Annotated in this window: 43 protein-coding genes and 1 pseudogene (1 of these 44 running past the window's edge); 33 read left to right on the top strand and 11 right to left on the bottom strand. The window is 71.9% G+C overall.

Annotation, left to right across the window (positions count from 1 at the left end; translation table 11 throughout):
• The 3 genes from JK359_RS23725 to JK359_RS23715 all read left to right on the top strand — a co-directional run.
• On the top strand, positions 1–513 hold the 3' portion of the coding sequence (locus tag JK359_RS23725; RefSeq protein ID WP_201839153.1) for a GNAT family N-acetyltransferase. Its footprint begins 18 nt before the window's first position; the window shows 513 of its 531 coding nt (coding positions 19–531); its start codon lies beyond the left edge, outside the window; it ends in the stop codon at positions 511–513.
• Between the two features lie 109 nt (positions 514–622).
• Entirely contained in the window at positions 623–2,329 is a 1,707-nt protein-coding gene (locus tag JK359_RS23720; RefSeq protein ID WP_201839151.1) for a proline--tRNA ligase, read from the top strand.
• Positions 2,330–2,501: 172 nt separating this feature from the next.
• A complete protein-coding gene (locus JK359_RS23715) occupies positions 2,502–3,050 on the top strand; it encodes a GNAT family N-acetyltransferase (protein WP_201839149.1) in 549 nt (182 codons plus the stop codon).
• Positions 3,051–3,226: 176 nt separating this feature from the next.
• Here the strand turns inward: JK359_RS23715 and JK359_RS23710 are convergent, their stop codons facing one another.
• From JK359_RS23710 to JK359_RS23700, 3 genes are all read right to left on the bottom strand, one after another.
• A complete protein-coding gene (locus JK359_RS23710) occupies positions 3,227–4,192 on the bottom strand; it encodes an aminoglycoside phosphotransferase family protein (protein WP_201839148.1) in 966 nt (321 codons plus the stop codon).
• Positions 4,193–4,294: 102 nt separating this feature from the next.
• Positions 4,295–4,807, bottom strand: a complete 513-nt coding sequence (locus JK359_RS23705) for a ferritin-like domain-containing protein (protein ID WP_201839147.1) — start codon at positions 4,805–4,807, stop codon at positions 4,295–4,297.
• Positions 4,804–5,307, bottom strand: coding sequence for a hypothetical protein (locus JK359_RS23700; protein WP_201839146.1), 504 nt, complete (start codon positions 5,305–5,307; stop codon positions 4,804–4,806). The genes JK359_RS23705 and JK359_RS23700 overlap by 4 nt, the downstream gene beginning before the upstream one ends.
• A gap of 302 nt (positions 5,308–5,609) precedes the next feature.
• Here JK359_RS23700 and rimP point away from each other — a divergent pair, with 302 nt between their 5' ends.
• The 9 genes from rimP (at position 5,610) to JK359_RS23655 (ending at position 18,120) form a co-directional block, all read left to right on the top strand.
• Complete coding sequence (gene rimP, locus JK359_RS23695; RefSeq protein WP_201839145.1) at positions 5,610–6,122, top strand: ribosome maturation factor RimP; 513 nt, start codon at positions 5,610–5,612, stop codon at positions 6,120–6,122.
• A 2-nt stretch (positions 6,123–6,124) separates the two neighbouring features.
• Positions 6,125–7,111, top strand: coding sequence for a transcription termination factor NusA (nusA, locus tag JK359_RS23690; RefSeq protein WP_201839144.1), 987 nt, complete (start codon positions 6,125–6,127; stop codon positions 7,109–7,111).
• Positions 7,112–7,201: 90 nt separating this feature from the next.
• The gene (locus tag JK359_RS23685) at positions 7,202–7,498 is read left to right on the top strand and encodes a YlxR family protein (protein ID WP_201839142.1); all 297 of its coding nucleotides are present in this window, start codon (positions 7,202–7,204) and stop codon (positions 7,496–7,498) included.
• Between the two features lie 145 nt (positions 7,499–7,643).
• Complete coding sequence (infB, locus tag JK359_RS40215) at positions 7,644–10,730, top strand: translation initiation factor IF-2 (RefSeq protein ID WP_201839140.1); 3,087 nt, start codon at positions 7,644–7,646, stop codon at positions 10,728–10,730.
• Between the two features lie 216 nt (positions 10,731–10,946).
• Complete coding sequence (locus JK359_RS23675) at positions 10,947–11,240, top strand: DUF503 domain-containing protein (RefSeq protein WP_201839138.1); 294 nt, start codon at positions 10,947–10,949, stop codon at positions 11,238–11,240.
• Positions 11,241–11,281: 41 nt separating this feature from the next.
• Positions 11,282–11,737 carry a 30S ribosome-binding factor RbfA gene (gene rbfA / locus JK359_RS23670; protein WP_201839136.1) on the top strand — a complete coding sequence of 152 codons (456 nt, stop codon included), beginning with the start codon at positions 11,282–11,284 and terminating at the stop codon, positions 11,735–11,737.
• Positions 11,734–12,639: a tRNA pseudouridine(55) synthase TruB gene (gene truB / locus JK359_RS23665; protein WP_201839134.1), complete on the top strand. Its 906-nt coding sequence runs from the start codon at positions 11,734–11,736 to the stop codon at positions 12,637–12,639. The genes rbfA and truB overlap by 4 nt, the downstream gene beginning before the upstream one ends.
• 247 nt (positions 12,640–12,886) lie before the next feature.
• Entirely contained in the window at positions 12,887–16,933 is a 4,047-nt protein-coding gene (locus tag JK359_RS23660; protein ID WP_201839132.1) for a trypsin-like peptidase domain-containing protein, read from the top strand.
• 239 nt (positions 16,934–17,172) lie between these two features.
• Positions 17,173–18,120 (top strand): bifunctional riboflavin kinase/FAD synthetase, encoded by a 948-nt coding sequence (locus tag JK359_RS23655; RefSeq protein ID WP_201839131.1) that lies wholly within the window; start codon positions 17,173–17,175, stop codon positions 18,118–18,120.
• A gap of 122 nt (positions 18,121–18,242) precedes the next feature.
• On the opposite strand, the gene JK359_RS23650 is transcribed toward JK359_RS23655, so the two are convergent.
• The 4 genes and pseudogenes from JK359_RS23650 to eccE all read right to left on the bottom strand — a co-directional run bounded on the left by JK359_RS23650 (position 18,243) and on the right by eccE (position 24,871).
• Entirely contained in the window at positions 18,243–21,809 is a 3,567-nt protein-coding gene (locus JK359_RS23650; RefSeq protein WP_307788258.1) for a MinD/ParA family ATP-binding protein, read from the bottom strand.
• Positions 21,810–22,370: 561 nt separating this feature from the next.
• A pseudogene (locus JK359_RS40210) lies at positions 22,371–22,427 on the bottom strand (hypothetical protein); the annotation flags it as partial.
• Between the two features lie 321 nt (positions 22,428–22,748).
• Positions 22,749–23,513, bottom strand: a complete 765-nt coding sequence (locus JK359_RS23645) for a hypothetical protein (RefSeq protein ID WP_372445464.1) — start codon at positions 23,511–23,513, stop codon at positions 22,749–22,751.
• On the bottom strand, positions 23,513–24,871 hold the full coding sequence (gene eccE, locus JK359_RS23640; RefSeq protein ID WP_201839130.1) for a type VII secretion protein EccE: 1,359 nt from the start codon (positions 24,869–24,871) through the stop codon (positions 23,513–23,515). Before eccE ends, JK359_RS23645 begins: the two co-directional genes overlap by 1 nt.
• Positions 24,872–25,078: 207 nt before the next feature.
• Here eccE and eccB point away from each other — a divergent pair, with 207 nt between their 5' ends.
• From eccB to JK359_RS23580, 12 genes are all read left to right on the top strand, one after another.
• Positions 25,079–26,602 carry a type VII secretion protein EccB gene (eccB, locus tag JK359_RS23635; protein WP_201839129.1) on the top strand — a complete coding sequence of 508 codons (1,524 nt, stop codon included), beginning with the start codon at positions 25,079–25,081 and terminating at the stop codon, positions 26,600–26,602.
• 24 nt (positions 26,603–26,626) lie between these two features.
• A complete protein-coding gene (gene mycP / locus JK359_RS23630; RefSeq protein WP_201839127.1) occupies positions 26,627–27,919 on the top strand; it encodes a type VII secretion-associated serine protease mycosin in 1,293 nt (430 codons plus the stop codon).
• Between the two features lie 70 nt (positions 27,920–27,989).
• Positions 27,990–29,264 carry a hypothetical protein gene (locus tag JK359_RS23625; RefSeq protein WP_201839118.1) on the top strand — a complete coding sequence of 425 codons (1,275 nt, stop codon included), beginning with the start codon at positions 27,990–27,992 and terminating at the stop codon, positions 29,262–29,264.
• A complete protein-coding gene (locus JK359_RS23620; RefSeq protein WP_201839116.1) occupies positions 29,261–30,352 on the top strand; it encodes a hypothetical protein in 1,092 nt (363 codons plus the stop codon). The genes JK359_RS23625 and JK359_RS23620 overlap by 4 nt, the downstream gene beginning before the upstream one ends.
• A gap of 430 nt (positions 30,353–30,782) precedes the next feature.
• Positions 30,783–31,193: a DUF2563 family protein gene (locus JK359_RS23615; protein ID WP_307788251.1), complete on the top strand. Its 411-nt coding sequence runs from the start codon at positions 30,783–30,785 to the stop codon at positions 31,191–31,193.
• A 2-nt stretch (positions 31,194–31,195) separates the two neighbouring features.
• Complete coding sequence (locus JK359_RS23610) at positions 31,196–32,974, top strand: WXG100 family type VII secretion target (RefSeq protein WP_201839114.1); 1,779 nt, start codon at positions 31,196–31,198, stop codon at positions 32,972–32,974.
• Between the two features lie 90 nt (positions 32,975–33,064).
• Positions 33,065–34,309, top strand: coding sequence for a S8 family serine peptidase (locus JK359_RS23605; protein ID WP_372445463.1), 1,245 nt, complete (start codon positions 33,065–33,067; stop codon positions 34,307–34,309).
• A 133-nt stretch (positions 34,310–34,442) separates the two neighbouring features.
• The gene (locus JK359_RS23600; RefSeq protein WP_201839111.1) at positions 34,443–34,787 is read left to right on the top strand and encodes a WXG100 family type VII secretion target; all 345 of its coding nucleotides are present in this window, start codon (positions 34,443–34,445) and stop codon (positions 34,785–34,787) included.
• Positions 34,788–34,864: 77 nt separating this feature from the next.
• A complete protein-coding gene (locus tag JK359_RS23595; RefSeq protein ID WP_201839109.1) occupies positions 34,865–35,164 on the top strand; it encodes a WXG100 family type VII secretion target in 300 nt (99 codons plus the stop codon).
• 103 nt (positions 35,165–35,267) lie between these two features.
• Complete coding sequence (locus JK359_RS23590; RefSeq protein WP_201839101.1) at positions 35,268–36,230, top strand: protein kinase family protein; 963 nt, start codon at positions 35,268–35,270, stop codon at positions 36,228–36,230.
• 116 nt (positions 36,231–36,346) lie between these two features.
• The gene (locus JK359_RS23585) at positions 36,347–38,527 is read left to right on the top strand and encodes a serine/threonine-protein kinase (protein WP_201839100.1); all 2,181 of its coding nucleotides are present in this window, start codon (positions 36,347–36,349) and stop codon (positions 38,525–38,527) included.
• 27 nt (positions 38,528–38,554) lie between these two features.
• A complete protein-coding gene (locus JK359_RS23580; protein ID WP_201839096.1) occupies positions 38,555–40,696 on the top strand; it encodes a serine/threonine-protein kinase in 2,142 nt (713 codons plus the stop codon).
• Between the two features lie 63 nt (positions 40,697–40,759).
• Here JK359_RS23580 and eccCa read toward each other — a convergent pair whose 3' ends face one another.
• Positions 40,760–44,734 (bottom strand): type VII secretion protein EccCa, encoded by a 3,975-nt coding sequence (gene eccCa, locus JK359_RS23575; RefSeq protein ID WP_201839087.1) that lies wholly within the window; start codon positions 44,732–44,734, stop codon positions 40,760–40,762.
• Between the two features lie 337 nt (positions 44,735–45,071).
• Here eccCa and eccD point away from each other — a divergent pair, with 337 nt between their 5' ends.
• Positions 45,072–46,580, top strand: coding sequence for a type VII secretion integral membrane protein EccD (gene eccD / locus JK359_RS23570; RefSeq protein ID WP_201839566.1), 1,509 nt, complete (start codon positions 45,072–45,074; stop codon positions 46,578–46,580).
• 58 nt (positions 46,581–46,638) lie between these two features.
• Here the strand turns inward: eccD and JK359_RS23565 are convergent, their stop codons facing one another.
• Entirely contained in the window at positions 46,639–46,932 is a 294-nt protein-coding gene (locus JK359_RS23565; RefSeq protein WP_201839078.1) for a DUF397 domain-containing protein, read from the bottom strand.
• 265 nt (positions 46,933–47,197) lie between these two features.
• Here JK359_RS23565 and rpsO point away from each other — a divergent pair, with 265 nt between their 5' ends.
• The 5 genes from rpsO to JK359_RS23540 all read left to right on the top strand — a co-directional run bounded on the left by rpsO (position 47,198) and on the right by JK359_RS23540 (position 52,704).
• Positions 47,198–47,485: a 30S ribosomal protein S15 gene (gene rpsO / locus JK359_RS23560; RefSeq protein ID WP_030619140.1), complete on the top strand. Its 288-nt coding sequence runs from the start codon at positions 47,198–47,200 to the stop codon at positions 47,483–47,485.
• Positions 47,486–47,838: 353 nt separating this feature from the next.
• Entirely contained in the window at positions 47,839–50,085 is a 2,247-nt protein-coding gene (locus JK359_RS23555) for a polyribonucleotide nucleotidyltransferase (protein WP_201839076.1), read from the top strand.
• Entirely contained in the window at positions 50,082–51,461 is a 1,380-nt protein-coding gene (locus tag JK359_RS23550; RefSeq protein ID WP_201839074.1) for a M16 family metallopeptidase, read from the top strand. Before JK359_RS23555 ends, JK359_RS23550 begins: the two co-directional genes overlap by 4 nt.
• A 26-nt stretch (positions 51,462–51,487) precedes the next feature.
• Positions 51,488–52,240: a 4-hydroxy-tetrahydrodipicolinate reductase gene (gene dapB, locus JK359_RS23545; protein WP_201839073.1), complete on the top strand. Its 753-nt coding sequence runs from the start codon at positions 51,488–51,490 to the stop codon at positions 52,238–52,240.
• A gap of 11 nt (positions 52,241–52,251) precedes the next feature.
• On the top strand, positions 52,252–52,704 hold the full coding sequence (locus tag JK359_RS23540; RefSeq protein ID WP_201839071.1) for a tetratricopeptide repeat protein: 453 nt from the start codon (positions 52,252–52,254) through the stop codon (positions 52,702–52,704).
• 13 nt (positions 52,705–52,717) lie between these two features.
• Here the strand turns inward: JK359_RS23540 and JK359_RS23535 are convergent, their stop codons facing one another.
• Positions 52,718–53,269 carry an SCO5741 family PH domain-containing membrane protein gene (locus JK359_RS23535; protein ID WP_201839069.1) on the bottom strand — a complete coding sequence of 184 codons (552 nt, stop codon included), beginning with the start codon at positions 53,267–53,269 and terminating at the stop codon, positions 52,718–52,720.
• Between the two features lie 139 nt (positions 53,270–53,408).
• Positions 53,409–53,645 carry a hypothetical protein gene (locus JK359_RS23530; protein ID WP_201839068.1) on the bottom strand — a complete coding sequence of 79 codons (237 nt, stop codon included), beginning with the start codon at positions 53,643–53,645 and terminating at the stop codon, positions 53,409–53,411.
• Positions 53,646–53,821: 176 nt separating this feature from the next.
• On the opposite strand from JK359_RS23530, the gene thyX reads away from it, so the two are divergent.
• The 3 genes from thyX (at position 53,822) to JK359_RS23515 (ending at position 57,524) form a co-directional block, all read left to right on the top strand.
• Entirely contained in the window at positions 53,822–54,571 is a 750-nt protein-coding gene (gene thyX / locus JK359_RS23525; RefSeq protein ID WP_201839067.1) for an FAD-dependent thymidylate synthase, read from the top strand.
• A gap of 211 nt (positions 54,572–54,782) precedes the next feature.
• Positions 54,783–55,682 carry a 4-hydroxy-tetrahydrodipicolinate synthase gene (gene dapA / locus JK359_RS23520; RefSeq protein ID WP_201839066.1) on the top strand — a complete coding sequence of 300 codons (900 nt, stop codon included), beginning with the start codon at positions 54,783–54,785 and terminating at the stop codon, positions 55,680–55,682.
• Positions 55,683–55,838: 156 nt separating this feature from the next.
• Positions 55,839–57,524 carry a ribonuclease J gene (locus JK359_RS23515; RefSeq protein WP_201839065.1) on the top strand — a complete coding sequence of 562 codons (1,686 nt, stop codon included), beginning with the start codon at positions 55,839–55,841 and terminating at the stop codon, positions 57,522–57,524.
• Positions 57,525–57,671: the final 147 nt, after the last annotated feature.

Genomic DNA, 57,671 nt, shown 5'->3' with positions numbered 1-57,671 from the left:
ACCCTGGACCTCACCGCCCACGTCGACGAGGCCCTGGCGGTCCAGGCCCTCGCCTTCGGGCTCGGCCCGGACGAGGTGGCCGTACGCCGCCAGATCGTGCTGCGCCACATGCAGTACCAGGGCGCGCGGGCCTACGGCGCCACCGCCGGCGGACGACTCGTGGGGTTCGTGTACGGCATGCCCAACAGCCGCACCCACTGGTGGTCCACCGTCGTGGAGCCCTACCTCCGCGCCAACGGCAACGAGAGCTGGCTGGACGACGCCTTCGTCATCACCGAGCTGCACGTCCACCCCGGCCACCAGAACCGCGGCATCGGCCGGCACCTCATCACCACCATCACCGACACCGCCGCCGAACCCCGCTCGATCCTCTCCGCGATCGACACCGACAGCCCCGCCCGCGGCCTCTACCACTCCCTCGGTTACATCGACCTCGCCCGCCAGGTGCACTTCCCGAGCGCCCCCCGGCCGTACGCCGTGATGGGCGCTCCGCTGCCGCTGCGCAGGCGATAACCGATTTCCACCGGCACAGGCGGCCGGGCTAACCTCCTGTGCCATCACCCTCCTCCACTCTCGGCCGCGCTCGAGCGTGGGGATCCCATCCAGCAGGAGTACGAGAACCATGGCCAACGCACCGGTCCAGCGCATGTCCCAGTTGATGGCGAAGACGCTGCGCGACGACCCGGCGGACGCCGAGGTCCTCAGCCACAAGCTCCTCGTACGCGCCGGCTACGTCCGCCGCACGGCCGCCGGCATCTGGAGCTGGCTGCCCCTCGGCAAGAAGGTCCTCGCCAACATCGAGCGGGTCGTCCGCGAGGAGATGGACGCCATCGGCGCCCAGGAGGTCTCGCTGCCCGCCCTGCTGCCGCGCGAGCCCTACGACGCCACCGGCCGCTGGGACGAGTACGGCCAGGAGCTGTTCCGGCTCAAGGACCGCAAGGGCGGCGACTACCTCCTCGGCCCCACCCACGAGGAGATCTTCACCCTCCTGGTCAAGGACCAGTGCACCTCCTACAAGGACCTGCCGGTGGTCCTGTACCAGATCCAGACCAAGTTCCGCGACGAGGCCCGTCCCCGCGCCGGCATCCTGCGCGGCCGTGAGTTCCTGATGAAGGACTCGTACTCCTTCGACCTGGACGACGAGGGCCTGGCCCGGTCCTACGCCCTGCACCGCCAGGCGTACCAGAACATCTTCGAGCGGCTCGGCCTCGACTACCGCATCTGCGCCGCCACCGCGGGCGCGATGGGCGGCTCCAAGTCCGAGGAGTTCCTCGCCCCGTCCGAGGCGGGCGAGGACCTCTTCGCGGACTGCCCGAACTGTGACTTCGCCGCCAACACCGAGGCGATCTCCTACGAGCTGAAGCCGGTCGACGGCTCCGCCGTGCCCGCGCTCGAGGAGATCCCCACCCCGGACACCCCGACCATCGAGACCCTGGCCGCCTCGCTCGGCGTACCGGCCTCCGCCACGCTGAAGAACCTGCTGGTCAAGGTGGACGGCGAGATCGTCGCCGTCGGCGTGCCCGGTGACCGCGAGGTCGACATGGACAAGGTCGAGGCGCACTTCGCCCCGGCCGTCGTGGAGATGGTCACCGAGGCCGACTTCGCCGGCCGGCCCGACCTGGTCCGCGGCTACGTCGGCCCCCAGGGCCTGGGCGAGAAGGTCAAGTACATCGCCGACCCGCGCGTGGCCCCCGGCACCGGCTGGATCACCGGCGCCAACAAGGAGCACACGCACGCCAGGAACGTCGTCGCCGGCCGTGACTTCGAGGCCGACGAGTACGTGGACGTCGTGGTCGTGCAGGACGGCGACCCCTGCCCGAAGTGCGGCACCGGCCTGAAGCTGGACCGCGCCATCGAGATCGGCCACATCTTCCAGCTGGGCCGCAAGTACGCCGACGCCCTCAAGCTCGACGTGCTGGGCCAGAACGGCAAGCCGGTCCGCGTCACCATGGGCTCCTACGGCGTCGGCGTCTCCCGTGCCGTCGCCGCGCTCGCCGAGCAGACCGCCGACGAGCACGGCCTGGTCTGGCCCAAGGAGGTCGCCCCGGCCGACGTGCACGTCGTCGCCGCCGGCAAGGCGCTGCAGACCGAGGTGGCCCTCGACGTCTCCGAGAAGCTCGCCGCCGCCGGTGTGCGCGTCCTCGTGGACGACCGGGCCGGGGTCTCCCCGGGCGTGAAGTTCACCGACGCCGAGCTGATCGGTGTCCCGCAGATCCTCGTCGCCGGGCGGCGGGCGGGCGAGGGCGTGCTGGAGCTGAAGGACCGCAAGACCGGTGAGCGCGAGGAACTGACGGTCGAGGACGCGATCGCCCGCCTGACCGCGCAGTAGACGAGAACTCACAGGACACCGTCCGGAGGCGGCCACCGCCTCCGGACGTCCGCCATGCGCCCGGACGTCCGCCGCGCGCCCGGACATCCCCCGTGCGCCCGGCCGCCGTGCGCACGCGGTCCCCTGAAAAATCGTTCCCGGCCGGCAGTGACCGGTCCGTACGCTGGCGCTCATGGCGACACTGGAACGACTACGGGCCGGGCACGAGGCCGCCCTGCTGGCCTTCGAACGTGAGAACCGGGAGTACTTCGCCCGGACGGTGCCCGACCGCGGCGAGGCCTACTTCGCCGAGTTCACCGAGCGCCTCCACGCCCTCCTCGCCGAACAGGCCGCCGGGGTCTGCCACTTCCACGTGGTCCTGGACGGCCGGGGCCGGCTCGTCGGCCGCGTCAACCTGCTCGACGTCGAGGACGGCAGCGCCGAACTCGGCTACCGGATCGGCGAACGTGCCGCGGGCCGTGGACTGGCCACGGCAATGGTCGCCGAGGTGTGCGACATCGCCCGCACGGCCTACGGGCTGACCGCCCTCACCGCGCTCACCGTCCTCGACCACACGGCGTCCCGGACCGTGCTGGAGAAGAACGGGTTCGCCGTGGTGGCCGACGCCCCCGTCGGCGGCCGGCCGGGCGTCCGCTACCGGCGCCTGCTGGCCACGGACGACGGGGCGGGCCGACGGCAGGGCCAGGGCCAGGCCCCGGGCCGGAGCGGGGGCCGGGGATAGAGCCGGGGCCAGGACCACGGCCAGAGCCACGGCCACGGCCACGGTCAGGGCTGGAGCCCCCGCCCCACGGCCCAGGGCAGGGCCGGAGTCAGGGCCACAGCCGCAGGCAGGGCCGGAGTCAGGGCCACAGCCGCCGTCAGGGCTGGAGCCAGGGCTGCGGACACGCCACCTCCGGGCTAGAGCCAGGACGCGAACTCCAGCAGCAGTTCCGCGTCCTTCTCGCGGCCGACCCGTCGGGCACGTATCCCGGACTCCACCGCCCGGAACAGCGTCCAGCCGCGCAGCCGCTCCTGGTCCACCTCCAGCGACTCCGCGAGCCGCTTGATGCGGCGCCGCGTGGTGGACGGCCCGGACGACGCCGCGATCAGGTCCTCCACCCGGTCCCGCACGAGCCGCGCCAGGTCGAAGGCGGTCTCGCCGACCACCGGGTCCGGACCCACCGCGAGCCATGGCATCCGCTCCCCGGCGAGCACCTTGCTCTGCCGGAACGTGCCGTGCAGCAGCAGCTGCTCGGGCGGCGCGGCCAGCAGCTCGTCGCGGGCCGAGAGCGCCGCGTCGACCAGCGGTGCCGCGTCCGGGTGGGCCCCGGCGCCCGTCCGCATCGCCGTCGCCTGCCGGCCGGTGCGCTCCGCGACGGTCTCGAAGACATGGCCGGCCGGCGGCTCGACCCACAGCCGGCGCAGCGTCCCCGCCGCCTCCAGCAGGGCCTTCGCCTCCGGCAGCGACCGCACCGACACGTCCGGATGCAGCCGCTCCAGCAGCAGCACGCCCTCTTCCGGCCCGGCCTCCAGCAGCTGCACGCCCTCTTCCGGCCCGGCCTCCAGCAGCTGCACGCCCTCTTCCGGCCCGGCCTCCAGCAGCTGTACGGCGCCGAGGCCACCCCAGTGCGCCAGCGCGGCCCGCTCGCTCTCCGGGCGGGCCCGCGGCGGGGCCAGCTTCAGCACGGCGGGGGTGCCGTCCGCCCGCCGCACCAGCACCACCAGGCTGCTGCGACCGCCCGGTACCTGGACCCGCTCGACGGTCAACTCGCGCCGGGCGACGGCCCGTTCGGCCGTCTCGGACAGCCGCGCCAGCCAGTCGTCGCCGGCGGGTGCCGTCTCACCGAGCGCCCGTACCAGGCGCTGCGGCGGTTCGAAAGCCATGCGCGAGTCGTTCCCTTCCTGTCCGCTCCCTGCCCGGGTGCTGTCCGTCATGCTGTCCTGCGGTGGCGCCCAGCGGTGCTGTCCCGCGGCCCGGCCCGGCGGCTACCGGGACGCCCGTGCCGAGGGCGACGGTGGGGCCGACGGGGTAGTGCCGGCCGCGCCGGCCCGCTCGCCGGACCGTTCGGCGAGTCCAGGGAAGGCTACGCTCTCCCCGCTCCAGCGCACCGCCCGCACCGCGGCCTCCCGCAGCGCCCCGGCGGCGTCGGCCCGGCGTGCGCCGCTCGCCGCCCGCACCAGGTCCGAGTACACCCCGGCCACGCGTTCCTCCAGGCGCGCCGCCAGCCGCACGGCCGACGTCCCGTCCTGGACCGGGAACGGCAGAGCGTACGCGGCGCTCGCGGCGACCGGCGTGCCGCCCAGGTCGCGCACCGCCCGCACCAGCGTGTCCCGCCGGGCCCGGTGGGCGTCGTACGCCGCCCGGGCCTCGGCCCGGCGCCGCTCGCCGATCCGCCCACCGACGACGCCGTACCCGTACACCGCCGCGTGCTCGGCCGCCAGCGCCGCCTGCAGCGCGCCCAGCTCGGCCTTCGCGGCCTGATCGGTCCCCTCGCTCACCTGGTCCCCTCCGTCAGCAGGTACGCGTGCGCCGCCCCGGCCGCCGCGACCGACGCCAGCAGCCGGGCCAGCTCGCCCGGCGTCTCCAGCAGCTCCTTGCCGCGCCGGTCGGCGAGGGCACGCTCGGCCGCTGCCAGCGCGGCCACGGCGTCCTTCTCGGCGGCCGGGACCGGCGTCGGCGAGCCCGAGGAGCGCGCGGGCGCGGGCGTGGACTTCGTGCCGTCCCCGAACGCGCCCACGTGCTGCGCCACCTGTTCCCGGAGCGGGCGCAGCCGCTCCGCCAGCCCGGAATGGGCGGCGAGCACGGCGTCGTAGCGCGCCAGCAGCTCCCTGCTGTCCCGGGCCGCACGCGCGCGTGCCCGGTCGGCGGCCGACGGGTCGTCGGCGCCGGAGTCCTGCTCGGCCGAGCAGCCCACCAGCAGCGCGGCGCCGGCGGCCGAGGCGATCAGTGATCTTCTGCGCGGCCCCGAGGGGGTGCGCGAGGGCGGGGGGTACGGCACGGCTGACGTCCTCGGGGCTCGTACGAACACACGGGCGGGAACGCCGACCCGCCGCTGATCACCGTACCCGCGAACCCGCCGGACTCATGTCACCGGCTCGTGCACCTGCCCGAAGGGCGCGAGGAACTGCGCGACCAGCCACGACCGGCCCGCCCACGCCGGACGGACGACAGCCGTCCGGGGCATCCGCGCGACCCGGCCCGCCGCCGGAGGCAGGACGCAACACTCCCTGCGACCGGATACCCTTTGACCAGACACGCGACCCATCCCACAACAGCACACGCGGCCGAGGAGTCACCCGGATGAGCACCACCCAGAGCGAGAGGCTGCGAGAGCTGCTGGAACCGCTCGTCACCTCCCAGGGGCTGGATCTCGAAGAGATCGCCGTGGACTCCGTCGGACGCAAGCGTGTGCTGCGTGTCGTCGTGGACTCCGACACCGGAGCGGACCTGGACGCGATCGCCGATGTGAGCCGTGCGCTCTCGGCGAAGCTGGACGAGACCAACGCGATGGGTGACGCGGCGTACGACCTGGAGGTCGGCACCCCCGGCGCGGAGCGCCTCCTCACCGAGCACCGGCACTTCGTGCGCGCCGTCGACCGGCTCGTGAAGTTCCAGCTGGCCGAGGGCGGCGAGCTGGTCGCGCGGATCCTGACGGTCGACGACGAGGGCATCGACGTCGAGGTGCCCGGCGTGAAGGGCCGCAAGGCCACCGCCCGCAGACTCGCCTTCCCGGAGATCGGCAGGGCGCGGGTGCAGGTCGAGTTCAACCGCAAGGACAGCAAGAAGGACATGAAGGAAGAGGAGGAGGCGTAGCCGTGGACATCGACATGAGCGCCCTGCGGGGCTTGGTTCGGGAGAAGGAGATCTCCTTCGACCTGCTGGTCGAGGCGATCGAGTCCGCCCTCCTCATCGCCTACCACCGCACCGAGGGAAGCCGCCGACACGCGCGCGTGGAGCTCAACCGGGAGACCGGGCATGTGACCGTGTGGGCGAAGGAGGACCCCGAGGACCTGGCGGAGGGGCAGGAGGCGCGGGAGTTCGACGACACCCCGTCCGGCTTCGGCCGGATCGCCGCCACCACCGCCAAGCAGGTGATCCTGCAGCGGCTGCGTGACGCGGAGGACGACGCCACGCTCGGCGAGTACGCCGGCCGCGAGGGCGACATCGTCACCGGCGTCGTCCAGCAGGGCCGCGACCCCAAGAACGTGCTCGTCGACATCGGCAAGCTGGAGGCCATCCTGCCGGTGCAGGAGCAGGTGCCCGGCGAGACCTACCCGCACGGCATGCGGCTGCGCAGCTACGTCGTCCGGGTCGCCAAGGGCGTCCGCGGCCCCTCCGTCACCCTCTCCCGTACGCACCCCAACCTGGTGAAGAAGCTCTTCGCCCTGGAGGTGCCGGAGATCGCCGACGGCTCGGTGGAGATCGCCGCGATCGCCCGTGAGGCCGGTCACCGCACCAAGATCGCCGTACGGTCCACCCGTTCGGGTCTGAACGCCAAGGGCGCCTGCATCGGCCCGATGGGCGGCCGGGTGCGCAACGTGATGGGCGAACTGAACGGCGAGAAGATCGACATCGTCGACTGGTCGGACGACCCGGCGGAGATGGTCGCGAACGCCCTGTCACCCGCTCGGGTGAGCAAGGTGGAGGTCGTGGACATGGCCGCCCGCTCCGCCCGGGTGACGGTGCCGGACTACCAGTTGTCGCTGGCGATCGGCAAGGAGGGCCAGAACGCCCGCCTGGCGGCCCGGCTCACCGGCTGGAGGATCGACATCCGGCCCGACACCGAGCACGCCGGGGAATAGTTCCAGGCCGAAGGCCGCTGGAATCACGACAACAGCCGTTCGATCTTTGCCCCGAAGGGGTGAGGTCGGTACGGGGAGGTAGACTGAGACGTGTCTGGCCGGACGCACGCCGGAGCATGCCCTGAACGCACCTGTGTGGGGTGCCGGGAGCGGGCGGCCAAGGACGATCTGCTGCGGATCGTGAAGATCGAGGACACATGCGCCCCCGATCCTCGCGGTACGCTGCCCGGCCGGGGTGCTTATGTGCACCCCGCCCTGGTCTGTCTCGACCAGGCGGTACGCCGCCGGGCGTTCTCGCGGGCACTGCGCGCCCCGGGAGCGCTCGACACAAAGGCGTTGCGCCGATACGTCGAGCAGACAACAGTTGCCGAGCAGGCAACGCCGTAAGACGAGCCGTACGGAACCCCGTGCGGCCTGGTACCTCGCGAGTCGAAAGCAGGTCGAGATTGCGATGAGCACTCGATGAGTACGCGATGAGTACGCCCATGAACTAGCGACGGTCCGGCTTCAACCCGGACCTCAAAGGAGCGAAGTGGCTAAGGTCCGGGTCTACGAACTCGCCAAGGAGTTCGGTGTCGAGAGCAAGGTCGTCATGGCCAAGCTCCAGGAACTCGGTGAATTCGTCCGTTCGGCGTCTTCGACCATCGAAGCGCCCGTTGTACGTAAGCTGACCGACGCCTTCCAGGGCGGTGGCAGCGGTAAGTCCGCCGCGAAGCCCGCCCCGCGCAAGGCCGCCCCCAGGCCCGCCGCGCCCTCTCCGGCGCAGGCGGCCCGTCCTGCTGCCCCGAGGCCGGCAGCGCCCAAGCCCCCGACGGCACCCGCTGCCCAGCAGCCGGCCGCGCCGTCGGCCCCCTCGGCACCCGCGCCGGCCCCCGGCCCGCGTCCGGTGCCGGGTCCCAAGCCCGCGCCGCGCCCGGCCCCGGCAGCCCCGGAGTTCACCGCTCCGCCGGCCGCTCCGGCCGCGCAGACCCCGCAGGCTCCGGCCGCCCAGGGTCCGCGTCCCGGCGCCCGTCCGGGTGCCCCGAAGCCCGGCGCCCGTCCCGGCGGTCCCGGTCAGGGCCAGCAGCGCGACCAGCGTCCCGCTGCCGCCCAGGGCGGTGCCCCGCGTCCCGGCGGTGCCGGTGCGCGTCCGGGTGGCCGTCCGGCCGGCCCGCGTCCGGGCAACAACCCCTTCACCTCCGGTGGCTCCACCGGCATGGCCCGCCCGCAGGCCCCGCGCCCGCAGGGCGGCCCGCGCCCGGGTGGTCCCGGCGCCCCCGGCGGCGGTCCTCGTCCCCAGGCGCCCGGCGCCCAGGGCGGCGGTCCGCGTCCGCAGGCTCCGGGCGGTCCCCGGCCCACCCCGGGCTCGATGCCGCGTCCGCAGGGCGGTCCCCGTCCCGGCGGCGGCCCCGGCGGCCCGCGTCCGAACCCCGGCATGATGCCGCAGCGTCCCGCTGCGGGTCCGCGTCCCGGCGGCGGCCCCGGCGGCCGTGGCCCGGGTGGCGGCGGTCGTCCCGGTGGCGGCGGCGGTCGTCCGGGTGGCGGCGGCGGCTTCGCCGGTCGTCCGGGTGGCGGCGGCGGCTTCGCCGGCCGTCCTGCCGGTCCCGGTGGCGGTGGCGGCGGCTTCGCCGGCCGTCCCGGTGGTCCCGGCGGTGGCGGCGGTGGCCGTCCCGGCTTCGGCGGTCGTCCGGGTGGTCCCGGTGGCCGTGGTGGCACGCAGGGTGCCTTCGGCCGTCCCGGTGGTCCCGCGCGTCGTGGCCGCAAGTCGAAGCGGCAGAGGCGCCAGGAGTACGAGGCCATGCAGGCCCCGTCGGTCGGCGGCGTGATGCTGCCTCGCGGCAACGGCGAGACCATTCGCCTGTCGCGCGGTGCCTCCCTCACCGACTTCGCGGAGAAGATCAACGCCAACCCGGCGTCGCTCGTCGCGGTCATGATGAACCTCGGCGAGATGGTCACGGCCACCCAGTCCGTCTCCGACGAGACGCTGGAACTCCTCGCCGGCGAGATGAACTACACGGTTCAGATCGTCAGCCCCGAGGAGGAGGACCGCGAGCTGCTCGAGTCCTTCGACATCGAGTTCGGCGAGGACGAGGGCGACGAGGAGGACCTGGTGGTCCGTCCGCCGGTCGTCACCGTCATGGGTCACGTCGACCACGGTAAGACCCGACTGCTCGACGCCATCCGCAAGACGAACGTCATCGCGGGCGAGGCCGGCGGCATCACCCAGCACATCGGTGCCTACCAGGTCTCCACCGAGGTCAACGAGGAAGAGCGCCGGATCACCTTCATCGACACCCCGGGTCACGAGGCGTTCACCGCCATGCGTGCCCGTGGTGCGAAGTCGACCGACATCGCGATCCTGGTCGTCGCGGCCAACGACGGCGTCATGCCGCAGACGGTCGAGGCGCTCAACCACGCCAAGGCGGCCGACGTGCCGATCGTGGTCGCGGTCAACAAGATCGACGTCGAGGGTGCCGACCCGACCAAGGTGCGCGGTCAGCTGACCGAGTACGGCCTGGTGGCCGAGGAGTACGGCGGCGACACGATGTTCGTCGACATCTCCGCCAAGCAGGGTCTGCACATCGACTCGCTGCTGGAGGCCGTGGTCCTCACGGCCGACGCCTCGCTCGACCTGCGGGCCAACCCGAACCAGGACGCGCAGGGCATCTCGATCGAGTCCCGCCTCGACCGCGGCCGTGGTGCCGTGGCGACGGTCCTCGTCCAGCGAGGCACGCTGCGGGTCGGCGACACGATGGTGGTCGGCGACGCGTACGGCCGCGTCCGGGCGATGCTCGACGACAACGGCAACAACGTGGCCGAGGCCGGCCCGTCGACGCCGGTCCAGGTCCTGGGCCTGACCAACGTCCCGGGTGCGGGCGACAACTTCCTCGTGGTCGAGGAGGACCGTACGGCCCGCCAGATCGCGGAGAAGCGCGCCGCCCGTGAGCGCAACGCCGCGTTCGCCAAGCGCACGCGCCGCGTGTCCCTCGAGGACCTGGACAAGGTGCTCAAGGCCGGCGAGGTCCAGCAGCTGAACCTGATCATCAAGGGTGACGCTTCCGGTTCCGTCGAGGCCCTCGAGTCCTCGCTGCTCCAGCTGGACGTCGGCGAAGAGGTCGACATCCGCGTCCTGCACCGCGGCGTCGGTGCGGTCACGGAGTCCGACATCGACCTGGCGATGGGCTCCGACGCCATCGTGATCGGCTTCAACGTCCGCGCGGCCGGCCGCGCGGCGCAGATGGCCGAGCGCGAGGGCGTGGACGTCCGGTACTACTCGGTCATCTACCAGGCGATCGAGGAGATCGAGGCGGCCCTCAAGGGCATGCTCAAGCCGGAGTACGAAGAGGTCGAGCTGGGTACGGCGGAGATCCGCGAGGTCTTCAAGTCGTCCAAGCTGGGCAACATCGCCGGTGTCCTCATCCGCTCCGGCGAGGTGCGCCGCAACACCAAGGCCCGCCTCATCCGAGACGGCAAGGTGGTCGCGGAGAACCTCAACATCGAGGGTCTGCGTCGCTTCAAGGACGACGTCACCGAGATCCGCGAAGGCTTCGAGGGTGGTATCAACCTCGGAAACTTCAACGACATCAAGGTCGACGACGTCATCGCGACGTACGAGATGCGGGAGAAGCCGCGGGTGTAACGCCCCACGGCTCGTGCTGGCCGGCGGAACTTCGGTTCCGCCGGCCAGCGCGCCTTTTGTTCTCGGCCGACCGAGACGGGTGGGCGCCCGGCGCCCACCCCACGGCACCGAAACCCTGTCGAGCCACCGGCAGGTACGCGGTACCGTTCTTGATGTCCCCGGCCACACGGACCCGGGGCCATCGATCCCGTACCGGCGGGTGAACCGGTTACACACATGTACGTGGGGACTCTGTCCTTCGACCTCCTCCTCGGCGACGTCCATTCGCTGAAGGAGAAGCGCTCCGTGGTCCGCCCGATCGTCGCCGAACTCCAGCGGAAGTACGCGGTGAGCGCGGCCGAGGTGGACCACATGGACCTCCACCGGCGGGCGATCATCGGCCTCGCGGCGGTCTCCGGAGACGCGGCGCACCTCACCGACATACTGGACCGGTGTGAACGGCTGGTCGCCGCCCGCCCGGAGGTGGAACTGCTGTCCGTACGACGGCGTCTCCACGGCGACGACGACTGACCACAGAACGTTGAGAAGAAGAAAGAACGGGAGACGGACCAGTGGCCGACAACGCGCGGGCGAAAAGGCTGGCGGACCTCATCCGGGAGGTGGTGGCCCAGAAGCTGCAGCGCGGGATCAAGGACCCGCGGCTCGGCTCGCACGTCACCATCACGGACACCCGGGTCACGGGTGACCTGCGGGAGGCGACCGTCTTCTACACGGTCTACGGCGACGACGAGGAGCGGGCTGCCGCTGCCGCCGGCCTGGAGAGCGCCAAGGGCATCCTGCGCTCCGAGGTGGGCCGCGCGGCCGGGGTGAAGTTCACGCCCACCCTGACCTTCGTCGCGGACGCCCTGCCGGACACCGCCCGGACCATCGAGGACCTCCTCGACAAGGCCCGGCAGTCCGACCAGAAGGTGCGCGAGGCGGCCACGGGCGCCTCGTTCGCCGGTGCCGCGGACCCCTACAAGAAGCCGGACGACGACACCGAGACGGACGGCGACGCCGCGGAATGACCCAGAAGCACACCACGCCCGACGGCCTTGTCATCGTCGACAAGCCGTCGGGCTTCACTTCGCACGACGTGGTCGCGAAGATGCGCGGGATCGCCAGGACCCGCCGCGTCGGCCACGCAGGCACCCTCGACCCGATGGCGACCGGAGTCCTGGTCCTCGGCGTCGAGCGTGCCACCAAGCTCCTCGGGCACCTCGCGCTGACCGAGAAGGAGTACCTGGGCACCGTCCGCCTGGGCCAGAACACGGTCACCGACGACGCCGAGGGCGAGATCACCTCGTCCACCGACGCCTCCAAGGTGACCCGGGACGCCATTGACGCCGGCATCGCCAAGCTGACCGGCGACATCATGCAGGTGCCGTCCAAGGTCAGCGCCATCAAGATCGACGGCGTACGGTCGTACAAGCGGGCCCGTGAGGGCGAGGACTTCGAGATCCCCGCCCGTCCGGTGACCATCTCCTCCTTCACGGTGTACGACGTCCGGGACGCGGTCGCCGAGGACGGCACGCCCGTGCTCGACCTCGTGGTCTCGGTGGCCTGCTCCTCCGGCACCTACATCCGCGCCCTCGCCCGCGACCTGGGCGCCGACCTGGGCGTGGGCGGCCACCTCACGGCACTGCGCCGCACCCGCGTGGGCCCGTACAAGCTCGACGCGGCGAAGACGCTCGACCAGCTCCAGCAGGAGCTGACCGTGATGCCGATCGCGGAGGCCGCGGCGGCGGCGTTCCCACGCTGGGAGGTCGACGCCAAGCGGGCCCGGCTGCTGCTGAACGGCGTCCGGCTGGAGATGCCCGAGGAGTACGCGGGCGCCGGTCCCGTCGCCGTGTTCGAGCCCGAGGGCCGCTTCGTCGCGCTCGTCGAGGAGCACCGGGGCAAGGCGAAGAGCCTGGCCGTCTTCGGCTGAGCCGGTCCCCGTCTCGCCGTGGAGCGGCGGCCGGCCCTGATCGGCCGCTGCCGCCGCTCCACGGTCCCCCCTCGGTTCCCCCACTCCTAGGGTTATCCAGCAGCTTGTCCCTATTCACCCGACCGGGCAGGCGCTCGGAGTGAACCGGGGGAGCGGAAGGGGGCGCGTTCACCGCGGCATCTGTCCCGCCGATCACCGCGCGCCTACCGTCGGAGACAGGGCACGGGACGGGCGGGGAGGTACGGGCATGGCGGGACGGGGCCCGCGCACCGGAGGCGGGCGCCGGGATCACGGGGACGACCGCGGTCACCGGGACCACTCACGTCACGTGGGCGGTCGCGCAGAACACGAACAGCGCCCGCACGGCGCACCCCGGCCGGCGGACGAGGTCCCCGGCACGTCCGGCGCCGGCACCGGCCGGGTCGAGGCCGCCCTCGTACTGATCCGGGACCTGGCCGGCCGCCCGCGCGGCCTCGGCTTCCTCGCCGACCACGAGGGCACCCTGCTCACCAGCCATGAGGCCGTCGACGGCCTGCCCCGGCTGGTGCTGCACGCGGCGGGGAACGCCACCTGCGTCGTCGGCGCCGACGCCGTCACCCCGCTGCCGGACCTGGACCTCGCCCTGGTGCGCACCGAGGGCCTGGACGTGGAGCCGCTGCCGCTGACCGTGCGGGAGCGGATCGACGCCGGCAGCTACGTACGGATCGTCGCCGGGTGCTGGCGCGAGGCCCGGGTGCTGGCCGCCACCCAGGTGACGTACACCGCCACCGACCGCTTCCACCTCCTCGACGACGCGCTGGAGCTGGCCATCGGCACGGCCGGCCGGGACGCGCTCCGGCTCGGCGGCGGTGCGGCAGGCGGGCCGGTGCTCGACGCGGGCACCGGCGCGGTCGTCGGCGTCCTCGGCACCGCGCTGCACACCGCCCAGCGCGACGTGGGCTTCGCGGTGCCCTTGCGCCCCGCCGACGGCCCCCTCGCCGCGCTGCTCGCCCGTAACGCGCTCACCGTCCCCGGCTACGGGACCGACCTCAACCTCGCCGGCATCCTCCAGCTGACCGCCACCTCGATGGGTCAGGACGGCCCGCCGGGCGTCCTCGCCGGCCGTCCCGCCGCCACCGAACCGGTCGAGCGGGCCGACATCGCCCGCGAGCTGGCCGCGTTCACCGACGGCGACCGGTCCGTCCTCGGGCTCGTCGGCGCGCCCGGCAGCGGCCGCACGACGGAACTCGCGGCGCTCGCCGCCCGCCGTGCCCGGGGCGAGCGGCCCGCGCCCACGCTGTGGCTGCGCGGCGCCGACCTGAACGACACCGACGACTCCCTGGCCGACGCCGCGCGCCGGACCGTCGAGCGGGCCGCCCGGATCGTCGCCGCGTCCCGGGGCGTCCGCCCCGAAGACCTCGGCGACCTCACCCCCGGACACCTGGCCCGCCTCGCCGCCCGTGCCGGCCGCCCCCTGCTCCTCCTCCTCGACGGGCCCGAGGAAATGCCCCCCGTGCTCGCCCACCGCCTGCCCGAATGGACCCATGGCACGGCCGCCTGGCTGCGCGAGACCGGGGCACGTCTGGTGGTGGCCTGCCGCGAGGAACACTGGGAACGCGCGGGAAGCTGCTTCCCGGCGGACCTGCTCCACACACCCCCCGCCCCCGACCCCGACCCCCACCGCCCGTCCGACCCGGGGGAGGGTGCGGGGGCGCGGGGTGCTTCGGCTTGGTTGTCCGGCGTGGCCGGCGCCGTCGACATGCCGGACGGTTCGGTCGGCTGTGCGTGCTCGAGTGCCTCGGCCGGCGCCGGTGGGACCGTGCACGGTCCCACCGGGTGTGACTGCTCGCGCGTTCCGGTCGGCGCCCGTGGGACGGTGCATTGCCTGGTTGGTTGTGACTGTCCGCAGAGCCCGGCCGACCCCGGCGGGACGGTGCTCGACTCGGCCGTCCGTGTGCCCCGGCCCTGTGACTCGGGCGGCCTCGCTGACCGGTCGCACCACACCCCAGCCGGTGACGCCTCAGCTGTCCATGCCCCGGCTCTCGATGCCCCGCCTGGCGACGCCCCGGTTGCCGACGGCCCGGTTGCCGGTGTCTCGGGCGGCGGCGTTTCGGCCGGTCGGCTTGCGCAGCCGGGGTCTGCCGGGCTCCCGCCCTGTCTTCGGCTCGGGGACTTCGGGGTCGGGGAGGCGCGGCGGGCCCGGGTCCGCTACGGCATCCCGGACGGGGTCCTTCTCGAGCGGGACGCGCGGCATCCGCTCACCCTCCGGCTGCTGGCCGAGGTCCGCGCCGCCGTGCCAGACGCCCCGGCCGCCGGACCGGTCGGGCGGCACGAGGTCTTCGCCGCCTACCTGGACCTGATGTGCCTGCGCATCGCGGTCCGCCTCGGCGCCCCCGCCGGCCTGCGCGGCGCGGCGTTACGGCGGCTCGCCGCACGGGTGGCCGGGCAGGTGCACGAGGCCGCCCGGCGCAGCCTGGGACCGGGGCAGGGCGAACTGGACCGTGAGTCGTTCGAGGCGGTGTTCCCCTGGGGACCGGCCCCGGCCCGGCTCGGCGCCGTTACCGGCTGGGCCTCCGCCGTGCTCACCGAAGGCCTCCTCGTGCCGGCCGGCAGCGGCTACCGCTTCGCCCACGAGGAGTTCGCCGACTGGATCCAGGGCATGCACCTCGACCTGGACGAGGCACTGCTCGCCCTGGTGCACCGGGCCGGCGCACCGAGCGAGAGCCGCCCCGTCCCCGTGCCGCACCACCGCGTCGGCCCCGTCGTGCAGGCCCTGCTGCTCCTCGCCCGCGAGCACGGACACCGCCAACTGTCCTTCCGTCTGAGGGAGTTGGCCGACGTCCTGGAACGCGACCCGGACTCCTGGTGGGGCGCCCGGCTGCTCGCCAGGACCCTGCTCCAGGTGCCGGACGCCACGCCGTACACCGAAGTGCTGCGCCTGCTCGCCGACCGCGTCGTCGCCTGGCGCCGCGCCCGGCGCCCCGTGCCGGCCGAGTTCGGCCCCGCCTTCTGGACCGCCCTGCCCGTCTCCGACGCCGAGCGCCTCGACCTGCTGCGCAGGCTCGTACTGGCGGACCCGGCGCCGCCGGCCGCAGCCGACCGCTACCTCGACGCCGTGGCCGGCCTGCTCGCGGACGCCCCGGACGTCGTACAGCCCCTGCTGACAGGCTGGTTCGCCGACGAGCGACCGCTCCCCGCGACCCCGCACGCCACCGTGGCCACCGCCGCGCAGGCGCTGCTGCACACCCACCGGCACGCCGCCCTGGACGATCTCACCGAGGTGCTGGTGGCCTGCGGGCACCGGCGCGCCGACGAGCTGCTCGCCGTCCTCGCCGAGGAGGAGCCGTCGGCCGTCTGCCGGGCCGTCGACCGCTGGGCGCACGACGAGCGCCCCGCACGCCGGGTGGCGGCCGTGGCCTTCGGGCTGCGCGCGGCCCCCTACGTCCGGTCGGACGCGGACCGCGAGCTGCTGCGCTACGCCGCTCTCGCCCTGCTCGCCCGCCCCGCTGACTGCACCCTGCACGGCGGCGCCCTGGCCCTGCTGGTCCGCGACCCGCACACCCGCGACCGCTACCTCACGGAGGCCCTGCGCCACTTCGCCGAAGCCGACCCGCAGTTCCCGCCGGGCGCCCTGGTCCCGGCCCTCGCCACCCACCCGGAGCCGGTCCTGGAGGCCTTCCGCGCCCGTCTCCGCGCCCCGGACGCCGGCGGCCCGGACACCGGTGCGGCCCTGCGCAGCCTCGCCGACGTCACCACTCCGGCCCTGGCCCGCCGGGTCGCCGCCCTCGTCCGGGAGGCGGTGCGGCTGCGCCCGGAGACCGCGGGGCACGTCGCCGGCTACGTCGACCGCCGCCTCGAACAGGGCCCCACCGCCCGCTCGGTCCTCCTGCCCCTCGTCACCGGCCTGCTCGACGGCGGCCCCGAGCAGGTGCGGGCGGCCCTCGCCACCGTGCTCGCCGCCGCCGGCACCCCCGCCTCCCGCCCGCTCCGGCGCGAGCTGCTGGAGTTCCTGCTGGCGCGGGAGCAGGACCCGGCCGTCCTGGACGCCGTCCTGTACGCGGCGGCGGGGCTCGGGGTCGGCCAGGAGGAGGAGGTCCGGGGCCTCGTCCACCGCACCGGCATGCTCCTCGGCCGCACCCCCGAGGGCGCGACCCACTTCGACCGCGGCCTGGTCGATCTCGGCCGGCACGTGCCCGGCTTCGCCGCGCGCATGGCCCGCTGGCTGACCGACACCCCGGACGACTGGGCCGCGGTGGTGGGCCCCAGCGCCCGCCGCATGATCGAGAACTTGGCGGGCGTCCGGGTACCGGCCTGAGCGGAGGCAGGGCGTCCGGGTACCGGCCCGAGCGGAGGCCGGGTACCCGCCCGAGCGGAGGCCGGGTGCCGGCTCGAGCGGGGACCGGGCCTGCGCATACCGGCCCGAGCCGCACCCGTGGACGTGCGCCCCGTCACAGCCCCCATGCCGATGGTGGCGCGGGCCACCCGGCATGGCACCCTTAGACCTGCACAACGAGCTATGGATAGACACGGACAAGGGTTCGAGGAGCGGTCACAGTGCAGCGCTGGCGTGGCTTGGAGGACATCCCCCAGGACTGGGGGCGCAGCGTCGTCACCATCGGTTCCTACGACGGCGTCCACCGCGGCCACCAGCTGATCATCAAGCACGCCGTCGACCGCGCCCGCGAACTCGGCGTCCCCGCCGTGGTCGTCACCTTCGACCCGCACCCCAGCGAGGTCGTCCGCCCCGGCAGCCACCCGCCGCTGCTGGCCCCCCACCACCGCCGCGCCGAACTGATGGCCGGCCTGGGTGTGGACGCGGTCCTCGTCCTCCCCTTCACGACCGAGTTCTCGAAGCTGTCGCCCGCCGACTTCGTGGTGAAGGTCCTGGTGGACAAGCTGCACGCCAAGGCGGTCGTGGAAGGCCCCAACTTCCGCTTCGGCCACAAGGCGGCCGGCAACGTCGAGTTCCTCACCGAGCAGGGCAAGGTCTACGACTTCGAGGTGGAGGTCGTCGACCTCTACGTCACGGGTGAGGCGGGCGGCGGCGAGCCGTTCTCGTCCACGCTGACCCGCCGCCTGGTCGCCGAGGGCGACGTCTCGGGCGCCCGCGAGATCCTGGGCCGCCCGCACCGCGTGGAGGGCGTCGTCGTCCGCGGCGCCCAGCGCGGCCGTGAGCTGGGCTTCCCGACGGCCAACGTCGAGACGCTCCCGCACACCGCGATCCCCGCCGACGGCGTGTACGCCGGCTATCTGCACGCGCAGGGCGAGGCCATGCCCGCCGCGATCTCCGTCGGCACGAACCCGCAGTTCGACGGCACCGAGCGCACGGTGGAGGCGTACGCCATCGACCGCGTGGGCCTCGACCTGTACGGCCTGCACGTCGCCGTCGACTTCCTGGCCTATGTGCGCGGCCAGGCGAAGTTCGAGTCCCTCGAGGCCCTGCTGGAGCAGATGGCCGCGGATGTGAAGCGGTGCCGCGAGATCGTTGCGGCGGACGAGTGAGGCGGTCTGACCGCCGGGACTGACGGCGGAGGCGCATCCGTTCGTTCCAGCCGGTTCGAGGAGCGCAGCGAAAGGGCGGCCGGTGCGCTGTGCACCGGCCGCCCTTTCGCCGTCTCACCGCCCTACTGCTGGGGCGGAGCCTGCGGCGGCTGCTGCTGTCCGTGCGGCGGCTGGGGGTGGGCCTGCGGCTGGGGCTGCGGCTGGGCCTGCGCGGGCTGCTGCGGGTAACCCGGCTGGGCCGGATACGGCTGCTGCGGCGCCTGTTGTCCCTGCGGCTGTCCCTGCGGCTGACCTTGCTGCGGCGGGTACGGCTGCTGGTCCGGCGCGTACGGCTGGGCAGGGGCCTGGGCCTGGGCCGGTGCCTGGCCGGGAGTCTGACCCTGGCCGGGGACCTGAGGGTACGGCTGCTGACCTGGGCCCTGCGGGTACTGCTGCTGGCCGGGGACCTGCTGGTAGGGCTGCCCGGCGCCGTACAGCTGGCTCGGGACCGGCTGCCCCGGGATCGGCTGCCCTGGCATCGCCTGTCCTGGCATCGCCTGGCCCTGAACCGGCTGTCCCGGCATCGCCTGGCCCGGCATGGGCTGGCCCGGCATGGGCGGGGCTGCCACCGGCGGCGGGTTGCCGTCGCTGGTCCACAGGCCGTGCGCCTGCTGGTGCCGGACGAAGTCCTCGGCGACCAGCGCGGCGAGGTTGAAGTACGCCTCGCGCGTCCGCGGCCGCATCATGTCGAGGTCGACCTCGGCACCGGCGGCCAGATGCTCGTCGAAGGGCACGACCACGACCCCGCGGGTCCGCGTCTGGAAGTGCGACACGATGTCGTCGACCTTGATCATCTTTCCGGTCTCGCGGACTCCGGAGATCACGGTGAGGGACCGGGACACCAGGTCCGCGTAACCGTGCGCGGACAGCCAGTCCAGCGTCGTACTGGCGCTGCTCGCACCGTCCACGGACGGCGTGGAGATGATGATGAGCTGGTCGGCGAGGTCGAGCACCCCGCGCATGGCGCTGTACAGCAGACCCGTGCCCGAGTCGGTGAGGATCACGGGGTACTGCCGGCCGAGGACGTCGATCGCGCGCCGGTAGTCCTCGTCGTTGAACGTGGTCGAGACGGCCGGGTCCACGTCGTTGGCGATGATCTCCAGACCGGAGGGCGCCTGGGAGGTGAACCGGCGGATGTCCATGTACGAGTTCAGGTACGGGATCGCCTGGACGAGGTCACGGATGGTGGCCCCGGTCTCCCGGCGTACCCGGCGCCCGAGCGTACCGGCGTCAGGGTTGGCGTCGATGGCGAGGATCTTGTCCTGCCGCTCGGTGGCGAGGGTCGAGCCGAGCGCGGTCGTCGTGGTCGTCTTGCCGACGCCGCCCTTGAGGCTGATGACCGCTATCCGGTAGCAGGACAGCACCGGTGTACGGATCAGCTCCAGCTTGCGCTGCCGCTCGGCCTCCTCCTTCTTGCCACCGATCTTGAACCGGCCGGCGGCTGCCGCGGGCCGCCCGCTCTTGGCCTTCTGCCTCTTGTTGTTGAGCAGCCGGTCCGAGGACAGCTCCACGGCGGCGGTGTAACCGAGCGGCGCGGCACCGGGGTTGGTCGGCTGCCGCTGGTCGTGCTGCACGGGCTGCGGCCACGCGGCACCGGAACGCGGGTCGACCGGGGCGTACGGGGCGTCTGGAGCGGGGCCCGCGTCCGGGCTCATCGCGCTCTGCGCGCTCTGCGGATTCAGCGGGCCTTGCGGGGTCTGCGCGTTCTGTGGGCTCTGTGGGTTCTGCGGAGGCTGGGGGAAGCCGTAACCGCTCGCCTGGGGCCGGGGGGTTGCGGCGTCCTGCTGGGGGAAGCCGTAACCGCCGGGCTCAGCAGGGAGGTTGGGCGCGCCCTGCTGAGGGAAGCCGTAGCCACTCGGCGGGGTGGGGGCGTTGGTGTTCGGCTGGGGGGCCGAGGGCTGCGGGAAGCCGTAACCGCCGGGCGGCGCCGGGGGAGTGGGCGCGCCGGGCTGGGGGAAGCCGTAACCGCTCGGCGGCGTGGGCTCGTTGGGCACCGGCTGCGGCCCGACCCCGGGCGCGGCGGACGCGCCGGGCTGCCCGGACGCGTTCAATCGGCCACTCGGGTTCGCCTGATCGGGTTGGCCCGCCTGGTGGGGCTGACTCACCTGATGGGGTTGGCCGCCCGGAACGGGTTGATGCGGCTGGTGGGGTTGGCCGCCCGGAACGGGTTGATGCGGCTGGTGGGGCTGGGCCTGGGGCTGTTGGCCGGGCTGGTTCGGCTGGTTCGGCTGGTTCCACGCGGCGGGCGCGGGCTGCGGGGCCTGCGGCTGGAACGGCGGCTGCTGGCCGGGCATGCCGACGGAACCCTGCGCGGCCGACGGCTGCGGCTGCGGGTACGGCAGCTGACCGGGCACGGGGCCGGGCTGCTGCGGGCCGGTCTGGTGCGGGCCGGTCTGGTGCGGCGCGGGCTGCGCGGGCCACTGGGCCGCGGACGCCGGGGCGGCCGGCTGGTACGACGGCGGCAGCGGAGGCAGCCCGTCCTGCGGCGCGGGCGGCGGGGTCCAGCCGGGCTGGGCGCCGTGCGGAGCCGGCGGCGCGGGAGGCGCGGCAGGGTGCGGAGCCCCGGCGGCCTGCTCGGACGCGTCGGCCTGCTGGGAAACGCCGGCCTGCTGGGAAACGCCGGCCTGCTGGGACACGCCGGCCTGCTGGGACACGTCGGCCTGCTGGGTTGCACCTCCCTGGACCACAGCGTCCGCCACGACGGCATCCGCCACCACACGGTCCGCCCCTACGGCGTCCGACTGCTCCGATGCGCCGGGCCGGCCGGTGTCGGCGGACGCGGCGGACATGGCGGTGTCGGCGGTGTCGGCGGCGCGGGCGGACTCGCCGGACTCGGCAGTCTCGGTGCTCTCAGTGCTCTCGGAAGAGCCCTCCGACGCGTCGGTCCGCACGGCGTCCGCCGCACCGTTCTCCGCGGCACCCGTCTCCGCGGCAGCCGTCTCCGCCCCGCCGCCCTCGCCCACAGCGTTCTCGGCGCCGGCGCCGAGGCCGACGACATCCGTACCCGCGACACCCTTCCCTGCGGCATCGACCGGATCTCCGCCGAGGGCCTTCTCGGCTCCCGGCACGGCCGAGCCGTCAGCGCCGTCGGCCTGAGCGCTGCCGCCCGGCGCCTCGTCCCCTTCGGACGCGGCGTCCCGGGAGACGACGACCTCGGCCACCGCGCCCCCCGACGCACCGGCCACCGCGCCGCCCGACGCACCGGCCGCCGCCCCCTCCGACGCACCGGCCTGGCCGCCGGAGGACTCCTCGTCAGCGCACGCACCGGCTTCGCCGCCGGAGGGCTCCTCGCCGCCCGGCGCATCCGAGGCTCCGGCGGCCGCCTCCGCGGCGGAACCGGCCCCCGAACCCTCGTCGGCAGCCGAAGCCGAGACCTCCGCGGAGCCCTCGCCGCCGGTCTCACCCGGCGTCCCGGCGGCTGCCGCGCGCTCGGCGATCTCGGCCATCTGGCGTTTCAGGGCGACGGCGGAGAACCGCATGGTCGCCCCGCTCTCCAGGTCCCCGTTGTCCGTCTCGGGCTCGGCAGCGGCGGAAGCGGCCGGCGTCCCCGGCTGGTCAGGCTGCGCCTGCTGCGCGGCCTGCTGCGGCTCGAACCCTTCGGGCAGCCGCGGCATCGGAACCGGGTTGCCGACCGGCGGCGCGGGCTGCACCCCCGGAGCGAACGGCGCGCCCTCGGCCGGAGCGAACGGCGCGCCCTCGGCCGGAGCGAACGGCGCCCCCTCCGCCGGTGCGGCCGGAGAGTACGAAGCCCCGTGAGGCGGAGTGAACCCGCCTCGCTGAGCCGGATCTGCCTGGGGCGGAGTGAACCCGCCTCCCTGAGCCGGATCTGCCTGGGCCGGAGTGAACCCGCCCCCCTGAGCCGGAACGAACGGAGCCCCCTGCGGCGGGGTCTGCGCGACTCCCTGCGGCGGAGTGTGCGGAGCGCCCTGCGGGGGAGCGTACGGAGCCCCCTGCGGCGGACTGAACGCGGTGCCCTGCGGCGGCGTGCCCGCCGGGTGGGCGGCCGGCGGTGGCGGCGTCGGTCCCGGAACCGGTGAACCCGGCGGGAACGGCGGGACGCCGGAGCCGGCCGGAGCACCCGGGTCGCCCGCGGCACCGGTGCCGCCGGTGCCGGCGAAACCGCCCGCGCCGCCCGGTCCCGGCCTCGTACCGGACGCGTTCTGCGTGTACCAGGCGGGTGGAGCGTAGTCGATGGTGAACTCACCGGTGGTCTCGACGGCCTCCGCGTCGGGCTGGTCATCGCCGGGTGTGTCCCAGCCCCCGCGCATCCCGTCCCGATCGCTGCTCACAGTTCCTCCTGGTGTGGTCGAGCACCCTCATGCCGTGCCGGGGCGACCATGTCGTGTCGTACCGAGTCGTCCGTAGTCGTTCGGGGCAGTCCGGTCCAGCGGCCCTCCCCGGGACACCGACGCCCGGCCCACGGGTCCTGCCATCGCGCCCGCTCCCAGCCTAATCACCACGAGCCACACCTCGGCAGGGCCGCCCGCCTCTCCGCACACGCACACCGGGTCGCAGCACGCGCGAGAGCACCCCGTGCGTCCCGCGCAGCCGCCGCGACACCGTGAACAAAAGGGACAGGTAAGGGCAGTTCAGTCCATCCGCCGGGGCGTGCCCAACAATCCGATCTCGGCGTCGGTGGGTTGCGTCAGCACGTACTGCCGGTCACGGTCGGTGCACCACAGCGTGACGCCGTCGGGCAGCGCCGGCAACGACTCCACCTCGGTCCGCGACAGGCCCATGGTGCGCCCCAGTTCGGCCGCCTCGTCCGGCGACACCCGCTGGATACCGGCGAGCCGCGCCTGCCGCAGCAAGCGGGGCGCGACCGGGCTGAGGTACGGCAGCAGCGTCAGCACCGACTGCCAGGGCCCGGACACCACTCGCCCGCGCGGGGGCCGCATACCGCAGTCCCGCACCACCAGCACGGGCGTACCCGCCGAGGCGCCCTGCGGCGGCACCCGCCCGACGTCGTACACCGACAGCCCGTTCTGCCCGCCGCCCATGGCGTGCACCATCTGCATCCAGGCCTGCGGCCGCCCGGTCTCCACAGCGACCCGGGCACCGGTGGCGGCGGAGCGCAGTGCCATGACCTGCGCGGTCCACAGGCCGCCGATGAGCACCATGTCGTACGCCGTCGGACGGTTGACGCCGAGCACCGCGGGCTGACCCTCGCTGTTGACGCCGACCACCACGCCGTCGTCGCCGATGGGCAGAGTCAGTGCGTCGGCCTGCTCCGCGGTCAGCGTGTGCCGCCGGTGACGGGGACCCAGCAGGCCGAAACCGGTGCGGAGCCGCTCACCCAGGCTCGGGTGCGAAGGCGCCGGACCGGACGGGTCCGGTGTGGTCGTCATGGCCATCAGCGGGCACCTCCGAGCGGCAGGGTGGCCAGAACGCCGGGGAGCTGTTCCCGGTCCAGACGCGCGAGCCCGGTCCGCTGCTGCTGCGCCGCCTGCTCCAGTTCGCGCCGCGCGTCGGTCAGTTCCTGCTTGCTGCGGCCGGTGATCCGCACATGCCCGGTGACGGTCACGTCCTGCTGCGTTCCCTTGGCCAGGGTCAGGCTGAAGGTCGTGGCCAGCGCGGGCACCGCGGTCAGCTGGGCCACCAGCTGGGCCAGCGAGCCACCGGATCCGCCCAACTGCGGCCAGCGGCGCACCCAGTAGGTGGTGTGCCGGCGGTTGTCGCAGCGCCAGCTGCGGCTGGACTCCTCGGTACGGCGCTGCGGCGCCTCGCCGCGGCCGGCCTGCGCCGTCACCATCGGGTTGGCGCACGCCGAAGTCGCGATCGCGGCCGTCAGCTCCTCCTCGGTGAGCACGCTGGCCCGGAACCCGGCACCGGTCAGGCGGCTCGCGAGGTGATCGGCCGAGCGGGCGAGGCACTTCTGCGCCCCCGGCAGGCCGCCGCCGCGCGCGGCCACCGCCTCCGGACACAGCTCGGGGTCGAGCTTCAGCGCGATCCAGGTGATGCGGACCGCGGGGGATCCGGTCTGGGCCTGCAGCGGCGCGTAGTTGCTGACCACGACCGACTGCTGGGGCAGGTGCAGCGCGGGCGCGGGCTGCGTGTGCACGACGATCTGGGCCGACTCCAGCCGGATGCCGTCGACTTCGAGGACGTCCCGGACGAGGGCTATGGGCAGCGGCCTGCGGCCACGCTCCGCGCGCAGGGCGTCGACGTCCGACTCCACCTGGAGCACAGCGGTCAGGAAGCCGCCGTCGCCCACCATGCCGACCGGCCGCTGGTCGCGGTCGACGCCGCGGTTGTGGCTGTACGTGCGCAGAGTCGGGTCGCACTCCACGGCCGGCGCCAGACCGGAGTCGGTCCCCGGAGGCACCGGCGTGCCGGCCGCCCGTCGTATGCGAGCGCGCATCGCCAGCAGGGTGCCGAGCCACTCCGGCAGGGACCGACCCCGCCGCCGGACGACGGCCAGGACCACGAGCACCGCGGCGACGGGTGCGGTGGCGATCAGGGCCACCATGCCGAGGAGCCACCCGCACAGCACGAGTGCGGCCGCGATCTCCAGCAGCACCAGCCGCTGCACCGCGAACGAACCGCCGCGCCCCGAACGGGACTCCAGGCGCGGTGCCACCGAGCCCTGCGAGGGCGTTGACGTCCGCTGGGCGTCGCGCCGGGAGGAAGAGCCGCGGCCACCCGACCGGCGCGGGCCGCTCGATCGTGACCCCGATTGCGATCGCGACCGGGTCCGCGCTGCGGAAGCCATCACTTCAAAACCCCCGAACTCTCCCGAAAACCCTTGCGCTCCGGTCCCTTCAAGCCCTGAGCACCCTACCCGTGCCACGAGCACGTCCACGCAACAGGCATAGTAGGGGCCGGGTCTGACAGTCGAGGCACCAGAGGCAACCGAGGGCGGGGGACCGGATCTTCACAGGTCCCCCACGGCTCCGCAACGGGGAGAGAGCGGACACAGATGGCATCACGGCGGGACGAACTCAACGCCTACACCTTCGCGAAGCGCCGCACGCTCGCATCATTCCTGCAGCCCTCCCCCTCCGGCTCGGAGGAGGGCGCTCCCAAGCCGCTGGGCGCGCTGGTCCCCGGCGTCGTCGTCGGTGTCGTGGTCCTCGCGGTGTTCGGTGCGATCGGCATGTTCAGCCCGACGGCACCCAAGGGGTGGGACGAGCCGGAGGAACACGTCATCGTCGCGAGTGACTCGACCACCCGCTACGTCGTCCTGAAGACGGGCAAGCAGAAGCAGCTCCACCCGGTCCTCAACATGGCCTCGGCCAAACTGCTCCTGGACCCCAGCAAGGCCGGCGTCATCACCGTCGACGAGAAGATCCTGGACAGCGGCAAGCCACCACACGGCGCCACCATCGGCATCCCGTACGCCCCCGACCGACTGCCCTCCTCGGACGAGGCCGAGGCCGCCAAGCACTGGGCGGTCTGCGAGCGCCCCGGCGACGGCGGCCGGGCCATCCAGAAGGCGGCGTTCGTCCTCGCGCAGAAGGACTGGTCCAAGACGGAGGGACCCCACAGGCTCACCCACGGCGACCTGATGTACGTCGTCGGCCCGGACGGCAAGACCCAGTACGTCGTCGACGCGCGGGGCACCGCGTACCAGATCGCGAACCCGGACGACAAGGAACTGCTCAAGGCCCTCGACACCCAGGGCCGCCCCCCGCAGCGCGTCTCCCAGGAGTGGCTCGACACCCTCCCCAAGGGGGACAAGATCGTGATACCGACGATCGACGGCACCCCCGGCGCCAAGGCGAACGCGGGGATCATGCCGGAGCAGTACGACAAGGTCGGCGAGGTCATCAAGGCGTACGACGGCCAGGCGCTGCGGTACTACGTCGTCCTGCAGGGCAAGGTGGCCCGCATCTCCGAGTTCACGGCCACGCTGCTGCTCAACAGCAGCCAGCTCCTGGGCGTCGGCCAGGCCGGGGAGGCGCACAAGGTGAGCCCCGGAGCGGTCGCGGACAGCACCGCGTTCGACGAGGACAAGACCTGGCCGGCCTACAAGCCGAGGACGGTGAACGACGGCACCAGCGCCACCAGCGGCCGCAACACGGTCTGCAACGTCCTGCGCTCGGTCGGCGCCAAGGGGAAGACCACCCTGTCGACCTGGGTGGGCAAGGACTTCCCCGCCCAGCTGCCCACCGGTTCCTCCAGCGGATACGTCACCCCCGGCTCCGGACAGCTCTACCGTCAGTTCCAGGGCACCGAGACCACGGTCGGCGGCGTCTTCCTGGTGACGGACACGGGCCTGCGCTACGCCCTGCAGTCCAACAGCGACAGCGCGACCGACGACAAGGGCATCGGCACCTCCGCCAAGAGGCGCAAGGAGGAGCCGGCCGAAGCGAAGATCGCGCAGACCCACCTCGGCTACGAGAACGTGACGCCGACCCCCGTTCCCAAGGCGTGGTCGGTCTTCCTGCCGACGGGCCCGCGCCTGTCGGAGGCGGCGGCGCGGCAGCCGCAGGGCTCGTAACGGCGGGCGGAGGAGAACGGACCCATGCTGAAGCCAAGCACGTCGAGGGCCGCGACGGCGGGGACCACGGGCCGGGCGGCGGCCCTGGTCGCCGCGGTGGCCCTCACCGCCACGACCACCGTGATCGCCCTCCCCGCCGCTCCGGCCCTCGCGGACGACGGCCAGTGCACCTTCCCGTCGAAGCCCTACGCGGGCCGCCCCTGGTCACTGCAGCGCGTCAACCTGGACGAACTGTGGGCGCAGGCCACGGGCAAGGACGTCCGGGTAGCCGTGATCGACACCGGAGTGGACGTCAAGAACCCGCAGCTCAAGAAGGCTGTGGACGCGTCGAAGGGGAAGAACTTCCTGCCGGAGGAGAACTCCAAGGGCGAGAAGATAGACCGCGGGAACGGTTCGGGCACCACGGACACGGTCGGCCACGGCACGCGCGTGGCCGGCATCATCGCGGCCCGTCAGGTGAAGGGGACGGGCTTCGTGGGCCTGGCCCCGGACGCGACCATCATCCCGGTCAAGCAGAACGACGCCGAAGGCGACGGCACCGCCGACACGCTCGCCACGGCGATCACGTACGCGGTCCACGCGGGCGCCGACGTCATCAACATCTCCCAGGACACGTCCAAGGCGCTCTCCCCGAAGGACTCGACCCTCAAGAACGCCATCGACGCCGCCCTGGACCGCGACGTGGTCGTCGTGGCATCGGCCGGGAACGACGGCCTCGGCGGCAACGTCAAGGTGACGTACCCGGCGTCGTACCAGGGTGTCCTCGCGGTGGCGGCGTCCGACCGCAACAACGAGCGCGCGCCCTTCTCACAGTCGGGAGATTTCGTCGGGGTCGCCGCTCCCGGCGTCGACATGATCTCCACGGTGCCGGGCAACGGCCACTGCTCGGACAACGGCACGAGTTTCTCGGCGCCGTACGTGGCGGGTGTGGCGGCCCTGCTGAAGGAGAAGTACCCCAAGTGGACGGCCGAGCAGATCGTCGCCCAGATCGAACAGACCGCGGAACGCTCCATCCCGGGACGTGACCGGCTGGTCGGGTGGGGGGTGGTGGACCCCGTGAAGGCACTGACGGACGTGGATCCCGCGCATCCCGTCGAGTCGCCGCGGCCGGTGGACGGTGTGGCCCGAGGTGAAGCCCCCTCGGTCACGCCCCTGCACTTCGGCGAGACCGCGGAGGAACGGAACAGCCGTATGGCGACCTACACGGTCGTCGGTGGCCTGGTCGTGGTCGCGGGCCTGGCCGGCACGGCCGTGGCGGTCCGGGACGCACGGCGCAGGCGGGCAGGGCGAGCGGGGGCCGGCCCATGGGCGCGTTGACCGGGTTGAACCTCCTCGGCCCGGTCCCTGCGCCCGGGAACCGGCTCGATGTCTCGGAGCGGAAGGCGGAATGCTGAGCACCGCCAGGGGGGTGCTCAGCCGGATCCCGGCGAAGCTGCGGCTCCCCCTGGCCGGGACGGTGGCCCTGGCGCTGCTCGCCGCCGGCCTGACGCTGTTCCTGCCCGACCCGGACGGCGGCCGTCTCGCGGCCAACAGGGCACAGTTGAAACGGGCCTGCGGAGGCCTGCTGCCCTACAGCGAACTCGTCGGCCACGTACCGGACGACGCCGAAGGGACCCTCGACCAGTACGGAACCCTGCTGCAACCCGGTCAGGAGAGCCGCTCGCTGCTGCACTGCTCACTCGAGTGGGAAGGACACGGCGGCGTACACGTCGAGGCCGCCACGCTCGTCAATCACCTGCCGTACGAGCTGAAGACCGACGACCTCCTGGCGCCGGGCCATGAAGCCCCGGGCGTCACCGGCCGCTACGGCGACGACAGCAAGCGACTCTGGATCGTCGCCGAGTGTCCGAGAGGCCTGACCGGGCGTGCTCGTCCGTCGGCACAGATGTACGTGACCGCTTACCTGGACAAGGCGTCCGTCCGCACGGAGTTCCGCCTCGCGGTGGCGGTCGCCGACGCCATCGCGCAGCGGGAGCACTGCGGTACGACGCCGGCGCCACCCGGGAGCGCACCGAAGGTCCCCGCCCGAGTGATCGACACCTACCAGGAACACGACGCGGACGGAGGCCCGGTCGAGGAGGGCGACCACGACTCGGTCCGCGTGGACCGGCCGGGCCGGGGCATCGCGAAGTGCGCCTGGATGGCGGCCGAGGGATCCGCACCGCTACGGGGTACATGGATCACGACCGGCGACCTCCAGCAGTCCCGGCTGCTGAACGTCTGCCAGGGCAGGCGCTGGGACGACGGGAAGCTCGCCTACACCGACCCGCAACCCGCCGGCCTGGAACCCGTCACCGCCGACGCGGCCAGCTGGGCGGGCGACCTGGGCCGCAGCGCGTACCGCAACTACGAACTCGACGGCGAACACCCCGGCCTTGCCGACAAGCCGGACACCATCCACGACGAGGACGCCGTGCTCGCCCTCTGGGCCCGCTCGGAGTGCGCGGCGGGGACGACGTACCACCGCGTCTCGGTCCACCCGAACCTCGACGACCTGGGCGACGGACAGGGCGGAATCCGCCTGACCCGCGCACAGCGCAAGGAACTCTCGGCCGGGGTCCGCACCCTGTTGAACAGGTATCTGAACGCTCCTGGCGGATGGCCGAGGACACAGCATTGCCACGACACGAAGGTGCTGGGCGAGGTGGAGCAGTGGACGTGAGACGCAGGCGCATCATCCGCACCACGGCGCTCGCCTCCGCGGGAGCCGTGGTGGCGGTCGGCGGCTTCCTCTGGCTGTACGGCATGAACGACCGCGCGGTGGAAGGAGCCTGCGGCGGCATGCTGTCCGTGGCCGACGTGCGCGCGGTGCTGGGAGAGGACCGCCTCGAGGTGAACAGCAGATCCGGCAACGGGATCGCCACCTGCGAGTTGAGCGCCCCGGGCGACGGCCGCAGCGCGAAGGTGAGCATCGTCGACACGAGCCGCATCGGCACCCGCACCTGGTTCTCGCCGCCCCTCGCCGGCGGCTCGGCCGGGGACATGCTGTCCGTACCGGTCGGACAGGGCTGGTCCGGCCTCGTGGCCGCCGGCAGCGACGACGGCGAGGCCACCACCACACTCACCCTCACCTGCGGCGGGGGCAGCAGGAAAACGTCCGCGGGCAAGCAGGTCGAGGGCCTGGCGGTGACGGTCACGACGAACCTCGGCACGACGCTCGACGACCCGGCCGACCGCCCCGCCTACGTCCGCATCGCCACGGGAACGGCGGTCGAGGCCGCCAAGGCCTACGGCTGCGTGACCCGCCTGGGCCACCGACCCGTCCGGACGGTCGGCCTGCCCGTATCCGAGGAGGAGTTCGAGCCCCTGAGCCACACATCGGGCACGTGCGCCGGCATCCCCGCGGCCCCTGGTGTCACGACGGCCCGCGAGACGGCACGCGCCCGGGCCCCGTTCGAGACGTGCCTCCTGGGCGACGACGGCCTGGGCAACCACCAGTACACACTCCAGGCCTCCTTCGGCGCCTACGCGTCCCAGCTCAAAGCCGGTTACGAGGAAACGCACCACGGCTCGGAGCCGACACCGGCCGATGCGGCGAAGGGGCAGATCCGGGAAGGCAACGCCTACTGGGGGACCGCCGCATGCCCCGCCGACCACGGCGAGCGGGCGGTCTTCCTCGTCCGCCGTACGACGGCCGGGGACGCCCCGCGCCCGACGTCGGCGGAACGCACCTACGCCAGAACGATACTTCGCGCCTTTGCCGAGCGTTCGGCAAAGGCGCACGGGTGTTCCGCGCCCGTGACACCGTGACGGCCGCGCGCCACGAAGCGCACCGGCAACTGATGGTCGTCCGGACGAAGTTGGCGGACGCGTGCAGCGCGATCGGACGTGGAGGTTTGATGAAGATTGCGCGCGCGTGACGCTCCCGCACCGCCGAGCGCGCTCACCGTCGGCCGACGGCACGTGGCCCACGGTCGCGCCCCGGGTGCGCACCGCTTCACTGCAAACCGGCAATTAGGGCAAAGCGTGGCACGTGAGTCTGTCGCGTAACCGAGTCAACACATGGGCTCGGTTGGACCGGTTGGGCAGGTTGACTAGAGTGGTAAACGCGTTGTGATGCGCGGCTCGCTTTGCGATCGTACGGCGAGCGGGTGGTCGGTCCTCGTTCCGATGGGCCGATGGATGTACGGGGAAAAAAACGGGGAGGAGCGTCGTGCTTCCGTCAGACATGGTGGGGGGCGTGTCGGCGACCAGGGCGGCCAACCTGGAGGCCAGTGGCCACGCTCTGGACAAGTTCGTGGGTCAAGTCGACGAAGTCCTTGGCGCACTTGAGAAGTCCGCAGGCAATCCGACGAAGGTCAGCGCCCAGACGATCAGGTCCACGTCGCTGACCTCGGGGGCGGAAAGTGTCTTTCCTGAGGCACACGGCCTGTACAAGCAGTACACGCGGGTCCATCACGAGTTGACGACCCTGTCCAAGACCTTGCACTTGCAGATCGAGGCGATCGGCATCGCGGTCCATGGCGCACACAAGGGCTTCGACAGCCTCGAAGAGGAACAGCGGCAGCGGTTCTGGGCTATTCAGACGGAGATCAAGGAACTGCGCGACGAGAAGCACGGCAACGGTGAGCAGACCGGTACGGGGTACTGACGATGGCAGACAACAAGCACGAAAAAGACCTGGGCCGCGTCTCTGAGCAGAATTCCACGACGGACATCGTCCGAGGCGTCGAGGACGGCTCGTTCCCGCTCCCGTTCGTCGAACCGCTGCGCCCGGTGGTCGCAGCCACTCCTCTGGGGCGTGTTGTCGCTTCCAGGACGGACTTCGACAAGCGCGATCTCGACCTGAACGAGATGATCGACCTGGTCGAGCAGACGGACCCGGAGGACCTGGAGACCTCCGGCAAGGCTCTGTGGGATGCGCGCGACGCCATCAAGAAGGCCGCCGACGACCTCAAGGCGCACATGGAAAAGGTGCATTGGGTCGGAGAATCGGGTAACGCATTCCGCGGCTGGGGCGACGGTCTCGTCACCAACACGCACCACCTGAGCGCGTTCGCCGGCGCCGCGGGCGACCAGATCACCGCCGCCGCCGTGGGGCTCGCCTCCGTGCGTGGTGGTATGCCGGCCCGGGACCCGGCGAACCGGAAGCGGCCCAAGGACTTCACCGATGCGGAGAAGGCGGCGAACAAGGCCGACTACGACGACGCCGTCAAGGTGGAGCAGCACCGCCAAGAGGCCATCAACCAGATGAACCGGTTGGCGTCCTACTACGCCGTGTCGGAGGAAATGCTGGCCTCTCTCCCGGCGAAGGACCAGACACCGGATTTCACGTCGATGCCCGAGGTCGGCGTGCCTCGGCCGAAGTACGGCAGCGCATACGGGGTCGGTCGTCCGGAATCGGCCACCGGCTCGCACGGAGGCACCGCATCGGCTTCTGCCGTCGGGCACCACACGACGGTGACGCCTGACGTTGCCAGGCATGCCCCGGGCGAGACCGCAACCACCCCGCCTCACGTTCCGACGACGGACACCACTCACAAGGTGCCGACCATCCCCGACGACCCGGTCGGTACGAACATCGACAGTACGGGAACGCTGCCTCCGCCCACGACCACACATACGACCGGCCCTACTCCACCGGTCACACCGCCGACAAACTCCACCCCGCCCGATGTGCTGAATGGCGGCGGTTACCGGATTCCGATGCCCAACACCACAACGGGCCGAGGCCCTGTCGGCACGGGCGGATACCGCACCCCTCCGTTCGGTCAGGGCCGCACGGGAACGACGGGACCGACCGGCCCGAGCGCCGGACGGCCTGTGGGGCAAGGGCCCATGAACCAGATGGGGCGCACCACCCCGACGGGGCAGCCCGGTGCCAGGAACACCACCCCGCCCTCCCCGATGGGCCGTGCGGTCACCGGCGGTACACAGCGGGTCGGCGGCCCCGTACCGCGAGCGAACAGCGGGCCGACCACCGGCGCAGGCCGGTCCAATGGAGTGGTCGGGGGACGGCCCACGCCCACGGGTGGTTCGGCCAAGAACGGGGCGCGCATTCCTCGTGGCACGGTCATCGGTGGTGAGGCAGCGGCCAACTCGCGGCCCGCGACCGGCCGTGTCGGCCAGCGCGGCGTCGTCGGAGCGCCCGAGTCGGCGGTACGGCCCGGTTCGAAGGCGGCCGGCTCCCGTGCAGGAGCTGGGACGCCCGAGACGGTCACGGGCAAGCCCACGGGGCGCAACTCCGCCGCAGGAGCCGAACGCAACGGCATGACGCGTGGCGGCGCCGGCCTCGTACGAGGTGCCAGCCGCAACGGCAAGCCTGAGGGCGAGGAGCAGCAGGGATCGCAGCGGCCTGACTACCTGGTCGAGGACGAGGAAACACACCTGCCCGACAAGCCCCGGCGTGATGTACCGCCGGTGGTCAACTGAGCGCGAGCGAGGACACGGAAGACGATGAAGTCAGGGAACAGCCGACGAGCCGAGCGTGCCACGCTCCCGGGAACGCGCAGCGGTAGACGAGTGCGCGCCGTGGGCGCGGCTGTCGGCGCCCTGGTGGCCGCGACCGTGGGTTTGGCTCCGAGCGCCGTCGCTGGCGACGTTCAGTCGAAGCAGTGGTACCTGGGCCCGATGCAGGCCGAACAGATGTGGAAGGTAAGCACGGGCAAGGGCGTCAAGATCGCCGTCATCGACACCGGTGTGAAGGCGGACACTGCATCGCTCAAGGGGCAGGTCCTGGCCGGCGAAACTCCCAAGTCGGTTGCCTACGGTGCCACAGCTGATTATTCCGGCCACGGAACGACCATGGCCGAGTTGATCGCGGGCACGGGAGCAGGGGGCGGCCTGAAGGGCTTGGCGCCGGAAGCGAAGATCGTTCCGTATCGGATCCGGCTCGAAGGCTTGAAGGGTGGGGCCGCGGAAGCGAAGAAAACCCCCGAGCCCGAAGCGGCGATCAGGGCGGCAGCCGACACCGACGCGCGGATCATCAGCATGTCGTTCGGTGAGACGGCGCCCATGCCCAAGGTGGAAGAGGCAATCCAGTACGCAGCCTCAAAAGGAAAGCTGCTGATTGCCGCGGTGGGTAACGAGGGTGAGAAGGCCGGGGGATCCATCGGATACCCCGCGGCATTCTCGTACGTGGTCGGCGTCGCCGCGTCCGATGAGTCCGGTACGGTCTCGAAGTTCTCCTCGTCCGGAGGGTACGTCGACTTTGCAGCACCGGGACAAGATTTCCCCGGATGGTGTGACGCGACGTTCCGCTCCTACTGTGACGACATGAACGGGACAAGCGCGGCAGCCGCGATCACCTCGGCGTCCGCCGCCCTGATCTGGTCGGCGCACCCTGACTGGACGGTGAACCAGGTAACCCGTGCTCTGGTCGATACGGCCGGTCGCAAGTGGCCCAAGGACGATCCGAGCAAGTACCTCGGTTACGGCACTGTTCGGCCGCGCCTGGTTCTGGCGAATGCCGGCTACAACCCCGGCCCCGCGAACGTCGACCCCCTTGCCAAGGAGAACGGCGGAGACCTCCTCGCCAAGTCCGGAACCTCCTCGGCGACTTCCTCCTCGTCCTCTCCCTCCCCCTCCGCATCAACCTCGTCACAAGCCCCGGAAAAGGGTTCGTCCGGGGGGACTTCGGCGGCAGGATCAAGCGCGGAATCGTCGAACGACAACAACACCCTCTGGGTCGCGCTCGGCGCGGTCGCCGCGATCGTCGTGGTCGGCGGTGGCGCTGCGGCCGTCGTCCGGGCGCGCCGCGCCAGGTGACGTCGTCAGCCGTCTGTAGCCCCGTGATCTCCGGACAGGGCATGCAGTACGCGTTCACCGCCGTACCACACCGGGCGGCGGTGGACGAAGACAGTTGGACCGGTGAGACAGACAGAGAAAGGGCCGGGCTGACATGGCCGAGAACAAGCAGAAGCTTGAAGATGCATCAGTAGTCAACCTGCAGAAGCAGATGCTCGAGAAGTACGAGGGCATCCGCAAGCGGGTGCACGGCCTCCAGGGAGTGATCGACGGCCTCGAGGGCCAGTGGCACGGTATCGGTCGTGCCGCCTTCGACTCGAAGCAGTACGAGATCAACCAGTCGCTGCGGGCCATCGGCGGCATCCTCGGTGAAGTCATCGAGGCCATGACCGCGACGCGCAACATCAAGGACAGCAAGGAAGACGAGGTGCGCGCGGCCGTCAACAAGATCGACGTCCGGGACGGCGCTCCGACGGTCTCCCCGCTCAGCTCCTACTGAGCCGAGCGGCGCTCAGGGCTTCTGCCGGGCAGCCGGCACACCGACCAGATTCACATCAGCGAGACGAGGTAACAGGGATGGCCAACAACGCTGACGGCCTGTCAGTAACTTACGACGGGCTCGACGTCGCGGCGACCAAGATCGGTAACGAGGCGAGCCAGCTCGAGCAGGACCTGACGGAGCTGCGCCGTCTGGTGGTGAGCAGCCTGCAGTACTGGGAGGGTGCGGCCCAGGACACGTTCAACGAGAAGCTGCAGCACTGGGACAAGGAAGCGAACGACATCCACCAGGCGCTGACCGGTATCGGCCACGTCGTCGCCCAGTCCGGCGGTACGTACATGGAAGGCGACAAGAAGGCGGCCAGCTACTTCCGGTAGGACGGGGCTCGCAAGAAGCAACTCCAGGGTGGGCGCGCGCGGGAGGCGCCCACCCTGCTGCTGTGCCGAGCCGTCGACCGGAGCCGGAGGACGAAGAAGGAACATGCGCACGCCAGGCACAGGACAGACACCCCGAGGTGCTCGACGGTTCGGCCCGTACACCGTCGTCACCCGCCTCGACGCCGGCATCCCCGCCCACACCCCGGTCCCCGAGCACCGCTTCATCGCCCGCAGCGCCGACGGTGACCGCACCGTACTGCTCAGCAGCCCCCTGGCGACGGCCGACCCGCAGCGGTTCATGGCCGAGGCCGACGCCTCCCGGTATCTGCTCGGACCCTGGGTGCTGCCGGCCGTCGAACTCGCCGCCCCCGGCGAGCAGGCGTGGCACGCGCGCCCGTACCTGCCCGCGCTCCCGCTGCCCGTGGCGCTCGCCGTGCACGGCGGCCCCTTGCCCGAGCGGACGGTCCGGGCGCTCGCCGTCGCGCTGGCCGAGAACCTCGCCGTGATACACGGACAGAACCTGACCCACGCGGGACTCTGCCCGTCCGCCGCGCTGATCGGCGCGGACGGCCCCCGGCTCACCTGTTTCGGGGCGGTACGGGCCGCGGGACCGGACGGTGCCCCACGCCGGGAGTCGGCCGGACTCGATCCGGGCAGCCTGCCGCCCGAGCAGGCCACGGGCGGGCAGCCCCGCCCACTGGGCGACGTGTACGCACTGGGCGCCACGCTCGCCTATGCCGCCACCGGCTACACGATGCCGGAACGGGAAGAACTGCCGCCCGCGCTGCGCTCGCTCGTCACGCGGTGCCTCTCGCGTGACCCGGTCCACCGGCCGCAGCTCTCGCAGGTCATCGATGAGCTGGCGGGGGATGTCGCCCCCTCGGGCATCCCGGCGGGATTCGCTTCACCCACGCGCGCGGAGGCGTTGCTCGGTCCCGGATGGCTGCCCGGCCGAGTCGTCGCCGCCATCGTCCACCAGTCGGCCTCCGTGCTGGCCGCGGAGGTGGCGGTACCGGCGCCCGCGCAACCGTCGCCACCGGGTGGCTCACCGGCCCCGGCCGCCTGACCCCTTGCCGGGCGGTTCACCGGCCCCGGCCGCCTGACCCCCCGGCCGGGTGGCTCACCGGCCCGGCCGCCTGAACCCCACCACGCCCCAGCTCCCGCCACTGAGACAAGAACCCCATGCCGACTCCCCTCACCCACGACGATCCCGTCGCTCTCGGCCCCTACCGGCTCCTCGCCCGGCTCGGCAGCGGAGGCATGGGTACCGTCTACCTGGCCCGCTCGGCCGGCGGGCGTACCGTCGCCCTGAAGACCATGCACGCCGGCATCGCCGCGGACCCGGCGGCCCGTACCCGCTTCCGGCTGGAGGCGGATGCCGCCCGGGTCATCGGCGACCGGTTCGGGGCACGGGTGATGGACGCGGACCCACTCGCAAAGACGCCCTGGCTGGCCACGGAGTATGTGCTGGGGCCGCCGCTGGACGAGGCCGTCGAAAGCGGGGGACCGCTGCCCGAGCAGTCCGTACGCGCGCTGGGCGCCGCCCTGTGCTCGGCGCTCGGCCAGCTGCACCGGTCGGACGTCGTGCACCGTGACCTCAAGCCGTCCAACATCCTCGTCACGGCCTACGGGCCGAAGGTCATCGACTTCGGCATCGCCCGGGCCATCGGCGACGACCGGCTGACCCGTGCCGGCGCCGCGGTCGGAACCCCGGCGTTCATGTCGCCGGAACAGGCCGCCGGGCAGGACCATGACGCGGCCGGTGACGTGTTCGCGCTCGCCGGGGTACTCGTGTACGCGGCGACCGGGCGGGCCCCGTTCGGCCACGGGCAGGCCGCGGACCTGCTGTACCGGGTGCGGTACGCGGAGGCGGACCTCAGCGGCGTACCGGCCGCGCTCGTACCGCTGCTCGCCCGTTGCCTGGCCAAGGAGCCGGGGGAGCGGCCCACGACGGAGCAGTTGGCGGCCGGACTCCACGACGGAAGCGGTGAGTTCGCCGAGCACCTGCCGCCCGGGCTGCTCGCGGACATCGGCCGGCGGGCCGCCGAGGTCTGGCGGCCGGCGCCCCCGCGGCTGCCGGCACAACCGGTCGAGGCCGGCCACGACATGGTCACCTCACCGGCTCGGCACGGTGCCTCGCGCCGCCGGTTCCTGGCCGCCGCCGGCGGCGCACTCGCGGTGTCCGCGGCCGCGGGCGGAGGCGTGTGGTGGTACCGAGGGCGCCGAGCCGTTCCGGCCGGGGCGGAGAAGAAGGAGCCCGAGCAGACCCGCAACCTCGAGCCGTTGTGGGAGAACAACGGAAGCGACCTCGACGTCTTCGGCTGGGGCCTGCTCGCGCCCTACCACGCCAACGGATCGATCTGGCTGAACCTGCACGCGATCGCCAAGCGCCTCGACCCGTCCACGGGACAGCTGCAGGAGAAGATGCCGTTCGACACGGACTGGTGGCAGGCCACGGCGGCGAACGGCCGGCTGTACCTGCTCGACACGGACTTCACCGGGAACGGACGTTCCATGGTGATCGCGGCTTGGGACGAGAAACAGAACTACATCCATCCGACCTCGACCCGTCTCGAGGCCGCGTCCGCCGAGATCATGCCGAACCAGCTCCTCTGCATCTCCGGCGATGTCGCCTACGTGGCGGTGGGCTACGGCAAGGCCCCGGAGGACAAGGGATTCTCGGACTCACAGATCTGGACGCTGCGTGCCGCCGATCTCAGGACCGGCAGGACGCTCTGGAACAAGCCGCTGCCGAAACGGTCCGGCAAGAGCAAGCGGCTTCACTTCCTCGCCGCGAAGGTCGTCGGCGACCGGCTGGTGACCCATCAGGAACCGGCGGACGGCAAGGTGCACATCGTCGTACGCGACACCCGCGACGGAACCGTCCTGTGGGACGAGCCGTACGACGCCGACGGCCCCGACTCCCTCCGGAGCGGCATCGCCGCCGACGAGAACCACGTCTACCTCGGCGGCGCGCGGCTGCGCGCCCTGCGGCTCAGCGACGGGGGACAGGCCTGGGCCCTCAGGAGCGGACAGGCGTACAGCCCGCCGACCTTGCACGAGGGCGTGCTGTACACCGTCGGGGAGGGTGCAGGACTCACGGCGGTGGACGCGGCTCGGGGCAAGACCCTGTGGACCGAGACGACAGCCGAGGCGGACAGGGCGTACACGGGCTGGCGGCCGATCGTCGGCACGCGGTACGCGTACTACAAGAACGGGCTGCAGCTGCGGGCCGTGTCGCTGTCGGACCACACGACCGCCCTGACCTTCAGGACGACCGCGGAGCACTTCCACACGGACACCCGGGCGGGGCTGATCCTCGGCGTGGACCCCGGCCTCATCTCCGCCTACCCGCTCAAGTGATCCCTCGGCAGAAGGACCGGCCTCACCATGAAACCCCTCGGCACCGGCGACCCCGTCCGGCTCGGCCCCTACCGCCTGCTCGGCGTCCTCGGCGAGGGCGGCATGGGCAAGGTCTACGTCGGCCAGGACCGTGGCGGCGTCCTCGCCGCCGTCAAGGTGCTGCGACCCGAACTCGCCCACGACACCGACCTCGCCCAGCGCTTCGTCCGCGAGGCACAGGCCGCGCAGGCCGTGCGCAGCAAGGGTGTCGCGGCCGTGCTCGGGGCACACACCGAGGGGGCACGGCCCTGGATCGGCACCGAGTTCCTCGCGGGGCTCACCCTGGACCAGGTGGTGGACACCTACGGCCCCCTCGCCGAGCCCGCCCTGCGCGCCCTGGCCGCCTCCCTGGCACGGACCCTCGCCGACATCCACGCGGCGGGCTTCGTGCACCGCGACCTCAAGCCCCCGAACATCGTGCTCACGTCGGACGGCCCCCGTGTCATCGACTTCGGCATCGCCCGGCCCGAACACGGGCTCACCCTGACGACCACCGGGCAGATCCCGATCACACCCGGCTACGGCGCGCCCGAGCAGGTACTGGGACAGCGCGTCGGCCCGGCCGCCGACGTGTTCTCGCTCGGCGCCGTGCTCGTGTACGCCGCCACCGGCGGACGAGCGTTCGACGGCGAGCACGTGGCGGCGCTGCAGTACGAGGTCGTGCACGGCCGGCCCAGGTTCGGTGACATGGCCCCGCACCTGCAGGACCTCATCGGCCCCTGCCTCGCGAAGGACCCTGCCGCACGCCCCCTCCCGCCGCAGATCGCGCAAGCCGTGGCAGCGCCCAGGGGAGCCGAACGGGTATGGCGGCGCGGCAAGATCGCGGACGCCATCAAGAAGCGGGAGACCGATGCCCACCGGCTGACCACCCGGATCACGGCCCAGGTCACGGACGAGCCGGCAACCGTGACACGGCGGCGGCTGATCACCGGGCTCTCCGCCGCGGGTGTGGTCGTCGCGGCCGGCGGCGGTACGACGGCCTGGTGGCTCGGCGGCCGGGGCGGTACGGCACACCCGGCCAGGAAGAGCGATCCCTTCCGCATACCTCCCGCCGTACGCACCCCCATGGAGCGGCTGGAGAGCCAACCCGGCCCGGACGTGACGTCCTACAGCACTCGCACCGCCCTCTGGTCGATGAGCGACGTGGCAGACCTCTACTCCCCGGTGCTGCTGCCCGTGCGGGACGTCCTCGTCTTCGGCTCGCCCGGCGGCGGCATCGCGGCGCACGACGTGAGGAACGGCAAGCGGCGCTGGGTCGCGCCCGCGGCCGTGGCGAAGGCCGGCTACCTGTCGCTGTCGGACCGGCTCGTCGCCGGGACGGACATCCACGGCACGCTGCGGACCTTCGTCCCTTCCACCGGAGAGCCCAAATGGACCTGTCCGGCCGCCGAAGCCGCCTCACTGCTCGCCGCCGACACGGAAGCCGTGTACGTCCTCACCAAGGGCGGCAGACTGCGCAGCATCGGTCGCGCGGACGCCAAGGTCCGGTGGACCACGACCGTCCCCGGCGACTTCCGCAAGGATCTGAGGCTCCCCGGTGTCACCGCCCGGGGCACGCTGCTGGTGGCGGCGGCGAACGGCAGCGTTCTCGCCGTCCGGACGAGCGACGGCCGAACGGCATGGACCCGGACCGCCGACCTCGACCCCGACGACGTCTCGGTGCGCCCGGCGATCCACGGCGACACCGCCTATCTCAACGGCAAGACCCTCCAGGCCCGCCGGCTCAGTGACGGGGAGCTGAGCTGGAGCGTGAAGACCTGGGACAAGACCTACTGGGGAACGCCGGTGGCGACCGCGGACGCGCTCTATGCCACCAAGGACGTCTACCCCATACGCGTGGACAAGCGTGACGGCAGCGACATGTGGACACCCGAGCGCACCCACGCCTACTTCCGGCCGATGACCGCCGCCGCCAACAGTCGCATCCTGCCCGCCGGCCACGGTGTCTGGGCGATCGACTACGGTCTCACCGACTCGGACCCGATGGAGCTGAAGACGGCGAGGGCCGTCGAGGGCAAGCAGGTGTGGCGGTACGAACTGCCCCGCTTCGACTACGGCCGGCTGGCCACCCTCGGCAACCGCTTCTTCATCATGCACGACAGCTCGGTCGACGCCCTGAAGATCTTCTGAGCGCCCTGCCTCCCGTCCTGGGACGGGAGGCAGGCGGCAGCACGATGTGGCACGCGGTCGGCGTCAGTTCGTTCCGTCCGGCACGAGACCCACCTGAACCATCGGCTTGCCCCGCTTCCGCGACACGAAGACGCCCCGCCCCGCAGGCATCGGCCGCGGCCGGACACCGCCCAGCAGGTCGCCCTCGGCCGGATCGCCGGCGAGGACCACGCCCTGGGCGCCGAGTTCCTTGATGCGCTGCATGAAGGACTCGTAACCGGCGCGCCCGCCGCCCGCCGTGGACCGGGCGATGATGAAACGGACACCGACGTCACGGGCGAACGGCAGCAGTTCCGTCAGGCCGGCCAGCGGGTTGCCGCTCGACGTGGACACGAGGTCGTAGTCGTCGATGACGACGTACACCGTGGGCCCCTGCCACCAGCTGCGGTTGCGCAGCTGCTCCGGCGTCACGTCGGCGGTCGGCGTACGGCGCTGCATGAGGTCGGCGAGTGCGTCCATGTGGTGCTGCATCTGGTTCGACATGGGGATGTACTCGGCCAGATGCGACTCCGGGGTCACGCCGAGCAGCGAGCGGCGGTTGTCGACGACGAAGAGCTTGCAGGTGTTGCCGTCGTACCGCTCGGTCAGGCGCTTGATCAGCAGCTTCAGCAGGTTCGACTTGCCGGACTCGCTCTCGCCGAACACCAGGAAGAACGGGTCCTGCTCGAAGTCCACGAACACCGGCTCGAGGTTGTCCTCGTCCAGGGCGAAGGAGATGCCCCGGTGCGGGAAACGGTCGCCCGGAGGAAGCTGGGTCGCCGGGAACTCGCGCGGCAGCAGACGTACCTCCGGCGCACCCGGCTCCTGCCAGTGGCGGGTCACCTCGGCCGCGAGGGCCGCCGTCGCCTCCGCGAGGTCCGTGTCCGAGGAGAGACCGTCGATGCGCGGCACCGCCGCCATGAAGTGCTGCTTCTGCGGGGTCTGACCACGTCCCGGCACGCCGGACGGGACGTTCGCCGCGATCTTGCGGTCGATCTCCGAGTCCATGGGATCACCCAGCCGCAGCTCGAGGCGGTTCATCAGGTGGTCCTTGAGGTTCGCGCGGACCTCCATCGTGCGCGAGGCGGTGAGGATGAGGTGGATGCCGTAGCCCAGGCCGCGGGCGGCGATGTCCAGGACCAGCGGCTCCAGAGCCTCGTAGTCCGTACGGAAATTGCCCCAGCCGTCGATGACCAGGAAGACGTCGCCCCAGGGCTGATCCGTCACCGAGATCTCACCGCGCGCCCGGCGCGCCCGGAACTCCGCGATGGACGAGATGCCCGAGGAGCGGAAGTACTCCTCGCGGCGGGTCATGACGCCGTACACCTCGGCCGTCGTACGCCGCACCTTCTCCGGGTCCAGACGGGACGCGACGCCGCCCACGTGCGGCAGACCGGCCACCGAGGCCATGCCGCCACCACCGAAGTCCAGTCCGTAGAACTGCACTTCGCGCGGGGTGTGGGTCAGCGCGAACGACGCGATGATCGAGCGCAGCAGCGTCGACTTGCCGGACTGCGGGCCACCGACGATCTGCATGTGGCCGGCCGCGCCGCCGAAGTCGAGCCAGAGCGGGTCGCGCCGCTGCTCGTAGGGCTTGTCGATGAGACCGGTCGGGACGACGAGCCGGCCCGCACCCTCGTACCCCGGCTGGGTCATACCGCGGCCGGGCACGGCGGCGAGACCGGGCAGCAGCGCGTCGAGCGACGGCGGGCTGTCCAGCGGGGGCAGCCACACCTGGTGAGCGGCCGGACCCTGGGCCTCCAGACGCCGCACGATCACATCGAGGACCGTGTCGGCGAGCGCGTCGTCCTGCCGCGAGCCGCTCTCCTCCTGCCGCTGCCGGGGAACGGCCACGTACTGCACCGGCACCTCGGCCGCGGTGAACAGGACCGGCCTGCGGTCGACGGGCAGCGGGCCACCGAGCGCCGCCGCCTGCTGCGAGCTGGTGCGGTAGACGCCGGAGACGTACGCGGCCTTGAAGCGCACCATCTCGTCCGTACCGAACTTCAGGAATCCGGAGCCCGGCACGTTCGGCAGCTCGTAGGCGTCCGGGACGCCGAGCGCGGCGCGGGACTCGGCCGCCGAGAACGTCCGCAGACCGATGCGGTACGACAGGTAGGTCTCCAGACCCCGCAGACGGCCTTCCTCCAGGCGCTGCGAAGCCAGCAGCAGGTGCACTCCCAGCGAACGGCCGATACGGCCGATCTGCACGAACATCTCGATGAAGTCCGGCTTGGCGGTGAGCAGTTCGCTGAACTCGTCGATCACCAGGACGAGGGAGGGGATGGGCTGCAGGGGCGCTCCCGCCGCGCGCGCCTTCTCGTAGTCGTGGATGTTGGCGTAGTTGCCCGCGTCGCGGAGCATCTCCTGACGGCGGTTCAGCTCACCACGGATCGAGTCACCCATGCGGTCGACGAGGGTCAGGTCGTCCGCGAGGTTGGTGATCACGGCCGCCACGTGCGGCAGCTGGGCCATGCCGGCGAACGTGGCGCCACCCTTGAAGTCGGCGAGGACGAAGTTCAGTGTCTCGGAGGAATGGGTCACGGCGAGGCCGAGAACGAGCGTGCGCAGCAGCTCGGACTTGCCGGAGCCCGTCGCACCGACGCACAGGCCGTGCGGGCCCATGCCCTCCTGCGCCGCCTCCTTGAGGTCGAGCATCACGGGCCGGCCGTCCTCACCGACACCGATCGGCACGCGCAGCCGCTCCGACTGCGAACGCGGCCGCCACGTCCGCTTCGGGTCGACCGAGGCCGCGTCGCCCAGGTTCAGCAGGTCGGTGAACTCCAGGTTGGCCAGCAGCGGTTCGTCGTCGTCGCCGCCCGACGCCACCCGCAGCGGCGCCAGTTGGCGGGCGAGGGCCTCCGCCGCCTCGTACGAGAGGACGTCCGGAGTCCCCTCGTAGACCATGCCGTGACCCGACTCCAGGCGCAGTTCGCCGGGCTGCACGATGACCGCCAGGTCCCCACGGCCGGTGGTGAGGTCACCCGGAACGACCTCCAGCACCGTCACGCCCTGCAGGCCCTCGGGGTTGGCCAGCAAGGACGTCGGCGGCAAGGAGACGCCGTCCAGCACCACCACCAGGTGCGGCTGCTCGGGAACGGGCGCGCCACCCGGGTGGAAACGCGGTCTCCCCTCGAGGCGTGAGGCGAGCCGGTCCTCCAGCTCCACCGGGTTGCCGGAGATCAGGCGGACGCTGCCGGCGCCGTCGGCGACACCCGGCGCCTGCACGTGCGGCAGCCACTTGGCCCACTCCCACTCGGGCGCCGATTCGCGTCCGGTGACGACGGCGACGGCGAGGTCCTCGGGGGAGTGCAACGAGGCGAGGGAGGCGGTGACGGCCCGGGCGGTGCCGCGCACGGTGGCCGGTTCACCGCTGATCGTCACGTGGTAGAAGGCGCGCAGCGACACCGCCATCGGCAGGTCGTCGAGAGTGCCGTGGGTGGCCAGGAAACGCTGCATGGCGCCGGCGGTCAGCGGCTCCAGCTCGTCGACCGGGGCGGTCTGCGGCGGGACCAGGGGAGTGGCCAGGGACTGCGGGCCGAGGCCCACGCGGACCTGCGCGAAGTCCTCGTCACCGGTGCGCCGTTCCCACACCCGGCTGCCCTCGGCGACCAGCGCCCACAGTTGCTCCGGCGAAGGGTGCAGGTAGTACTGGGTGTCGCGCTGGGTCTTCGCGGTCTCCATGGCGGCACGCCGCGTCTGCGAGAGGTAGCGCAGGTAGTCACGGCGCAGATCGGCCATCTGGCCCTGGTTGCCGCGGCGGTAGCGGACCAGCATCGAGATGCCCATGGCGATCGTCGAGGCCACCATCACCAGACCCATGATCTTCATGAAGGGCTGGGCCTGGGGGTTGAAGAAGAACACCACCGATCCGCCCATGCCGAGCATGGGCAGGAGCTGCATCAGTGCGCCTTCCTGCTGTCCGCGCGGCAGTTCCGGCGGAGCCTGCAGCACGACCTCTTCCGTGGGCACTTCCTTCGGCAGTGCCCTTGGCGGGCGCTTGACGACGATGTGACTCACTACGCACCAATTCCCTTGCCGGACCGAGATGTTTCGTCCACCGCCCCGTGTCAGGCGGACGTCGATCGCGAACCGCGATCCTACTGACAACCACCGGCGACGACGGGCGGTAGGGTGCCCGTGAAGCGTGTGAGCAGTTGCGAATCGGCACGGGGAAAACCCGGGCAATCCGCAACGGTTCGAAGCAAGCGCCTCCCGCGCACCACGGCCAGGACCGCTCGGTCGGCCGGTGGAGCGGGCGGGCGCGGCACAACCTACACAGCATCTTTACGGGCGGAAGGTGCGCGGTGGCACCATGCGCCGCCCCACCACCGACGAGGGGGAACAGCAGGTGAGCATGACGGCCTCCGCGCCGGCCGGCGCGACCGGTGGACCGGGCACCGGAGCCCCTTCCGGGGCGGGCATGGGATTCGGCTTCTGCCGCGTCACCATCGTGGCGCCCGACAGCCGCATCGACGTGGCACTGCCCGACGACGTACCGGTCGCCGACCTGTACCCGGAGATCCTGCGGCTGTCCCAGCAGAGCCCCGCCGAGGGCGCACCGGTCGGCTACCACCTCGTGCGGCGCGACGGCACCGTCCTGGACGGCGCCCGGTCCTTCACCGCCCAGCGCATCCTCGACGGCGAGCTGCTCACCCTGCGCCCGTTCGCCGAGTCGCTGCCGCCGGCCGTTCTCGACGACGTCTCCGAGGCGGTGGCCGCCGCCGTCACCCGGGACCGCGCCCTGTGGAGCGGCGACCTCACCAGGGCCGCCGGTCTCGTCGCGGGCGGCATCCTGCCCGCCCTGCTCGCGTTCGTCGCCTGGAACTCCCAGATCCGGCACGACATGCACAGCCTGCAGGGCATCCTCGCCGGCGTCTGCGGCATCCTGCTCGTCACCGTCGCGTGCGTACGCGCGCGTGTGTACGACGACCGGGGATCCGCGGTGGCGCTGGGACTCGGTGCCCTGCCGAACATCGCCGTGGCCGGATCGGGACTGCTGTCGCTCTCCGCCGGCGAGGGCATCGGACGACTCCAGTTCCTGCTCGCCTGCACGACGGTCCTGGTCGCCTCCCTGGTCCTCACCCTGGTGTCGCCGGGCGGCGACGGACCGTTCGTGGCGTTCGTGTTCGCCTCCGCCATCGGTCTGATCACGACCTTCATCGCGATCCTCACCGACCTGTCGCCCATCGAGACGGCCGCCGTCTGCGCCCCGCTGTCCGTCGTGGCGCTGGCCTTCCTCCCCGGACTGTCCATGCGGTTCGCGCGGCTGCCCATCGGCTTCGAACCGCCCAACCCCGCGCGCGGCGGCTACGACAGCGGCGAGCCGGCCCCGCAGGAGCCCGTGGACGCCGAGCGGGTGGCCGCTCAGGCCCGGCGCGGCCACGAACTCCTCGTCGGCCTCGTCGGCGGCTGTGCCCTCGTCGCGGTGGGCGCGTCGATCGTCCTCGGCTTCTCCACCAACACCTGGGCCCAGCTCCTGGCCCTCGCCACCGGCGTGGCCATGCTGATGCGGGCGCACCTGTTCCGCTACACCGCACAGGTCGGCGCCACCCTGGCCGCCGGACTCGCGGCGATCGTCTTCCTCGGCCTCGGGCTCGCCCTGAACCCGCCCCGCGACTACCTGATCGACGCCCTGCAGGGCGACGCCGCCGCCCTCAACATCCGCAGTGTCTGGCTCGCCGCGGCGATCGCCGCCGCCACCGCCCTGGTCACCGCGATCGGCCTGATCACCCCTCGCCGCGGTGTCACACCCTTCTGGGGGCGCTTCCTGGAGATCGCCGAGAGCTTCGTCCTGCTCACGCTGATCCCGCTGGCCCTCGCCGTCTTCGACGTGTACGCGCAGGCCCGGGCCATGACCAGCTAGACCCACTGCTACGGGAAAGGGGCGGCACACACGTGCCGCCCCTTTCCCACTGCGCGGCTCACTGCACCTCGAGCCCCCCGTTGTGAGCCATCGGCTCCAGATCGAACTCCCCGTCCCGCGCCCCCAGCACGAACGCCCGCCACTCCGCCTCCGTGTAGCGCAGCACGGTGTCCGGGTCGAGGGAGGACCGCATCGCCACCGCCCCGGCGGGCAGGTACGCGATCTCGACCCGCTCCTCGTGCTCCTCCGTGCCCGGCGCGCAGTGCCACTCGACGCCCGAGATGTCGAGCGCGTACAGCTCGTCCCGCTCCCGCTCCTTGCGCGCCTTGATCTCCGCTTCCGTCTCGGCCATCGTGCAGCGACCCCTCTCCGAGGTAGGTACGGTCCCGCCGCTCACCCTAGTGGCCGGGCCCGTCCCACCAGGCCCCTTCGCCGACCGGGCGAAAGAGGCCGGCCATCGCCTGCTACTCTGGCTGACGGCCGTTTGTGTACGCACCCCCGGAACCGCCGGTTCTGGAGGCCGCGCCCAGCGGATCCCCGCCTCCCGAGTAACGGAAGCTCCCCCGAGACGTAGACCGGGGGCACTCGGTGGCACTCACAGACTATGAGGAGTACGCGTGTCGCTCGACGCCGCTACGAAGAAGCAGATCATCGCCGAGTTCGGTACCAAGGAGGGTGACACCGGCTCCCCCGAGGTCCAGGTCGCTCTGCTGTCCCGTCGGATCTCCGACCTGACGGAGCACCTCAAGACCCACAAGCACGACCACCACTCCCGTCGTGGTCTGCTGATCCTGGTCGGTCAGCGCCGTCGCCTCCTGCAGTACCTGGCGAAGAAGGACATCCAGCGCTTCCGTACGCTGGTCGACCGCCTCGGCATCCGCCGCGGTGCGGCGGGCGCCAAGTAGGACGCCGTGAGGGGAGCGGTTCCCGGACGAACTCGGGGACCGCTCCCTTTGCCGTATGCGGGGCCCTGCCGCGCACGCGGAACGCTCCCTCGTACGTGGGGAAACGTGCGGAGTGTCACTCACGCTTTGTAGTGTGGTAGCACAACGCAATACGTACGACACAGCACGACAACGAACAGCGAGAAGTGCACCTCGCCGCCGCCGGTCCTCGGTAGTGGCCCCCGGGGGGAAGCGAGCCCCGGGTGCTTCGATCGAAGACCGGCCCGCACCGCACGGCGCGCTTCTCCGCCACAGTCCCCCTGCCACACGGGCAGCCAAGGGACGAAAGACGATAAGTAACGGAGAAAACGCTAGTGGAGAACGAGACCCACTACGCCGAGGCCGTCATCGACAACGGCGCCTTCGGCACCCGTACCATCCGCTTCGAGACGGGCCGCCTGGCCAAGCAGGCCGCCGGCTCCGCCGTGGCGTACCTGGACGACGACACCATGGTGCTGTCGGCCACCACCGCCTCCAAGAACCCCAAGGACCAGCTCGACTTCTTCCCGCTCACGGTGGACGTCGAGGAGCGGATGTACGCCGCCGGCAAGATCCCCGGCAGCTTCTTCCGCCGTGAGGGCCGGCCGTCCGAGGACGCGATCCTCACCTGCCGCCTCATCGACCGCCCGCTGCGCCCGTCCTTCAAGAAGGGCCTGCGCAACGAGATCCAGGTCGTCGCCACGATCATGGCCCTCAACCCCGACCACCTGTACGACGTCGTCGCGATCAACGCCGCGTCCGCGTCCACGCAGCTGGCCGGCCTGCCCTTCTCCGGCCCGATCGGCGGCGTCCGCGTCGCGCTGATCCGCGGCCAGTGGGTCGCGTTCCCGACGCACACCGAGCTGGAGGACGCCGTCTTCGACATGGTCGTCGCCGGCCGCGTCCTGGAGGACGGCGACGTCGCGATCATGATGGTCGAGGCCGAGGCCACCGAGGGCACCATCAAGCTCGTCGAGGGCGGCGCCGAGGCGCCGACCGAGGACGTCGTCGCCGCCGGCCTCGACGCCGCGAAGCCCTTCATCAAGGTCCTGTGCCGCGCCCAGGCCGACCTCGCCGCCAAGGCCGCCAAGCCGACCGGCGAGTTCCCGATCTTCCTGGACTACCAGGACGACGTCCTGGAGGCCCTGACCGCGGCCGTCCGCCCCGAGCTGGCCCAGGCGCTCACCATCGCCGGCAAGCAGGAGCGCGAGGCCGAGCTGGACCGCGTCAAGGGTCTGGCCGCCGAGAAGCTCCTGCCGGAGTTCGAGGGCCGCGAGAAGGAGATCTCCGCCGCGTACCGCTCGCTCACCAAGCAGCTGGTCCGCGAGCGCGTGATCAAGGAGAAGAAGCGCATCGACGGCCGCGGTGTCACCGACATCCGCACGCTGGCCGCCGAGGTCGAGGCCATCCCGCGGGTGCACGGCTCCGCGGTGTTCGAGCGTGGCGAGACCCAGATCCTGGGCGTCACCACCCTCAACATGCTCCGCATGGAGCAGCAGCTGGACACCCTCTCCCCGGTGACCCGCAAGCGCTACATGCACAACTACAACTTCCCGCCGTACTCCACCGGTGAGACCGGCCGCGTCGGCTCCCCGAAGCGCCGCGAGATCGGCCACGGCGCCCTCGCCGAGCGCGCCCTCGTGCCGGTCCTGCCGACGCGCGAGGAGTTCCCCTACGCGATTCGCCAGGTCTCCGAGGCGCTCAGCTCCAACGGCTCGACGTCCATGGGCTCGGTCTGCGCCTCCACCATGTCGCTGCTGAACGCAGGTGTGCCGCTGAAGGCCCCCGTCGCCGGTATCGCCATGGGCCTGATCTCCCAGGAGATCGACGGCGAGACGCACTACGTCACCCTCACCGACATCCTCGGTGCGGAGGACGCCTTCGGCGACATGGACTTCAAGGTCGCCGGCACCAAGGAGTTCGTGACCGCCCTCCAGCTCGACACGAAGCTGGACGGCATCCCGGCCTCCGTCCTGGCCGCGGCCCTCAAGCAGGCCCGCGACGCCCGTCTCCACATCCTCGACGTGATGATGGAGGCCATCGACCGGCCCGACGAGATGTCCCCGCACGCCCCGCGGATCATCACCGTCAAGATCCCGGTCGACAAGATCGGTGAGGTCATCGGCCCCAAGGGCAAGATGATCAACCAGATCCAGGAGGACACCGGCGCCGAGATCACCATCGAGGACGACGGCACGATCTACATCGGTGCCGCCGACGGTCCCTCGGCGGAGGCCGCCCGCGCCACGATCAACGGCATCGCCAACCCGACGATGCCCGAGGTCGGCGAGCGCTACCTGGGCACGGTCGTCAAGACGACCACCTTCGGTGCGTTCGTCTCGCTGCTGCCCGGCAAGGACGGCCTGCTGCACATCTCGCAGATCCGCAAGCTCGCCGGCGGCAAGCGCGTGGAGAACGTCGAGGACGTCCTCGGCGTGGGCCAGAAGGTCCAGGTCGAGATCGCCGAGATCGACTCCCGCGGCAAGCTCTCCCTGGTCCCCGTGATCGAGGGCGAAGAGGGCTCCGACACCGATTCCGACAGCGGCGCTGCCGCGGGTCAGAAGGACGACGCCGAGCAGTGACGTCCCGTAGCTCCAAGGCGACGGCCCGCCCCTCTTCGGAGGCGCGGGCCGTCGCCCGTACCCAAACCCTCATCAAGGGCCAGAACGGCATCGGCACGGTCCGCAAGACCACCCTCCCGGGCGGCCTGCGCATCGTCACCGAGACCCTGCCCTCGGTCCGCTCCGCGACCTTCGGCATCTGGGCGCACGTCGGCTCCCGCGACGAGACCCCGGCTCTGAACGGCGCCACGCACTACCTGGAGCACCTGCTCTTCAAGGGCACGTCCCGCCGCAGCGCGCTCGACATCTCCTCCGCCCTCGACGCCGTCGGCGGCGAGATGAACGCGTTCACGGCGAAGGAGTACACGTGCTACTACGCGCGCGTGCTCGACACCGATCTGCCCCTCGCCATCGACGTCGTCTGCGACATGCTGACCGGCTCGCTGGTCCTCGAGGAGGACGTCGACGTCGAGCGCGGCGCGATCCTCGAAGAGATCGCCATGACCGAGGACGACCCGGGCGACTGCGTGCACGACCTGTTCGCGCACACCATGTTCGGCGACAACGCCCTCGGCCGCCCGGTCCTCGGCACGGTCGACACGGTGAACGCCCTCACCGCCGACCGCATCCGCCGCTTCTACAAGAAGCACTACGACCCGACCCACCTGGTGGTCGCCTGCGCCGGCAACATCGACCACAACAAGGTCGTACGCCAGGTCCGCGCGGCCTTCGAGAAGGCCGGCGCCTTCAAGGACGTGGACGCGCAGCCCGTCGCCCCGCGCGACGGCAGCCGCAGGATCCGCACCTCCGGGAAGGTCGAGCTGCTCGGCCGCAAGACCGAGCAGGCGCACGTCGTACTCGGCATGCCGGGCCTCGCCCGCACCGACGACCGCCGCTGGGCCATGGGCGTGCTCAACACCGCCCTCGGCGGCGGCATGTCCTCACGGCTCTTCCAGGAGGTCCGGGAGAAGCGGGGCCTCGCCTACAGCGTGTACTCGTACACCTCCGGCTTCGCCGACTGCGGTCTGTTCGGCGTCTACGCCGGCTGCCGGCCCAGCCAGGTGCACGACGTGCTGCGGATCTGCCGCGACGAACTCGACCACGTCGCGCAGAACGGCCTCTCCGACGAGGAGATCGCCCGCGCCATCGGCCAGCTCCGGGGCTCCACGGTCCTGGGCCTGGAGGACACCGGCGCACTGATGAACCGTATCGGCAAGAGCGAGCTGTGCTGGGGCGAGCAGATGTCCGTCGACGACATGCTGGGGGAGATAGCGGCGGTCACCCCGGACGAGGTCCGCTCGGTCGCCCGGGACATCCTGGGACATCGGCCCTCGCTGTCGGTCATCGGCCCGCTGAAGGACAAGCAGGCGGCCCGGCTGCACGACGCCGTCGCCTGAAACACCACCGGTTAGGAAGCAGGAACATGAGCAAGCTGCGCGTGGCGGTCCTCGGTGCCAGGGGCCGGATCGGGTCCGAGGCGGTCAGGGCGGTCGAGGCCGCCGAGGACATGGAGCTGGTCGCCGCCCTCGGCCGGGGCGACAAGCTGGAGACGCTGGCGGAAACCGGCGCCCAGGTCGCCGTCGAGCTGACCACGCCCGCCTCGGTCATGGGCAACCTCGACTTCTGCGTGCGCCACGGCATCCACGCGGTCGTCGGCACGACCGGGTGGACCGACGACCGCCTCGCGCAGCTCAAGGGCTGGCTCGCCCAGTCCCCGGAGACCGGCGTGCTCATCGCGCCGAACTTCTCCATCGGTGCCGTGCTGACCATGAAGTTCGCGCAGATCGCCGCGCCCTACTTCGAGTCCGTCGAGGTGGTCGAGCTGCACCACCCGAACAAGGTGGACGCTCCCTCCGGCACCGCCACGCGCACGGCCCAGCTCATCGCCGAGGCCCGCCGGGCCGCCGGTACGGCCCCGGCGCCGGACGCCACCGTCACGGCCCTGGAGGGTGCCCGCGGCGCGGACGTCGACGGCGTTCCGGTGCACGCGGTCCGCCTACGGGGCCTGCTGGCCCACCAGGAGGTCCTCCTCGGGGGCGAGGGCGAGACCCTCACCGTCCGCCACGACTCCCTGCACCACAGCAGCTTCATGCCGGGCATCCTGCTCGGCGCCCGCCGCGTGGTGACCACTCCGGGCCTGACCTTCGGCCTGGAGCACTTCCTCGACCTGAGCTGAGTCCACTCGTCATGCGCGCGAAGATCACCTACCTCGTCACGGCCGCCGTCCTGGTCTTCTACTTCGTCCTGGTCGGCAGCCGCGGCGTGATGCTCATCCAGTCCGGCACGCTCCTCACCGTCACCTTCGGGGTGGCGGTGCTGATCCTGCCGGTCATCGGCCTGTGGTTCCTGTGGAAGAACACCCAGTTCGTCCGCCGGGCCAACCAGCTCGCCGCCGAACTCGACGCCGAGGGCGGACTGCCCGTCGACGAGCTGAAGCGCACCGAGGGCGGCCGCATCGACCGGGACTCGGCCGACGAGGTCTTCGCCAAGCGCAAGGCCGAGACGGAGGCGTCCCCCGACGACTGGCGCTGCTGGTTCCGGCTCGCCGTCGCCTACCACGACGCCCGCGACACCCCGCGCGCCCGCAAGGCGATGCAGCGGGCCATCGCCCTGCACGACGGCCGGCCGGCCCCGGTCTGATCCTCGCCGAGCCTCAGCCGCGCCGGTTCTCCGCGGCCCATGCCTCCACCGCGTCCGCCGCCCGGTCGAAGGCCACCGGACGGCCCAGGAAGTCCAGGCCGTGCGTGGTCAGCAGCGGCGGGGTGTCCTCGGCGCGCCGGTCCTTGCGCACGAGCGCCAGCGCCTGCCCCTGCACCGTCCGCGGCAGCCCAAGCCAGCGCACCGGCTGCTGCACCGTCCGCACGGAGACCACCCGCGCCCACGGCAGCGTCCGCGTGCGCAGGAAGCCGACCCGGCGCAGCCCGCGCCCGCTGACCCACACGCCCATGCGCAGCAGCCGCAGCGCTCCGACGACGATCGCCAGGCCCGCGACGAGGACCGCGCCCGCGGAGGACAGCGAGGTCAGAGCGATGAGGACGGCGCCGAAGAGGACGAACGAAGCGAGCAGCAGGCCCAGCGCGGCCGCGCACACCCGCCAGGGCCCGGGCCGGTAGGGGCGCCGCCAGTGGTCCGGATCGTCGTACGGCAGCGCGCTCTCGGACGTCGTCTCGAAGGTGCGCTCGGCGGTCAGGAAGGGCAGGGGCACGGCTGGTCCTCACTCGCGGGCCCACGTGCTCCGGTCCTCGCGTGGGCTGTGGTGAGGCTATCCGGCCGTGTTCCGGCCCACCAGCCTTGAGCGTCCGGAAGGGTAACCGCCCGCCGGCGTCGCCGGAACGCGCCCGGACTCAGCGCCCCTGGGACGCCTGGGAGTGCTGCGTCGGCGTACTGGAGGGCGTGGACAGCGCCGGCATGGCCAGGATCAGGGAGCCGACGAGCCCGGCGACGAGGGTCAGTCCCAGCAGCCAGCGCCCGGCCGTCTCGCCGAAGGACGCCCGCGTGCGGGGCGGGGGAGTGACATTGCTGCGGAACCGGTCCGCCTCGGCCAGGAAGGCGAAGGGCACGGGCTCACGCCGACGGAACATGGCGGTTTGCTCTCCTCTCAGGGTTTTCGGCCGAACATGAAGGCCTCACCGGTACAGACGCTCGAGTGACACAAATGGTGCCCATGTCCGAAAAAATCGCGGGTGCGTTTTTTGAGGCGAGGTACTGCTCCGGCAGCCGGCGGGTGCCCCGTAAGGTGGGCGCGAACCACAAAGTGATGGGAAGGACCCCGACCCCCGTGACCACCCACGAGTCGCTCACGTTCCGCAGCGATGTCACCGTCGAGCTGGTGAAGTCCAGCGCTTCGGACGCCGACGTCCTCTTCGCCGCCCGCGTCTCCACCGCCGGCGAGCAGTCCCTGGACGAGCTGAAGAAGGACCCCGAGCGCTCTAAGGGCCTGATCAACTTCCTGATGCGCGACCGGCACGGCAGCCCGTTCGAGCACAACTCGATGACCTTCTTCATCAGCGCCCCGATCTTCGTCTTCCGCGAGTTCATGCGGCACCGGGTCGGCTGGTCGTACAACGAGGAGTCCGGCCGCTACCGGGAGCTGCAGCCCGTCTTCTACGTCCCCGACACCTCCCGCAAGCTCGTCCAGCAGGGCCGTCCCGGCAAGTACGTCTTCGTCGAGGGCACCCCGGCCCAGCACGAGGCGGTCACGGGCACCCTCCGGGAGTCCTACGAGCAGGCGTACACGGCGTACCAGAAGATGCTCGCCGAGGGCGTCGCCCGTGAGGTCGCCCGCGCGGCCCTCCCGGTCGGCCTGTACTCCTCGATGTACGCCACCTGCAACGCCCGCTCCCTGATGCACTTCCTCGGCCTGCGCACCCAGCACGAGCTGGCCAAGGTGCCGTCCTTCCCGCAGCGGGAGATCGAGATGGTGGGCGAGAAGATGGAGGCGGAGTGGGCGAAGCTCATGCCGCTGACGTACGGCGCCTACAACGCGAACGGACGTGTGGCCCCGTAACGAAGCCGTGTTCGGCCTTCGGGAACGGGTGTACGGATCAGTCTGGCGAAGTGTCCGTATTGCGGCATTTAGAGAAGTTCATCTAGCCTGATCAAACGGACCCGGCACTGCTTGAACCCCCGAGCAGGCAGTGCCGGGCTCCATATTTGTCCTGACTTTCCCGACACCCCGAGGGCACACCCCGCTTCAAGCACCGAGTAGCGTGTTACCCATGGCTCCGACCTCGACTCCGCAGACCCCCTTCGGGCGGGTCCTCACCGCCATGGTCACGCCCTTCACGGCGGACGGCGCACTCGACCTCGACGGCGCGCAGCGGCTCGCCGCCCACCTGGTGGACGCAGGCAACGACGGCCTGATCATCAACGGCACCACCGGCGAGTCCCCCACCACCAGCGACGCGGAGAAATCGGACCTGGTACGAGCCGTCCTGGAGGCCGTCGGCGACCGTGCCCACGTCGTCGCCGGCGTCGGAACCAACGACACCCACCACAGCATCGAGCTGGCCCGCCAGGCCGAGCGCGACGGTGCCCACGGTCTCCTGGTCGTCACGCCGTACTACAACAAGCCCCCGCAGGAGGGCCTGTACCGGCACTTCACGGCCGTCGCCGACGCAGCCGGTCTGCCGGTCATGCTCTACGACATCCCCGGCCGCAGCGGCGTCCCGATCAACACCGAGACGCTCGTCCGGCTCGCCGAGCACCCGCGGATCGTCGCCAACAAGGACGCCAAGGGAGACCTGGGCCGCGCCAGCTGGGCCATCGCCCAGTCCGGTCTCGCCTGGTACTCCGGCGACGACATGCTGAACCTCCCGCTGCTCTCCGTGGGCGCCGTCGGCTTCGTCTCGGTCGTAGGACACGTGGTCACCCCGGACCTGCGCGCCCTGGTGGACGCGTACGTCTCCGGCGACGTCGTCAAGGCCACCGAGATCCACCAGAAGCTGCTCCCCGTCTACACGGGTATGTTCCGCACCCAGGGCGTCATGACCACCAAGGCCGCGCTCGCCCTGCAGGGACTGCCCGCCGGGCCGCTGCGCTCGCCCATGGTCGAGTGCTCGCCCGAGGAGATCGCCCAGCTCAAGATCGATCTTGCTGCCGGCGGGGTACAGCTCTGACAACAGACTTGGCACCACACAGGCCTCACAACTGAAGAACAACAGAAGACGGCGGGCCACCGGTGCCCGCACCCCACAACGACAACTGCTTCTGCACGAACGTCATGCGCGCCACGTGCCCGACCGGTACGTGGCGCGCGTGGTGAGGAGAGTCTTTTGAGTCATCCGCATCCTGAACTCGGCCCGCCTCCGCCGCTCCCCGAGGGCGGCCTGCGGGTCACCCCGCTCGGCGGTCTCGGCGAGATCGGCCGGAACATGACGGTCTTCGAGTACGGAGGCCGCCTGCTGATCGTCGACTGCGGCGTGCTCTTCCCCGAGGAGGAGCAGCCCGGAATCGACCTGATCCTGCCGGACTTCTCGTCCATCCGGGACCGCCTTGACGACATCGAGGGCATCGTCCTCACGCACGGCCACGAGGACCACATCGGCGGCGTCCCCTTCCTGCTCCGCGAGAAGCCGGACATCCCCCTGATCGGCTCCAAGCTGACCCTCGCCCTCATCGAGGCCAAGCTCCAGGAGCACCGGATCCGTCCGTACACCCTCGAGGTGGCGGAGGGGAACCGCGAGCGCGTCGGCCCCTTCGACTGCGAGTTCATCGCCGTCAACCACTCCATCCCGGACGCGCTGGCGGTCGCCATCCGCACGCCCGCCGGCATGGTCGTGCACACCGGCGACTTCAAGATGGACCAGCTCCCGCTGGACAACCGCCTCACCGACCTGCACGCCTTCGCGCGGCTGAGCGAGGAGGGCATCGACCTTCTCCTCAGTGACTCGACGAACGCCGAGGTCCCCGGCTTCACGCCGCACGAGCGCGACATCTCCAACGTCCTGCGGCAGGTCTTCGCCGGTGCCCGCAAGCGGATCATCGTGGCGAGCTTCGCCAGCCACGTCCACCGCATCCAGCAGATCCTGGACGCGGCGCACGAGTACGGCCGCAGGGTCGCCTTCGTCGGCCGCTCCATGGTCCGGAACATGGGCATCGCCCGCGACCTCGGCTACCTGAAGGTCCCGCCGGGCCTGGTGGTCGACGTCAAGACCCTGGACGACCTGCCCGACCACGAGGTGGTCCTGGTCTGCACGGGTTCCCAGGGAGAGCCGATGGCCGCCCTGTCCCGCATGGCCAACCGCGACCACCAGATCCGCATCGTCGACGGCGACACGGTCATCCTGGCGTCCTCGCTGATCCCCGGCAACGAGAACGCGGTCTACCGCGTGATCAACGGCCTCACCCGCTGGGGCGCCAACGTCGTCCACAAGGGCAACGCCAAGGTGCACGTTTCCGGCCACGCGTCCGCGGGCGAACTGCTGTACTTCTACAACATCTGCCGCCCGAGGAACCTCATGCCGGTCCACGGCGAGTGGCGCCACCTGCGGGCCAACGCCGAGCTGGGCGCCCTCACGGGTGTCCCGCACGACCGGATCGTCATCGCCGAGGACGGCGTGGCGGTCGACCTCGTCGAGGGCAAGGCCAAGATCTCCGGCAAGGTCCAGGCGGGTTACGTGTACGTCGACGGCCTCTCGGTCGGCGACGTCGGCGAGCCGGCGCTGAAGGACCGGAAGATCCTCGGGGACGAGGGCATCATCTCGGTCTTCGTGGTCGTGGACGCCTCCACCGGCAAGATCACCGGGGGTCCGCACGTCCAGGCCCGGGGTTCGGGCATCGAGGACGCGGCCTTCTCGGACGTCCTCCCGAAGATCACCGAAGTCCTGGAGCGGTCCGCCCAGGACGGCGTCGTGGAGCCCCACCAGCTCCAGCAGCTGATCCGCCGGACCCTCGGCAAGTGGGTCTCGGACACGTACCGCCGCAGGCCGATGATCCTCCCTGTGGTCGTGGAGGTCTGACGCCCCGTCGGGTGTGACTCAGGAGCGGGGCGCCTCGATTTGCATCGGGGCGCCCCGCTCCAGTACGTTTACGGCTCCGCCCGACCGGGAACCCCAGCACTTCACGCGCTGGACACGGATGCCCGGAGCGGGTGGGAAAACCGACTC

Source organism: Streptomyces actinomycinicus, assembly GCF_016741775.1.
Taxonomy (GTDB): domain Bacteria; phylum Actinomycetota; class Actinomycetes; order Streptomycetales; family Streptomycetaceae; genus Streptomyces; species Streptomyces actinomycinicus.
The sequence above is the reverse complement of the archived record's forward strand: the minus strand, read 5'-3'. Positions and strand labels throughout refer to the sequence as shown.

Bases quoted from the DNA above. Each gene is read 5' to 3' on its own strand.
- JK359_RS23720 (WP_201839151.1), top strand. From the start codon at position 623: ATGGCCAACGCACCGGTCCAGCGCATGTCCCAGTTGATGGCGAAGACG.
- JK359_RS23715 (WP_201839149.1), top strand. From the start codon at position 2,502: ATGGCGACACTGGAACGACTACGGGCCGGGCACGAGGCCGCCCTGCTG.
- JK359_RS23710 (WP_201839148.1), bottom strand. From the start codon at position 4,192: ATGGCTTTCGAACCGCCGCAGCGCCTGGTACGGGCGCTCGGTGAGACG.
- rimP (WP_201839145.1), top strand. From the start codon at position 5,610: ATGAGCACCACCCAGAGCGAGAGGCTGCGAGAGCTGCTGGAACCGCTC.
- JK359_RS23675 (WP_201839138.1), top strand. From the start codon at position 10,947: ATGTACGTGGGGACTCTGTCCTTCGACCTCCTCCTCGGCGACGTCCAT.
- truB (WP_201839134.1), top strand. From the start codon at position 11,734: ATGACCCAGAAGCACACCACGCCCGACGGCCTTGTCATCGTCGACAAG.
- JK359_RS23660 (WP_201839132.1), top strand. From the start codon at position 12,887: ATGGCGGGACGGGGCCCGCGCACCGGAGGCGGGCGCCGGGATCACGGG.
- JK359_RS23645 (WP_372445464.1), bottom strand. From the start codon at position 23,513: ATGGCCATGACGACCACACCGGACCCGTCCGGTCCGGCGCCTTCGCAC.
- eccE (WP_201839130.1), bottom strand. From the start codon at position 24,871: ATGGCTTCCGCAGCGCGGACCCGGTCGCGATCGCAATCGGGGTCACGA.
- eccB (WP_201839129.1), top strand. From the start codon at position 25,079: ATGGCATCACGGCGGGACGAACTCAACGCCTACACCTTCGCGAAGCGC.
- mycP (WP_201839127.1), top strand. From the start codon at position 26,627: ATGCTGAAGCCAAGCACGTCGAGGGCCGCGACGGCGGGGACCACGGGC.
- JK359_RS23625 (WP_201839118.1), top strand. From the start codon at position 27,990: ATGCTGAGCACCGCCAGGGGGGTGCTCAGCCGGATCCCGGCGAAGCTG.
- JK359_RS23610 (WP_201839114.1), top strand. From the start codon at position 31,196: ATGGCAGACAACAAGCACGAAAAAGACCTGGGCCGCGTCTCTGAGCAG.
- JK359_RS23600 (WP_201839111.1), top strand. From the start codon at position 34,443: ATGGCCGAGAACAAGCAGAAGCTTGAAGATGCATCAGTAGTCAACCTG.
- JK359_RS23595 (WP_201839109.1), top strand. From the start codon at position 34,865: ATGGCCAACAACGCTGACGGCCTGTCAGTAACTTACGACGGGCTCGAC.
- JK359_RS23590 (WP_201839101.1), top strand. From the start codon at position 35,268: ATGCGCACGCCAGGCACAGGACAGACACCCCGAGGTGCTCGACGGTTC.
- JK359_RS23585 (WP_201839100.1), top strand. From the start codon at position 36,347: ATGCCGACTCCCCTCACCCACGACGATCCCGTCGCTCTCGGCCCCTAC.
- JK359_RS23580 (WP_201839096.1), top strand. From the start codon at position 38,555: ATGAAACCCCTCGGCACCGGCGACCCCGTCCGGCTCGGCCCCTACCGC.
- eccD (WP_201839566.1), top strand. From the start codon at position 45,072: ATGACGGCCTCCGCGCCGGCCGGCGCGACCGGTGGACCGGGCACCGGA.
- JK359_RS23565 (WP_201839078.1), bottom strand. From the start codon at position 46,932: ATGGCCGAGACGGAAGCGGAGATCAAGGCGCGCAAGGAGCGGGAGCGG.
- dapB (WP_201839073.1), top strand. From the start codon at position 51,488: ATGAGCAAGCTGCGCGTGGCGGTCCTCGGTGCCAGGGGCCGGATCGGG.
- JK359_RS23540 (WP_201839071.1), top strand. From the start codon at position 52,252: ATGCGCGCGAAGATCACCTACCTCGTCACGGCCGCCGTCCTGGTCTTC.
- JK359_RS23530 (WP_201839068.1), bottom strand. From the start codon at position 53,645: ATGTTCCGTCGGCGTGAGCCCGTGCCCTTCGCCTTCCTGGCCGAGGCG.
- thyX (WP_201839067.1), top strand. From the start codon at position 53,822: ATGGGAAGGACCCCGACCCCCGTGACCACCCACGAGTCGCTCACGTTC.
- dapA (WP_201839066.1), top strand. From the start codon at position 54,783: ATGGCTCCGACCTCGACTCCGCAGACCCCCTTCGGGCGGGTCCTCACC.